The sequence below is a fragment of the Burkholderia sp. Bp8998 genome, from assembly GCF_003854235.1.
Taxonomy (GTDB): Bacteria; Pseudomonadota; Gammaproteobacteria; order Burkholderiales; family Burkholderiaceae; genus Burkholderia.
On sequence record NZ_QTQF01000019.1, the window covers coordinates 57,448 to 113,714 of the forward strand.

Below are 56,267 nucleotides of genomic sequence, written 5' to 3' on the forward strand. Positions count from 1 at the left end.
CACGCCGGTAATGGCGCCGGTGATCGTGTTGCTGGCGCTCTGGATGTTGGTAATGCCGTCGATGCTGAGCATCGCGTCTTGTGCGTTGTTTTTCTCGACGTAGTTGTTTGTTGCGACGCCCGAGCCGTCGACGGTCGCGAGGCTGGCCAGCCCGTCTGTCGAATTGGTCGACACCTGGATCGTGTTCGCCGCCCCTGTCACATTCGAGGTCAGCACCAGGTGCGACCCATCCGTGCCGGTGACGACGGTGGCCGTCACGCCGGGATTACCACTCGCCGAATTGATTGCGCTGGCGATGCCCGCGAGCGTGTTGTTGCCGGTGTTGATTCCGACGGTCATCGGCGCGCCGCTGCCGAGCGTGATGGTGAGGTTGCCCGTCCCGATCTGTTTGGTGGACGGTTGCACGCCCACTGTCAGTGCAAGCTTCTGCGCGGTGGCGACTTGCGTTACCGCAATCGAATAGCTGCCGGCGACCGAGCCCGTCGACGTGGCGGCGCTCAGGCCGCTGCCGCTTGCGGTGGCGGTGGTTTTCGCCAGGGCCGATCCGTCGGCGAGCCCGGACAGCGCCGATTGAAGGGAAGACAGTGCCGACTTGAGCGAGCCGATGGCCGACAGCGTGGTGTTGTCGAGATTTTGCTGGTTGACGTTCTGCGTGGTCTGTGCGGCCATCTTGGCCGTGACCATCGCGGAAACGAGTGCGGACGTGTCCGTGTTCGAGTTCGTCACTCCGCTGATGATGGACTGAGCCGCCTGGGTCAGCGCGCTGTTGGCCGTGGTGCCGGAAATGTTCGTCGTCGACATCGAGGACTCCGTCTGGTGAAAAGTGCGCCGCCGGGCGCGTTGGCGTGGCGGCGCCGATGTGCTGCACGATGCGCAAAATGCTTACCGGAAGGCGAGCCCTCGGATAAGCATTCTTTCTTTGGCTTCCGTATTGACCGCCACGTCACGCATTTCTTGAATGCGTGACGTGGCGCATTATCTAGCCCTTATTGCAGAAGCTTCAGAACCTGCTGCGGCATCGAGTTCGCTTGCGCGAGCACCGAGATGCCAGCTTGCTGCAGCACTTGAGCCTTCGACAGGTTTGCGGTTTCCTGTGCGAAGTTTGCGTCGGTGATCTGCGCGCTTGCGGCGCTCAGATTGGTCGATTGCGACGTCGTTTGCGAGACGGCAGCCTGAAAGATATTGAGGTCGGCACCCAGGCTTGCCTGCGCGGTGTTGATCGTGGCCAGAGCGGAGGAGATCGACGTCATCGCAGCCTGTGCGCCGGCGAACGTGCTGACGTCGACGCCGTTAACGCCCAGGGTAGTGGTGTCGGCCTTTGCGCCGGTCAGGTCGATCGAGAGCGTTTGGGCCGTCTTTTCGCCAATCTGGAATTGCAGCGGGGCGGCCTGGCTGCCGTCGAGCAGGCCGATGCCGTTGAACGTCGTTTGGGTCGCGATGCGATCGATTTCGCCGAGGCGAGCCGTTACTTCAGTCTGGAGGTTGGCCTGAGCGGCGGCGCCGATCGACTGATCGGATGCTTGGACTGCAAGCTGGCGAATACGTTGCAGGTTGGCGGTGATCGCCGAAAGGCCGCTCGACGCCGTTTGCGCCAACGAGATGCCGTTGTTCGCGTTCGCGACGCCCTGGTTGAATGCGTTGATCGACGCCGTCATCGTCGTCGAGATCGCAAGGCCGGCTGCGTCATCGGCTGCCGAGTTGATGCGCTTGCCCGACGACAGGCGGTTGATTGCCTGCGACAGCGCGTTCTGCGTGCTCGACAGATTGGTTTGCGCCGTTTGCGAATAAAGGTTGGTGTTGATATTCAGCATTTCTATCCTCGTTTGGAAAACGCCCGGTTTAAATTTGGCTGTTTCGTGTTCGGCGTCGCGCTTTTTGGCATCCTGCATCGCCCGCCTTTCTTGGTTGTCGGCGACCATGCGACGAAACTTTAGGGGCAGATGCGAAGTTGCTTTGGCGTACCGGCTGGTTGAACCGGCTCTGTGGTTTGCCAAACATGATCTCGACGCCTGCGTATGCGCTTTCGTTCGTTCGGTGTGAGGCACCTGCGGCGCTCCCGCCCGGCAGCCGGTTGACATACCGACAATGCCGCATCGGACGAACGACTGGCCTGTTGAATTCCGCGCGTGGTACGGCGAGACCCGTGGCAGATTCGGTTTTGACAAGGAATACTGTTGAAGCCGGAGCAATGACCGGACGCGGATCGCGTTCCGGCGAGATGGGGACATCAACCACATTTTTAGGTTGGGGCCGTGCGGATCGGTTGGGAGGTGGCAGACGGCGCGGTAGTCGCTGGATTTGCAGCCGGCAGCCGACTTTTTGTTGTTCGTAAGTAAGCACGCAAAGTCCTGCCGGTACCAATGGATGCGTGCATTCAGTGCTGGCCACCTCAGAACCAGACTTCGGTGGTTCGAAACCAAATCGGAAGGGGGCGCCGAAGATTTGGCCCGATTTTATAATGGGGAAGCACGAGCGTTGCGGTGCGTTTGGGTGCAGTCCGGCGCGCATTTAAAGGGCCCGAACGGCTCACAGCAAGACCGGACGGGCGTTCGAGCGCCTGCAATGCGCGATTGCGACGGAAAAGTGGCAAACCGGTAGGCGAAGCTATGTTTTCCTGATATCATGGCGGGCTGAATTGAGATTTTCTGTCACGCCTATGCCGTCTCGGCATTCTTGCTGGCAGTCAAACGCGGCGCTGCACGCGACTTGTGAAGCGTACTCGCGGTGCTTTGTGCCTCTCTTTTCCGGCCTCCGAGGCCGTATTTCCGCTCGTTTCGCCTGTTGTGGGGACGCCCGGATGGCCGGTGCGTGGCGCTTGGCCGCTACGTTTTTGACCGTTTAAGCAATTTAGGAACGACATGACGACGATTCTTCTGAAAGAAAACGAGCCGTTCGAAGTGGCGATTCGCCGCTTTCGCCGTGCTATCGAAAAAAATGGCCTGATCGCTGAACTGCGCGAACGCCAGTCCTACGAAAAGCCGACCGCAGTCCGCAAGCGCAAGAAGGCAGCAGCCGTCAAGCGCCTGCACAAGCGCCTGCGCAGCCAGATGCTGCCGAAGAAGCTCCACTAAGAGCGTCTACGGTTCGCCGCGAAACGGCGGAGTGTGCTTCGAAAGAAGCCGCTCCGCCGTTTTGCTTTTCGGGGCCGGAAAGAAGGTTGCGGATCGCGGCAGAAAGGTCGCCGATCGGTTGTCAGACGGCAGCGGCGTGGCGTGGCGGCTCCGTCGGCGGCAAACGGATTCGGCCGCCGGTGTCTTCACACGGGAATCGCTCTCCGCGCTCGAGCTTGCCGTGCGCGGGTCGCCCGGCGGCGCGCCGATGTAGCAATCCAGCCGGGCGGGCTTCGTCGCCGTCATCAGCCCGCTTTGCGGCGCCGTGCCGGCTGCTCCTTGCCGCCGAGCGCCGCGCATTTGGCGTGACACGGACAGCCGGCCTCGTGGTCGTTGACCATCCCGGTTGCCTGCATCAGCGCGTAGCAGATCGTCGAGCCGACGAACTTGCAGCCGTATTCCTTCAGCGCCTTGCTGAGCGCATCCGACTGGGCGGTCGACGCGGGCGCGTCGCGATACGACTGCCATGCGTTCTGGACCGGCGTGTGGTCGACGAACGACCACAGGAATTGCGCGAGCGACCCGTGGTCGTCGCGAATGCGCTGCACGGCCCGTGCATTGGTGACCGCGGATTCCACCTTCGCGCGATTGCGCACGATGCCGGGGTTCTCCAGCAGTTTCTCGATGCGCTTCGGCGTGAAGCGCGCGACCGCGTCGACATCGAAGTCGGCGAACGCGTCGCGATAACCGGCGCGCTTGTTCAGGATCGTCGACCACGACAGCCCCGCCTGCGCGCCTTCCAGAATCAGCATTTCGAACAGATGGCGATCGTCATGCGACGGCACGCCCCACTCGGTATCGTGATAGTGAGCATCCGCTTCCGTCTTTACCCAGTTGCACCGCTGCGACATCGTCAGCCCCGTTCCAGTGTCGATTCGATCGTGCCAGCATAGCCGAAGGCCCATTCACGGCATAGCTGGCCGAACGGCAGATGGGCGCGCGGCGCCGATCCGGTTAAGCTTGGCGCCTGTTCGAATCAGCAGGATCAACGCATGACGGCATTCCTTTTTGCGATCGGCATCGACGGCGGCGGCACCGGCACCCGCGCGGTACTCGCCGACCGGCACGGGCGCGAGCTCGCGCAGGGGCGCGGCGGCCCGTCGGGGCTCGGCCTCGGCATCGAGAGCGCGTGGGCATCGATCGGCGCGGCCTGTGCCGACGCATTCACGCGGGCGGGGCTCGCGTTCGACTGGTCGCAGTGCGCGCTCGGCTGCGGGCTCGCGGGCGTCAACAATGGTGCGTGGCTTGCCGCGTTCCGCGCGCAGGCGCCGCTCGACGCGCTCGCGATCGAGAGCGACGCCTATACGACCGTCGTCGGTGCGCACGGCGGCGCGCCGGGGCTCATCGTCGCGCTCGGCACGGGCAGCATCGCGGCGGCGCTCGACGCGGCGGGCGACTGCCGCATCGCGGGCGGCTTCGGCTTTCCGTCCGGCGACGAGGCGAGCGGCGCGTGGCTCGGCATGCGCGCGCTTGCGTACGCGCAGCAGGCGCTCGACGGCCGCGTGCCGCGCGACGCGTTTGCCGGCGCGCTGCTCGCGGAAACGGGCGCGCACGATCGCGACGCGCTCGTCCAGTGGTCGTGCGATGCGAACCAGACGATCTACGCGCGCCTCGCGCCGATCGTGTTCGCGCACCGCGACCATCCTCATGCGGCGGCGCTGATCGCGCAGGCCGGCGACGAGATCGGCAAGATGATCGACGCGCTCGATCCGCAGCAGGCGCTGCCGGTCGCGCTGTGCGGCGGGCTGGCCGACGCGCTGGCACCGGCCGTGCCGGCACGCCATGCGGCGCGGCTGCGCGCGCCGCTCGACGATTCCGCGCACGGCGCGTTGCGGCTCGCGCTGCAGGCGTTGAGGGCAGCTGAAGCGGGGTGAGAGGTTCAAATGGGCGGCATGCGGTGAGCGTGCCGAGCGGTCTGACCCGATCGAACCCGCAACGCGCCGCAGGCCGAACGGCCTGAAACCCGCCCCCATTCCCCAACCACCCGGCGCGCTGCCGAGCACGACGTTAAAATGGCGGTTCCGCAGCGTCCTGCGCTGCCATTCACCCGTCCCCATGTACAAAGTCATCGCCACCGATCTCGACGGCACCCTGCTGAACAGCGAGCACCAGCTCGATCCGTACACGATCGAGACCGTCCGTCGGCTTGACCGCGACGGCCTGCAGTTCGTGATCGCGACGGGGCGCCACTACGCGGACGTCGCGGGCATCCGCGACGTGCTGGGTATCCGGCCGTACCTGATCACGTCGAATGGCGCACGCGTGCATGCACCGGACGACACGGCGATCCATGCGCAGGACATCGATCCCGCGATCGTCCGCGGCCTCGTGCAGCCGGGCGTGACCGGTGCGCACCGGCGCGTGATCGTCAACCTGTTCACCGACCGCGGCTGGCTGATCGACCGCGAAGCGCCGCACCTGCTCGAATTCCACCAGGATTCGGGCTTCCGGTACGACGTGATCGACATGGCCGCGCACGACGGCGCCGATATCGCGAAGGTGCTGTACATCGGCGAGCCGGCCGATCTGGCGGTGGTCGCGGAGCAGATGCGCGTGCAGTTCGGCGATGCGCTGTACGTCACGTACTCGCTGCCCGACTGTCTCGAAGTGATGACCGCGAACGTGTCGAAGGGCCGCGCGCTGCGTGCGGTGCTCGCGAGGCTCGGCGTCGACGCCGGCCACTGCATCGCGTTCGGCGACAACATGAACGACATCGACCTGCTCGAAACGGCCGGTCACGCGTTCATGATGAACAACGCGAACCCCGACCTGATCGCGCACCTGCCGCACATCCCGCGGATCGGCAACAACTTCGACGCGGGCGTTGCCCGCCACCTGCGCACGCTGTTCGCGCTCGAGGACACCCTCGACGGCGTCGCCGCTTCCTGAGCGGAAACCGAGCGGCCATGAAAAACGGGCGCCAGCGGCGCCCGTTCAAATTACCTGCCTCGATGTTGTTCGACAGCGTGAGGCTCGCTGCTCTGCTCGCGTGACCCCGTAGCGTTTTTATTCAATAGTGCGAGCGGATGCGGGCAGCAGGCCGACGGCATCGTCGCGCCCCGCGATCAGCGGGTAGATGATCCCTGCGATTGCCGCACCGATGATCGGCGCGATCCAGAACAGCCACAGCTGGCCGATCGCCTCGCCGCCCACGAACAGCGCGGGGCCGGTCGAGCGGGCCGGGTTCACCGACGTGTTGGTGACCGGGATCGAGATCAGGTGGATCAACGTCAGGCACAGGCCGATCGCGATCGGCGCGAAGCCGGCCGGCGCGCGCTTGTCGGTGGCGCCGAGAATCACGAACAGGAAGAAGCCCGTCATCACGACTTCGCAGATGAACGCAGCGCCGAGCGAGTAGAGGCCGGGCGAGCGTTCGCCGAAGCCGTTCGTCGCGAAGCCGCTGCCGACGACGTCGAAGCCCGGCTTGCCGGTCGCGATCAGGTACAGCACGAACGCGCCGAGCGTCGCGCCGACCACCTGCGCGACAATGTACGGCGCGAGATCGCGTGCCGGGAAGCGGCCGGCGACCGTCAGGCCCACGCTCACGGCCGGATTCAAATGGCAACCCGAAATATGGCCGATCGCGAATGCCATCGTCAGCACGGTCAGGCCGAATGCGAGTGCGACACCGGCAAAGCCGATGCCGAGGCCCGGAAAGGCGGCGGCCAGCACGGCGCTTCCGCACCCGCCGAGCACCAGCCAGAACGTGCCGAATGCCTCTGCAGCCAGACGCTGAGAAAGATTCATGTAAGGACCTCGTAGTGGATTGAAGACGATCGGACGACCGGCTGATTTATTCCGTCGTCCCGAATTGGTCTGGATTATAGGAAACGAAACGGGTTCGGGAGGGTCAACGATTGTTAAATTTGAATGGCTGGCGAATGGCTTTTATTAGAATAAGTCCGCATTCTCGATATAGCCGAATCGGTTAAAGATGGCAGCATTAATTTCGAAGAGCAGGGCGGCAGTGCGGATGGCGTAACGGGTGTTGGCGTTCCGGCCGGACTCGCCGGCGCCGCATCATGGAAAAAGGGAGTCGAAAAATGTCTCAATACGCGAAGCTCAAGGCGCAGATCGCCGATCTGCAGGCCCAGGCGGATGACGTGCGCCGCCAGGAAGTGGCGGCAGTGATCGCCGACGTCCAGCGAATGATTGCCGAGTATGGTCTGACGGCCCAGGACCTGGGCTTCGCGGAGCGAGCGCGGCGCGGCCGCCCGCCGAAAAAGGCGCCGCTGCCCCCGAAATATCGCGACCCGAAGTCGGGCGCAACCTGGAGCGGGCGCGGCAAGCCGCCGAATTGGATCGTCGGGAAAAACCGCGATCGTTTCCTGATCGAATGAGCGCGCAAAAAGAAAGAGCCGCATCGACTGCGGCTCTTTGGTTTTCACGCCGATTTCGGCGCGAATTTTACGGAATATTTCCTGACGAATTTCGGCGTCAGGCGCCCGCGACGCGACGCAAGGTCGGCTGCTTTGCCGCCGTGCAAAGCGATTCGTAAGTTTCGACATAACGCCGCGCCATCGCTTTCGAGCTGAAACGCGTATCGAAGCGTGCGCGGATCGCGTCGCGCGACAGGCTGTCGATCCGGTGCAGCGCACCGACCGCACCCTGCACGTCCTCGACGATGAAGCCGGTCACACCGTCCTCGATCACTTCCGGCACCGAGCCGCGGTTGAACGCGACGACTGGCGTGCCGCAGGCCATCGCCTCGATCATCACCAGGCCGAACGGCTCCGGCCAGTCGATCGGGAACAGCAGCGCCTTCGCGCCGGACAGGAACGCCGGCTTCTGCGCCTCGTTGATCTCGCCGATGAATTCGACATGCGCCTCGCCGAGCAGCGGCTCGATCACTTCCTTGAAGTAGTCGGCGTCGGCCTTGTCGACCTTCGCGGCGATCTTCAGCGGCAGCCCGCTTTGCGCGGCGATCCGGATCGCGGTGTCGACCCGCTTTTCGGGACAGATCCGGCCGAGGAACGCAAGGTATTCGGGCTTCACGTCCGGTTGCGGCGTGAGCAGTGTGTCGGGCAGCCCGTGATACACGGTGCCGGCCCAGGCGGCCTGCGGCAGCGGCTTGCGCTGGTTGTTCGAGATCGACACGACCGGTGCGTCCGGAAAGGCGTCGAACACCGGCTGCAGCTCCGGCAGGTCGAGACGGCCGTGCAGTGTCGTCACGTACGGCGTGTCGAGGCGCGACATCAGCGGGAACGGCAGGTAGTCGAGGTGGAAGTGCAGCACGTCGAATTCGTGCGCGACTCGGGCGACCTGCTCGATCAGGCGCATATGGGGCGCCATCGAGTCGCGGATCGACGGGTCGAGCCGCAGGGCGCGCGGCCATGCCGCCTCGAGACGGGCGGACGTGACGGAGTCGCCGCTCGCGAACAGCGTCACGTCGTGGCCAAGCTCGACGAGCGCCTCGGTGAGGTACGACACGACACGCTCGGTGCCGCCATAGAGTTTCGGCGGGACGGCTTCGTAAAGCGGCGCGATCTGGGCAATACGCATGGGCGTTCTCCGGTGTCGACCAGCGGGGAGCGCTCGCATGCGCATGCTGGTCCGATGCAGGGTTGCGGAACTCGCCGACGCACGCTGTCTGCGGTACGTGGCCGGGTCCGTGGCGGAGTGCGCGGGACGCCGGGAGGCAAGCTGCGGGGCGGGCCGGCGCGGCTCCCGCCGCTGCCCATTGGAGTCCATTATCGATATCGCCTTCAGGGGTTCGAGTGTTTTTTCAAACACTTAAGGCTTGTTACACCATGAAATACGCGAAAACCCCGATAAAAAGGGTGCGGAAACATAAACGAGATAGCCACAACTATTGTTGCGCTATCATGAAAAACCACTATAATTTTTACCGATTCACTTTCCGGCAGCCTTGCCGGATGGCCTTCAGCCGGATTCGTCCCATGCGCGATCGCGTCGCCGACGAATTCGCGCCACATTCGCCCCGCCGTTTGTTCCCTTTCAATTCGCCTTGTCGGAAAAATTCCTACACGGTTTACAGACAAATCCTGCATGGCATACGCCACTTCGCTGATACCGGCATAAATGCCGTTTGGCCAAAATTCGCCCTGTAAGACTATAAACGTGCCGACGGTGGGCCGAGTGCCGCCTGATCGAGCAAACGTTTTCATAATGAAAGGCCAAAGCAAAGCTCTTTAACGGGGGAATCATGAGCGCCACCAGCGAAATGCTCAGTGAGATCAAAGAGGTGAACCTGTCGTATCTCCTCCTCGCGCAGCGCCTGCTGCGGGAAGACAAGGCGATGGGCATGTTCCGCATGGGAGTTTCCCAGGAACTGGCCGACGTGCTCGCGAACCTCACGCTCGCCCAGACCGTGAAGCTCGCCGCGTCGAACCAGATGCTGTGCCGTTTCCGCTTCGACGATCACGCGTTGCTGTCGTCGCTCGCCGACAAGGGTCGCAGCGACGTCGTCACGCACGCACACTCGGCCATCCTGATGGCCGGCCAGCCGGCCGAAAGCGTCCGCTGATCCTTCCCCGCCTTGCGTTCGTCCCGGCGCGCCGCGCCGGCTGGCGGCGTATTGGCCACGCATCCATCCGAACCACGTCAAGCGGACGGTTATTCACCATGGCAAGCAAAAGCGTCGTGATCGAGGTGAAGGAAATCACCCTCGCCATCGAACTGATCGAACTGGGTGCCCGGCTGCAGCTGCTGGAGGCGGAGACGAGCCTGTCGCGCGACCGCCTGATCAAGCTGTACAAGGAACTGAAGGGCGCGTCGCCGCCGAAGGGGATGCTGCCGTTCTCGACCGACTGGTTCATGACGTGGCAGCCGAACATCCACTCGTCGCTGTTCTACAACATCTACCGGTTCATGCAGGACCATGGCCGCTGCGAGCCGATCCAGTCGATCGTGAAGGCGTACCGGCTCTATCTGGAGCACGTGACCCTGTCCGGCGACGAGGCCGCGCTGAGTCTCACGCGCGCGTGGACGCTGGTGCGCTTCTTCGACTCGGGGATGCTGCAGATGACCCCGTGCACGCGCTGCGGCGGCTATTTCGTCGCGCATGCGCATGATCCGCATCAAGGTTTCGTGTGCGGCCTGTGCCAGCCGCCGTCGCGCGCGGGCAAGACCCGCAAGGCGGCCGCCGCACGCGCCGAGCTGGCGGCCGCCGCGGCCTGAACGCCGGGCCGGGCAGGGCCGGGCGGGAGCCGGACGGCGGCTGCCGCGCGCCGCGCGAATCGGCCGGAGCCTGCTGGTAAACACCGCCGCGCCGCCGCGGCGCGACCGCGAAAGTTTTCCTGCCGACTGCCGTAAACCTGATTAACGGCGGTCTCCCCGCCGGTCATTCGTGAGGGACAGGCAGTGCTGATTATCGTGGGAACACTCGTGACGCTGTTGTCCGTCTTCGGCGGTTACGCGCTGGCAGGCGGGCATCTGGGCGCATTGGTCCAGCCGCTTGAGATCCTGATGATCGCCGGCGCGGGTGTCGGCGCGTTCATCCTCGGCAACGGCATGAAGACCATCAAGGCGACGCTGCGCGTGCTGCCGACGCTCTTCAAGGGCTCGAAGTACACCAAGGACGTCTATATGGAGCTGATGGCGCTCCTGTACGTGCTGCTCGCGAAGGCACGCAAGGAAGGCACGCTGACGCTCGAGGCCGACATCGACGATCCGGACAAGAGCCCGATCTTCACGCAATACCCGAAGATCCTCGCCGATCGCCACATCGTCGAATTCCTGACCGACTACCTGCGCCTGATGGTGGGCGGCAACATGAACGCGTTCGAGATCGAGAGCCTGATGGACGAGGAGATCGAGACGCACCACGCGGAAGGCGAGGGCCCCGCGCACGCGCTGATGCGCGTGGGCGACGCGATGCCGGCGTTCGGGATCGTCGCGGCCGTGATGGGCGTCGTGCACACGATGGCGTCGGCCGACAAGCCGCCCGCGGTGCTCGGCGCGATGATCGCGCAGGCGCTGGTCGGCACGTTCCTCGGGATCCTGCTGTCGTACGGGCTGATCGGGCCGCTCGCGAGCCTTGCGGAACAGCGCGTCGCCGAGTCGACCAAGATGTTCCAGTGCATCAAGGTGACGATCCTCGCGAGCCTGAACGGCTATGCGCCGGCGATCGCGGTCGAGTTCGGCCGCAAGGTGCTGTTCTCGACCGAGCGTCCGTCGTTCACGGAGCTCGAAGAGCACGTGCGCCGCGTGAAGGCGAAGTGACGCGGAGCGTTCGATGAGCAAGAGCAAGGATCGCGCGATCGTCGTGAAACGGGTGGCCCCGCAGAAGAAGGGCCACCACGGCGGCGCATGGAAGCTCGCCTACGCGGACTTCATGACCGCGATGATGGCGTTCTTCCTGCTGATGTGGCTGCTGAGCTCGGTCACGCCGGTGCAGCTGAAGGGGATCGCCGAGTACTTCAACACGCCGCTGAAGGCCGCGCTGTTCGGCAGCGGCGATCGCAGCTCGCAGGACTCGAGCATCATCAACGGCGGCGGCCGCGACCTGTCGAGCGTCGACGCCGGCACGCTGCGCCGCACCGACGGCACGACGTCGCTCGCCGATCGCGTCGCGAAAGCGGGTGACGAGCATTCGCGGTCGCAGGCGCAGGGCGCGCAGGACCGGCTCGAGCAGACGCGCCTGCACGACCTGCAGATCAAGCTGATGGCCGCGATCGAGGCGAATCCGACGCTGCGCCAGTTCAAGCAGCAGATCCGCATCGATTCGACGCTGATGGGGCTGCGCATCGAGATCGTCGATACGCAGAAGCGGCCGATGTTCGCGATGTCGAGCGATCACGTCGAGCCGTACATGCGCGACATCCTGCGCGAGATCGGCAAGACGCTGAACGACGTGCCGAACCGGATCATCGTCCAGGGCCACACCGACGCGGTGCCGTACGCGGGCGGCGAGGGCGGCTACAGCAACTGGGAACTGTCGGCCGACCGCGCGAACGCGTCGCGCCGCGAGCTGATCGCGGGCGGCATGGACGAGGCGAAGGTGCTGCGCGTGCTCGGCCTCGCGTCGACGCAGAACCTGAACAAGGCCGATCCGCTCGATCCGGAAAACCGCCGGATCAGCGTGATCGTGCTGAACCGCAAATCCGAAGACGCGCTGATGCGCGACGACGCGACGACCACGACGCTGTCGGCCGACGCGGCGGGCTCGAAGCTGCTGGCCCAGCAGCTCGGCGGCCCGGCGCCGGCCGCGCGACCAGCGCTCGCGAGCGCCGTCGCCGTGGCGCCGAAACCCTGACGTTTCCCAGATTCCGAGACACGCATGCAACAACCCCCACGCTCACTTTGTTCGCCGCCCCCCGAGGGGGCGGTCAGCCGCCTTGGGGCGGCCCTGCGGAGGCTGACATGATCCGAACCATTCTCGCCATCGACGACTCCGCGACCATGCGCGCGCTGCTGCAGGCGACGCTTGCGCAGGCCGGCTACGACGTGACGGTGGCGCCGGACGGCGAAGCCGGCTTCGACATGGCGGCCACGGTGCCGTACGACCTGGTGCTGACCGACCAGAACATGCCGCGCAAGAGCGGGCTCGAGGTGATCGCCGCGCTGCGCAGGCTGACCGCGTACGCGGACACGCCGATCCTCGTGCTGACGACCGAAGGCAGCGATGCCTTCAAGGACGCCGCGCGCGACGCGGGCGCGACCGGCTGGATCGAAAAGCCGATCGACCCGGCCGTGCTGGTCGACCTGGTCGGGACGCTGTCCGAGCAGACCGCCTCCTGACATGAATGCGACGAATCCAAACCGGTGACCGGGCATGACTCTCGACATCACGCAGTTCTACCAGACCTTTTTCGACGAAGCGGACGAGTTGCTCGCGCAGATGGAGCAGCTGTTGCTGAACCTCGACGTCGGCTCGCCCGACCCCGAGGATCTGGCCGCGATCTTCCGCGCCGCGCATTCGATCAAGGGCGGCGCGGCGACCTTCGGCTTTTCCGCGCTGACCGAGACGACCCACATCCTCGAGTCGCTGCTCGACCGCGCGCGCAACCATGAGCTGACGCTGACCAAGGAAATGGTCGACGCGTTCCTCGAGACCAAGGACGTGCTGTCCGACCAGCTGGTCGACTACCGCGCGAGCGCGGAACCGGATGCGGCGGCTGCCGCGACGATCTGCGCGAAACTCGAGCGCCTGAAGGCCGAGAGCGGCGCGGGCGCGCCCGCGGCCGCGGACGTCGCGCCTGCTGCGCCGGTCGTGGAGACGGCACCGGCGCCGGCACCGGCCGCCGCCGGCGGCGACCGCGCACCCGATCACGTGGTCGAACAGGCCGTCGCGGCCGCGCATCCGGCAGCCGATGCGGCCGACGCCGGCATGGACGGCCCGCACCTGAAAATCACGCTCGTCGGCGTCGACCCGAAGGACCAGGCGCTGCTCACCGAGGAACTCGGCAATCTCGGCCGGATCGCCGGCCGCGAGGAAGCGGGCGCCGACCTGACGCTGTGGCTCGAATCGGACGTGTCGTCCGACGACATCGTCGCCGTGTGCTGCTTCGTGATCGACGACAGCCAGATCCGCATCGCGCGCGGCACCGCGCCGGCGGCACCGGCGGCGCCTGCCGCCGCGCCGGCCGCCGTCGAGCCGGCCGCCGCGCCGGAACCGGCCGCGCGGGTCGAGGTATTCGCGCAAGCCGCCGGTGCCGCACCGGCCGCCGCCGCGCCGCAGCCTCAGCCGCAACCGAGCGCCGCCGCGCAACCGGCGCCGCAACCGCACGCCGAATCCGCCGCGCAACCGGCCCAGGCTGCCGCACACCACGACGACAAGCGTCCGCGCCCGGCCGCCGCCGCATCGGGCGCCGAAGGCAGCTCGATCCGCGTCGGCGTCGAGAAGGTCGACCAGCTGATCAACCTGGTCGGCGAGCTCGTGATCACGCAGGCGATGCTCGCGGAAACCGCGAGCGCGTTCGATCCGGCGCTGCACGACCGCCTGTTCAACGGGATGGCGCAGCTGGAGCGCAACGCGCGCGACCTGCAGGAAGCGGTGATGTCGATCCGCATGATGCCGATGGACTACGTGTTCAGCCGTTTCCCGCGGCTCGTGCGCGACCTCGCCGGCAAGCTCGGCAAGCAGGTCGAGCTCGTCACGTTCGGCCAGGCGACCGAACTCGACAAGAGCCTGATCGAGCGGATCATCGACCCGCTCACGCACCTCGTGCGCAACAGCCTCGACCACGGGATCGAGACGGTCGACAAGCGCGTCGCCGCCGGCAAGGACGGGGTCGGCCAGCTCGTACTGTCGGCCGCGCATCACGGCGGCAACATCGTGATCGAGGTCAGCGACGACGGCGCGGGCCTGAACCGCGAGCGGATCCTCGCGAAGGCCGCGAAGCAAGGCATGTCGGTGTCCGACAACATCAGCGACGAGGAAGTGTGGAACCTGATCTTCGCGCCGGGCTTCTCGACCGCCGAGACGGTGACCGACGTGTCGGGCCGCGGCGTCGGGATGGACGTCGTGAAGCGCAACATCCAGTCGATGGGCGGCCACGTCGAGATCACGTCGCAGGCCGGCCGCGGCACGACCACGCGGATCGTGCTGCCGCTCACGCTCGCGATCCTCGACGGGATGTCGGTGAAGGTCGGCAGCGAGATCTTCATCCTGCCGCTGAACTTCGTGATGGAGTCGCTGCAGCCGTCGACCGACGACATCTACACGGTCGGCAACGGCGAGCGCGTGGTGCGCGTGCGCGGTGAATACCTGCCGCTCGTCGCGCTGCACGAAGTGTTCTCGGTCGAGGACGCGCGCACCGACCCGACCCAGGGGATCGTCACGATCATGGAAACCGAGGGGCGCCGCTTCGCGATGCTGATCGACGAGCTGGTCGGCCAGCAGCAGGTGGTCGTGAAGAACCTCGAAACGAACTACCGCAAGGTGCATGGCATCTCGGCGGCGACCATCCTCGGCGACGGCAGCGTCGCGCTGATCGTCGACGTCGCGGCGCTGAACCGCGAAACCCGTGCGACGCACGGCGCCCGAGCCGGCGCCGAGCTCGCGATGTTCTGATGTCACTCGCCATTCAACCGATTGGGGGCAAACGTGTCTGCTGAAGTCCAAATGATCAATCCGGCCGCGGCGAACGCGGCAACGAGCCGCCGCGATGCGGAACAAGGCGACGCGACGGGCCAGGAGTTCCTCGTCTTCACGCTCGGCGACGAGGAATACGGGATCGACATCCTGAAGGTGCAGGAAATCCGCGGCTACGACAGCGTCACGCGCATCGCGAACGCGCCGGAGTTCATCAAGGGCGTGATCAACCTGCGCGGGATCATCGTGCCGATCGTCGACATGCGGATCAAGTTCCATCTCGGCCGCGTCGAGTACGACCACCAGACCGTCGTGATCATCCTGAACGTGTCGAACCGCGTGGTCGGGATGGTGGTCGACGGCGTGTCGGACGTGCTGACGCTGCAGACGGACCAGATCATGCCGGCGCCGGAATTCGGCGCGACGCTGACGACCGAGTACCTCACGGGCCTCGGCACGGTCGACGGCCGGATGCTGATCCTGATGGACATCGAGAAGCTGATGTCGAGCCGGGAAATGGCGCTGATCGAGACGCTCGGCGCATAAGCGCGCCGCGCGCGCAGGAACTTCGGGAGAATCTGCAATGTTGCATAACTGGTCGATCCGCACGACGCTCACGGCGGTCGGACTCATCCTCGTGTGCCTGGCCGCCGCGGTCGGCGGGCTCGGCCTCTACGCGCTCGATCACGCGAGCCGCTCGCTCGACGAGATCGCGCACGTCGACCTGCCGGCGATCCACGCGCTCGACGACACGTCCGCGTATCTGCTGCGCTCGCGCGTGGCGCTCGACCGCTTCCGCACGCTGACGGAAGCCGGCAACACGGCCGATGCCGCCAAGGTGCTGGACCGCGCGCAGGAGCTGTACGCGAAGTCGAACCAGAACTGGCAGGCGTTCCAGGCGGCCGCCAAGCGCGGCGTCGAGCCGTCGCTCGTTGACGAGCTCGGCGCGCGCTACACGGCGATCATCAAGGACGGCGTCGAGCCGGAATTCGCGGCGGCGCGCGCGGGCGACATGGCCGCGTATCACGCGATCGCCGACACGAAGATCAGCCCGATGTTCGTCGCGTACGACCAGACCGCGGCAACGGTGGTCGCGTCGCTGCAGAAGCGCGCGGAAGACCAGCAGACCGCGACGCAGTCGCAGATCTCGCTGATGATCGGCTTGATCGCGGCCGGCATCGCGATCGCGTTCGTCGTCGTGATCGCGATCCGCTTCGCGCTGCGCGGGCTGATCGTGAAGCCGCTCGAAGACGCGATCGCGCACTTCGAGCGCATCGCCGGCGGTGATCTCACGCAGCCGGTGAACGTGTTCAGCACCAACGAGATCGGCCGCCTGTTCGGCGGCATCAAGCGGATGCAGGATGCCGTGACGACGATGGTGCAGGCCGTGCATCGCGGCACCGAGTCGATCGACGTCGGCGCGCGCGAGATCTCGACCGGCAACACCGACCTGTCGCAGCGCACCGAGGAGCAGGCGGCGTCGCTGCAGGAAACCGCATCGAGCATGGAGCAGCTGACCGGCACCGTGCGGCAGAACGCCGAGAACGCGCGGCAGGCGAGCCAGCTCGCGGTGAACGCGTCCGACATCGCGACGCAGGGCGGCGACGTGGTCGGCCAGGTCGTGTCGACGATGCAGGACATCGCGACGAGTTCGGGCAAGGTCGTCGACATCATCGGCACGATCGAAGGCATCGCGTTCCAGACCAACATCCTCGCGCTGAACGCGGCGGTCGAAGCCGCGCGGGCGGGCGAGCAGGGCCGCGGCTTCGCGGTGGTCGCGGGCGAAGTGCGCTCGCTGGCGCAGCGCAGCGCGAGTGCCGCGAAGGAAATCAAGCAGCTGATCGGCGATTCGGCCGAGAAGGTCGAAAGCGGGTCGGCGCTGGTCGCGCGGGCCGGCTCGACGATGGACGAGATCGTGCAGGCCGTGCGCCGCGTGACCGATATCATGGGTGAGATCAGCGCCGCGTCGGACGAGCAGTCGACCGGCATCGAGCAGGTCAATCGCGCGGTCGGCCAGATGGATTCGGTCACCCAGCAGAACGCGGCGCTCGTCGAGCAGGCTGCCGCGGCGGCCGCGTCGCTCGAGGAGCAGACGCGCCAGATGAAGGCGGTCGTGTCGGTGTGGCGCGTCGCGGGCGGCATCGTGCTCGCGCCGGCGCGCGGCGCGGCACGCCCGGCCGCGCACGCACCGGCGCCGGCGTTGCCGTCGCAGCGCCGTCACGAAGCCGCGCCGGCCGCACTGCCGGCACCGCAGGCTGCCGCGCAACCGGCACGTCGCACGGCACCGGCGCCTGCACCGCATGCCGCGGCACCGGCCGCGAGCCATGAAGCGAAGCGCGCGACGGATGCCGCTGCACGCGCGCCGAAGGAAGCGCCCGCTGCCGGCGGCTACGGCCCGCGTCTCGCGAAGGCGGCCGGCGCTCCGGCGCCCAAGCCTGCGGAGAAGGCCGCGCTGGTGCGCCCCGCGCTGAACGGCGAGAAGCCGGCGCCGGCGGCCGCCGGCACGTCCGACGACGACTGGGAGACCTTCTAAGCCATGCCGTCCGCGCGCGCACCGTTTCGACCCGATGCACCGGATGCCTCGCCCCGCGCGGGCGAGCCGGGGCGCGACTTCGCGTTCACCAGCGCGGATTTCGCACGCATCCGCGCGCTGATTCATCGACGCGCGGGCATCTCGCTGTCCGAGCACAAGCGCGACATGGCGTACAGCCGGCTGGCGCGCCGGCTGCGCGCACGCGGCCTCGACACGTTCCGCGACTACCTCGACCTGCTCGAGCAGGAGGACGATCCGCTCGAGTGGGAAGCGTTCACCAATGCGCTGACGACGAACCTGACCGCGTTCTTCCGCGAGTCGCACCACTTCCCGATCCTGGCCGACTTCGTGAAGGCGCGGCCGGCACCGGTATCGGTGTGGTGCTCGGCGGCGTCGACCGGCGAGGAGCCGTACTCGATCGCGATCACGCTGATCGAGGCGCTCGGCGAATCGGCCGCGCGCGGCGCATCGATCCTCGCGACCGATCTCGACACGCAGGTGCTCGCGAAGGCCGAGGCCGGCATCTATACGCTCGACCAGGTCAAGCACCTGAGCCCGGAGCGGCTCAAGCGTTTCTTCCTGAAGGGCACCGGCGCGCAGGCCGGCCGCGTGAAGGTGCGCCCGGAGCTGCGCGCGATGATCCGCTTCGAGCAGCTGAACCTGACCGACGCCGACTACGGGATCGCGAAGCCGTTCGACGCGATCTTCTGCCGCAACGTGATGATCTATTTCGACAAGCCGACGCAGGGGCAGGTGCTGTCGCGCTTCGAGCCGCTCGTGAAGCCGGGCGGGCTGCTGTTCGCCGGGCATTCGGAGAATTTCACCTATGTCTCGCAGGCGTTCCGGCTGCGCGGGCAGACGGTGTACGAACTGACGCGCGATGCCGCGCCGGGCCTGCGCGCGCGCGGCGCGGCGCCGGCCGCGGCGGTGCCGCCGCGCGCCCATGCGCGTGCCGCGGGCGCCGCACCCGCTTACGGAGAACGCGGATGAGCGCGCTGCCAATCGCCACCAATCGCTACTTCGACAACCACTTCGAACGCCCCGGCGTGAAGCTGCTGCCGAACGAGTTCTACACGACGTCCGAGGACATGGTGCTGATGACCGTGCTCGGCTCGTGCGTCGCCGCGTGCCTGCACGACCCGTTCGCGGGCATCGGCGGAATGAATCACTTCATGCTGCCCGACGACGGCGCCGACGCCGGCGCGGCCGCATCGGAGTCGATGCGCTACGGCGCGTACGCAATGGAAGTGCTGATCAACGAACTGATCAAGGCCGGCGGGCGCCGCGAGCGCATCGAGGCGAAGGTATTCGGCGGCGCGGCCGTGTTGGCGGGGATGACGACCATCAACATCGGCGACCGCAACGCGGATTTCGTGCGCCGCTATCTCGCGCTCGAACGCATCCGCATCACCGCGGAGGATCTGCGGGGCGTGCATCCGCGCAAGGTCGCGTTCATGCCGCGCACCGGCCGCGCGATGGTGAAGAAGCTGCGGCTGCAGGTGCCGGGCGTGACCGAGCGCGAAGCCGCGCTGGCGCGCGAGGCAGACCGCGTGCGCGCCGCCCGGACGCGCGCGCACGTCGAGCTGTTCGCGGCGAAGCGGCCGGCCGCGCCGCCGCCGGCACGCCCGCGCATCGAGCTGTTCGGCGCACGCGGCGGCGCAGGCGCGCAGGCGACGAACGCGAGCGCCGGCAGCCCGTATGCGGCCAATCTTTCGAGAAAGCAGGAGGCATGACCGCAGTGCAGAAGATCAAAGTGTTGTGCGTCGACGACTCGGCGCTGATCCGCAGCCTGATGACGGAGATCATCAACAGCCAGCCCGACATGACGGTGTGCGCGACCGCGCCCGATCCGCTCGTCGCGCGCGAGCTCATCAAGCAGCACAACCCGGACGTCCTGACGCTGGACGTCGAAATGCCGCGCATGGACGGGCTCGACTTCCTCGAGAAGCTGATGCGCCTGCGGCCGATGCCGGTCGTGATGGTGTCGTCGCTGACCGAGCGCGGCTCCGAGATCACGCTGCGCGCGCTCGAACTCGGCGCGGTGGATTTCGTCACGAAGCCGCGCGTCGGGATCCGCGACGGCATGCTCGACTACGCGGAAAAGCTCGCGGACAAGATCCGCGCGGCGTCGCGCGCCCGCGTGCGCCAGGCGCCGCAGCCGCAGGCCGCCGCGCGCACCGCAAGCGGCCAGCCGGCCGCGCCGATGGTCAACAATCCGCTCGTCAGTACCGAGAAGCTGATCATCATCGGCGCATCGACGGGCGGTACCGAGGCGATCCGCGAGGTGCTGACGCCGCTGCCGCCGGATGCGCCGGCGGTGCTGATCGCGCAGCACATGCCGCCGGGCTTCACGAAGTCCTTCGCGCAGCGGCTGAACGGCCTGTGCCGGATCGCGGTGAAGGAAGCCGAGCACGGCGAGCGCGTGCTGCCGGGCCATGCGTACATCGCGCCGGGTCATGCGCACCTGCTGCTCGCGCGCAGCGGCGCGAACTACATCGCGCAGCTGTCCGACGAGCCGCCGGTGAACCGTCACCGGCCGTCGGTCGACGTGCTGTTCCGCTCGGCGGCGCAGCACGCGGGCAAGAACGCGATCGGCGTGATCCTCACGGGGATGGGTCGCGACGGTGCGGCCGGCCTGCTGGACATGAAGCGCGCGGGTGCGCACACGTTCGCGCAGGACGAGGCGAGCTGCATCGTGTTCGGGATGCCGCGCGAGGCAATCGCGCTCGGCGGCGCGGACGAGATCGCGCCGCTTGCCGAGATGAGCCGGCGCGTGATGGCGCGACTGGCGACGATGGGCGACCGCGTGCAACGCGTCTGAATCAAATGTCACGGGGCACGTGCGAAACGGCGGGCCCCGACGGTAACGAATCTGCAAAGGAACGACGATGGACAAGAGCATGAAAATCCTGGTGGTGGACGATTTCCCGACGATGCGCCGGATCGTCCGCAACCTGCTCAAGGAACTGGGCTACACGAACGTCGATGAAGCCGAGGACGGCGCGGCCGGCCTCGCGCGGTTGCGCGGCGGCGGCTTCGACTTCGTGATCTCCGACTGGAACATGCCGAACCTCGACGGCCTCGCGATGCTGAAGGAAATCCGCGCGGACGCGACGCTCACGCACCTGCCGGTGCTGATGGTCACGGCCGAGTCGAAGAAGGAGAACATCATCGCGGCCGCGCAGGCGGGCGCGAGCGGCTACGTCGTGAAACCGTTCACGGCCGCGACGCTCGACGAGAAGCTGAACAAGATCATCGACAAGATGGCGAAGGCCGGGAGCTGACGTGAACGAGCCGATCCATGCCGCGCTCGCCGGCGCGGCGTTCAGCGCCGACGGCCACGCCGAAGGCGCCGATTACGCGAGCGACCGGATCCTCGCGCGCATCGGCCACGTCACGCGCACGCTGCGCGATTCGATGCGCGAGCTCGGGCTCGACAAGCATGTCGAGCGCGCGGCGGAAGCCGTGCCCGATGCGCGCGACCGGCTGCGCTACGTCGCGACGATGACCGAGCAGGCGGCCGAGCGCGTGCTGAACGCGATCGAGGTCGCGAAGCCGGTGCAGGAGCGCATCCAGAACGAGGCCGAGGCGCTCGACGCGCGCTGGGCGCAGTGGTATGCGGCGCCGATCGAGCACGCCGAAGTGCGCGAGCTGATGGACGACACACGCACGTTCCTGCGCGCGCTGCCCGAAGCCGCGTCCGCGACCAGCGCGCAGCTGCTCGAGATCATGCTCGCGCAGGACTTCCAGGACCTGACCGGGCAGGTGATCAAGAAGATCATGGACATGGTCTACCTGATCGAGCAGCAGCTGCTCACCGTGCTCGTGGAGAACATCGCGCCCGAGCGGCGCGAGCAGTTCGCGGCGACCGCGGCCGCGCTCGCGGCCGAGCAGATCAGCGCGACCGGCAGCCCCGAGTCGCTGCTGAACGGGCCGCAGATCGCACCGGAAGGCAAGTCCGACGTCGTGCAGGACCAGGCGCAGGTCGACGACCTGCTCGCGAGTCTCGGCTTCTGACCTGCCGCGTCGCACCGGCGCCGCGCCCGATCGTGGAGCGGCCCGGTGCGCGCGGCTTTCACCATGTTTCTCCCGCCGGGCCTCGCGCGCGAGTCGTGTCCGCCTGTCATGCTGCGTTGCGTCATGCCATGTCGATTTGACACTTCAACACACTCCGCAGGCATACTAGACGTCAGCAGCAACGAAGCGTCATTCTTAAGACTTTCATTTGTTGACCTGCCGAGCCGAGCCTGATAGCGGCGGCGCCAGGCAACGAAGCCAGTCCCTTGGGGGGGAACGTGAAGCTGAAACGCTTGGGCTGGGCCGCCGCGCATGCGACGGCTGCAATGGGTGTGCTGTGGACCGTCCACGCACAGGCCGAACTGGGCGGCGCGCCGATGTCGCCGCCGGCGGACGATCATGCCGCCACGGTACGCGCGCTGCAGCGCGCGATGCGCTCCGCCGACGGCGCGCAGGCGAGCGCGGCCGCCTATACCGTCCGCGAGATCACGCTCGGATCGGGCACCGTCATCCACGAATACACGACCGCGGCCGGCACCGTGTTCGGCCTCGCCTGGCGCGGGCCGAGCATGCCGGACCTCGAGTCGCTGCTCGGCAGTTACTTCCCGCAGTACACCGCCGGCGTCCAGGTCGCGCATGCGGCGCGCGGCTGGCGCGCGCCCGTGTCCGTCGACACGAGCGGCCTCGTGATCCGCACGGGCGGCCACATGGGCGCCTTTGCGGGCCAGGCGTGGCTGCCGGCGGCGCTGCCTGCCGGGCTGACCGGCAACGACATCCAGTGACAGCGGGAGAGCGATCTTGAAAATTCCTCGTACCTTCAAGCGCTGGCTCGGCCTGCTGAGCCTGGCGGCTGTCACGGCCATGCTCGTGACCGCGTGCGGCGGCGGCGACGGCAACAGCGGCGGTAGCGGCGGCGGCAATGGCGGCGGCTCCAACGTATCGGACGGCAATACCGCGAACACGGCGGTGATCACGGTCGGCACCGGCGTCGCGCACGTGATCAACATCCCGACCGTCAACGTGAAGATCTGCGTGCCGGGCACGACGAACTGCCAGGTGGTCAACAACGTGCTCGTCGATACGGCATCGTACGGGCTGCGACTGGTCAGCAGTGCGCTGTCGTCGGGCGTGTTGAACGGCCTGCCGCAGACGACGAGCGGCGGTGCGCCGGTCGCCGAGTGCGGCAAGTTCGTGACGAGCTTCACATGGGGCTCGGTGCGTACCGTCGACCTGTCGATCGGTACCGAGCAGGCGGGTTCGCTGCCGGTGCAGATCATCGGCGATCTCGGCACGGCCAACGTGCCGAGCTCGTGCTCCAACAACGGAGCCAGGACGTCGGCCAACACGGCGGGCGATCTGGGCGCGAACGGCATCCTCGGCATCGGACCGGCGCCGGTCGATTGCGGCACGAGCTGCGCGACGTCGACGTCGGCGACGTCCAACAACTACTACGCGTGCCCGAACGGCAATTCGAGCTGCGCGGTGGCGCTGGTGCCGGTTGCGCAGCAGGTGGCCAACCCGGTCCATCACTTCGCGACCGACAACAACGGCGTGATCGTGCAGATGCCGAGCATCTCGAGCAGCGGGCAGGGCAGCGCGACGGGTCTGCTGACGTTCGGGATCGGCACGCAGGGCAACAACGCGCTCGGGGCGTCGACGGTGCTGACGTCGACGACGACGGGCGACGTCGCTGCGACGTTCCTCGGCGGCGCCGTGACCGCGTTCTTCGATACGGGCTCGAACGCGTACTTCTTCAACGATTCGGCGCAGAAGACCTGCACGACCAGCACGGCGTTCTATTGCCCGTCGTCGACGACTACCTATACGGCGACGCTGACCGGCCAGAACGGCAAGACGGGCGGCGTGTCGATGCCCGTCGCGAACGCCGATGCGCTGTTCGCGAACGCGTCGACGTTCGCGTTCAACGACATCGCCGGCCCGTTCGGCGCGGCAGGCTGGCTCGATCTCGGCATGCCGCACTTCTACGGCAAGACGATCTACTTCGGGATGGACAAGACCGGGAGCGGCGGCGCGCAGCCTTACGTCGCGTTCTGATCGCGCACGAACGGCAGCAGCAGGAAGGGGGCGAGCGATCGCCCCCTTTTTTTACGCCGCTCGCGGCCGGGCTGCGCGCGTCACGCATCGAATCGCCGCACCAGCGCCTACGATATAAGACCGGCAGCGGTGCCGGCACGACATCGAGGAGACAGCGCCATGAGCCAGCGTATCCAACGCATCACGCCGTTTCTGTGGTTCGACCACGACGCCGAGGCGGCCGCCCGCTTCTACGTGTCGGTGTTCGACGACGCGCGCATCCTGCACGTCGCCCGCTACGGCAAGTCCGGCGCGCAGGCGTCCGGGCAGGCGGAGGGCACGGTGATGACGGTGTCGTTCGAGCTGGACGGGCAGGCGTTTCTCGCGCTGAACGGCGGCCCGGCGTTCCCGCTCACGCCGGCCGTGTCGTTCGTCGTCAACTGCCGTGACCAGCAGGAGATCGACCGCTACTGGGCGGCCCTGGCCGACGGCGGCGACGAGCGCGCGCAGCAGTGCGGCTGGCTGCGCGACCGCTTCGGCGTGTCGTGGCAGGTGGCGCCGGTGCAGATGCCCGAACTGATGGCGGGCGACCCGGCGCGCGCCGAACGCGTGATGGCGCAGGTGATGCAGATGAAGAAGCTCGATCTCCGCGTGCTCGAGCGGGCGGCGGCCGGCTAGCGCGAACGCCGGCCGGGACACGCCGTTTTCGACGTGTGCAAGTGGCGCACGACGCTATTCCCGGCCGGCCGGTAAATGAGTGCCGAACGATCGATTCGATTATCGATTGCGACGAGTTTCATGCTGGTGTAATCAAGCCGTGGATTATCGAGCTGTTATTTCTGTCGGCGCATCACGATTATAAAAATGATGTGACATGCACATCGGCGATACGGCATGCCGTCGCCGCGGCCGCTCCAGTGCTGCGAGAGCCGGCGGCGAGTCGGTCGGTGCGAGAAAAGAGATGCAATGCGAAAAAATTCAAATTTATAATACCGGCGTTGTGTCCGGGGTCGCCGATATAAAACATGAGGGCCACAAGATGAATTTCAGTGAAGCTGTTCGCTCCGCACTCAATCAATACGCGAAATTCGACGGCCGCGCGCGCCGCGCGGAATACTGGTATTTCGCGTTGCTCACGAGCGTCGTGTCGATCCTCTGCCAGGTGATCTCCATGGTGGGGCACGACGCGAGCGCATTCTCGCTGCTGCTGATGATCGTCGCGGCCGTCGTGTCGCTCGCGCTGGTGCTGCCGAGCCTCGCGGTCACCGTCCGCCGCCTGCACGATACGGGCCGCTCCGGCTGGTTCCTGCTGATCGCGTTCATTCCGATCGTCGGCGGGATCCTGCTGCTCGTCTGGATGTGCTCGCGCGGCACCAACGGCCCGAACCGTTTCGGCACGGATCCGATTCCGGCGATCTGAGCGCCGCCGGCGCCGCCGGCGCCGCCCGCGCCGCCCGCGCCGCCCGCGCCGACGCGCGACGCGGTCGCGTCGGAGCGGGCCAACGACCGCTTCACGGCCGCCTCGATTCCCCGCTTCACCCGCTCATTCGCTTGCCCCTCTCATCGGCTTCACCGCCCCCACCCGCGAACGCGGTTGCCATCGTCTTCCCGCGCGCCGCGCCTGCCCGCCGCCTCCCGCCGCCCCCGCCCGCCCGATTCCCCGAAATACCCCCCTTTCCCGGCTTTGCTCGACCGATCGGCGTTTGACGTGCGCATGAATAATCGGTGTCACTGGAAAGCGGCATTTCGCCGTACCCGACTGGAGGCCCCGTGGCAGACGAGAGCGATCTCGACAGAACCGAAGCCGCCACTCCGAGGCGCCGCGAGAAGGCGCGCGAGGAAGGGCAGGTCGCGCGTTCGCGCGAACTGGCTTCGTTCGCGCTGCTCGCGGCCGGGTTCTACGGTGCATGGCTGCTCGCGGGCCCGTCGGGTGCGCACCTCCAGACGATGCTGCGCGGCGCGTTCGCGTTCGACCGCGCCACTGCGTTCGACACGCACCGGATGCTGTCGGCGGCCGGCAGCGCGAGCCTCGAAGGTCTCGCCGTGCTGCTGCCGATCCTCGCGCTCACCGGCCTCGCCGCGCTGCTCGCGCCAATGGCGCTCGGCGGCTGGCTGATCTCGCAGAAAACCTTCGAGCTGAAGTTCGAGCGCCTGAACCCGATCTCGGGCCTCGGCCGGATGTTCTCGATCCAGGGGCCGATCCAGCTCGGGATGTCGCTCGCGAAGACGCTCGTCGTCGGCGGGATCGGCGGGATCGCGATCTGGCGCAGCAAGGACGAGCTGCTCGGTCTCGCGACCCAGCCGCTCGGCTCGGCGCTCGCCGACGCGATGCATCTGGTCGCCGTGTGCTGCGGCACGACGGTCGCCGGGATGCTGGTGGTCGCCGCGCTCGATGTGCCTTACCAAATCTGGCAGTACAACAAGAAGTTGCGCATGACGAAGGAAGAAGTGAAGCGCGAGCATCGCGAGAACGAAGGCGATCCGCACGTGAAGGGCCGCATCCGCCAGCAGCAGCGCGCGATCGCGCGGCGCCGGATGATGGCCGCCGTGCCGAAGGCCGACGTGGTCGTCACGAACCCGACGCACTTCGCCGTCGCGCTGCAATACACGGACGGCGAGATGCGCGCGCCGAAGGTCGTCGCGAAGGGCGTGAATCTCGTCGCCGCGCGCATCCGCGAACTCGCGGCCGAGCACAACGTGCCGCTGCTCGAGGCGCCGCCGCTCGCGCGTGCGCTGTATCACAACGTCGAACTCGAACGCGAGATTCCCGGCTCGCTGTACTCGGCCGTCGCCGAGGTGCTCGCATGGGTCTACCAGCTGCGGCGCTTCCGCTCGGAAGGCGGCGCCTTCCCGGCCGCGCCGGTCGATCTCGACGTGCCGGCCGAACTCGACAAGGGGTTGTCGGTATCGGCCGACGACGAGCGTGAAGAAGTCGAAGACACGCTCGGCAAGCAAGGGAACGCAGCATGAGCACCCCGATCACCGGCCTGTTCGCCAAACGCCCGAACCCGTTCGCGGGCACCAACCTGCGCGCGCTCGCGGGTCCGATCCTCATCTGCATGATCCTGGGGATGATGATCCTGCCGCTGCCGCCGCTGCTGCTGGATCTGCTGTTCACGTTCAACATCGCGCTGTCGGTGATGGTGCTGCTCGTCAGCATGTACACGATGAAGCCGCTCGACTTCGCGGCGTTCCCGAGCGTGCTGCTGTTCTCGACGCTGTTGCGGCTGTCGCTGAACGTCGCGTCGACGCGCGTCGTGCTGCTCGAGGGCCATACGGGGCCGGACGCTGCCGGCCAGGTGATCGAGGCGTTCGGCCACTTCCTCGTCGGCGGCAACTTCGCGGTCGGCATCATCGTGTTCGTGATCCTGATGATCATCAACTTCATGGTGATCACGAAGGGCGCGGGGCGGATCGCCGAAGTGTCCGCGCGCTTCACGCTCGACGCGATGCCCGGCAAGCAGATGGCGATCGACGCCGACCTGAACGCGGGCCTCATCAACGAAGAGCAGGCACGCAAGCGCCGCCTCGCCGTGTCGCAGGAAGCCGAGTTCTACGGGTCGATGGACGGCGCGTCGAAGTTCGTGCGCGGCGACGCGATCGCGGGCCTGATCATCATGGCGATCAACGTGATCGGCGGGCTGATCGTCGGGATGGTCCAGCACGACATGTCGTTCGCCGCGGCCGGCACCAACTACACGCTGCTGACGATCGGCGACGGCCTCGTCGCGCAGATTCCGTCGCTCGTGATCTCGACGGCGGCCGGCGTGATCGTGTCGCGCGTCGCGACCGACGAGGACATCGGCACGCAGATCACCGGCCAGCTGTTCACCAACCCGCGCGTGCTGACCATCACCGGCGCGATCATCGTGCTGATGGGGCTGATCCCGGGCATGCCGCACTTCGCGTTCCTCGCGCTCGGCGGCGGCGCGATCTGGCTGGCCCGCACGCAGACCCGCCGCGCGGCGGCCCGCGTGGCGGCCGGCGACGTGACCGATATCGCACCGCCCGCCGCGCTGCCGGGCGACAGCCACGAGGCGACCTGGGACGACGTGCAGCTGATCGATCCGCTCGGCCTCGAAGTCGGCTACCGGCTGATTCCGCTCGTCGACAAGAACAGCGACGGCGAGCTGCTCAAGCGCATCAAGAGCATCCGCAAGAAATTCGCGCAGGAAATCGGCTTCCTGCCGCCGGTGATCCACATCCGCGACAACCTCGAGCTGCGACCGAATGCATACCGGATCGCGCTGAAGGGCGTCGAGATCGGCGCGGGCGAAGTGTTCCCGGGCCAGTGGCTCGCGATCAACCCGGGCCAGGTGACGGCCGCGCTGCCGGGCGTCACGACGCAGGATCCGGCGTTCGGGCTGCCGGCCGTGTGGATCGACGTCGCGATGCGCGAGCAGGCGCAGGTGTACGGCTACACGGTGGTCGATGCGAGCACGGTCGTCGCGACGCACCTGAACCATCTGGTCGTGCAGCACGCGGCCGAACTGCTCGGCCGCCAGGAAGTGCAGGCGCTCGTCGAGCGCACCGGCAAGGATGCGCCGTCGCTCGTCGAGGACCTCGTGCCGAAGACGATCTCGCTGACGACGCTGCAGAAAGTGCTGCAGAACCTGCTCGAGGAAGGCGTGCCGATCCGTGACATGCGCACGATCCTCGAGGCCGTGTCCGAACACGCGGGCCGCGGCGACGCGTACGAGCTCACCGCCGCGGTGCGGCTGTCGCTCGGCCGCGCGATCACGCAGCAGTGGTATCCGGGCGCGGGCGAGATGCAGGTGATGGGCCTCGATTCGAATCTCGAGCGCGTGCTGTCGCAGGCGCTCGCCACCGGCGCGAACCCGGGCCTCGAACCCGGCCTCGCGCACAACCTTCTGACCGGCACGCAACAGGCGATGCTGCGTCAACAGAATCTGGGGCTGCCGCCCGTGCTGCTCGTGCAGCACGCGCTGCGCGCGATGCTCGCGCGTTTCCTGCGCCGCAGCCTGCCGCAACTGAAAGTGCTGTCGTATGCCGAAGTGCCGGACACGCGCACGATCAAAGTCGTTAACGTCATCGGGGGTTCCGCTTGAACATTCGCAAATTCACCGGCGCGACCAGCCGCGACGCGCTGCGCCTCGTGCGCGAGGCACTGGGCGCCGACGCCGTCGTGCTGTCGAACCGCACGCTCGATGACGGCAGCGTCGAAATCGTCGCGCTCGCCGACTCGGATCTCGCCGCGGTCACGCCGCCGGCCGCCGCCCGAGCGCGCAGGCCGCGCGCGCCGGAATCCGTGCCGGCCGCAGCCGTCCCGGGCATCGTGTCGCGCCCGGGTGCCGCGCTCGCGCGCCCGGCCGTCAATCCGTATGCGGCAGGCGATGGCGGGCTCCCGGACGTGTTCTCGTCGGTGTTCGGCGCGAGCGCCGAAGCGACGGAGCCGGCTGCGGAACCGGCCGCCTTCGCCGACGCGCACGCGACGGACGCGGTATCGCCGTCGCCGGCCGCGCCGGCGCCCGCCGCCGGCACGTCGGCGGCATCGTCCGAACCCGCGCCGTGGCTCGTCGAGCACGCGAAGCGCCTGACGCAGCAGCGCGAAGCGCTGATCGCCCGCGCGCAGGCGGCACCGGCCGCACCGCAAGCGCCGGCCCGTCCGCAGCAGGACGCCGCACCCGCAACGCCGGCCGGCTGGGCGCGTGACATCGTGCGCGACGCCGAACGCAGGATGCCGTCCGCGGCCGCCGCGGCCCGCCCCAGCGAAACGAGCGCCGCGAAGCCGGCCGAACGCACGCGCCCATCTGCCGACGCGGCCGCCGCGGTGGCCGACGCGGTGAAGGCGCGCATCGAGAGCATCGTCAACGACACGGTGATGCACGAGCTCGGCGCGATGCGCGGGATGATGGAAGAGCAGTTCGACAGCCTGATGTGGCACGATCGCCAGCGCCGCAGCCCGGTGCACGGCGCGCTGACCAAGCACCTGTTCTCGGCCGGCTTCTCCGCGCAGCTGGTGCGCATGCTGGTCGACAACCTGCCGAGCGGCGACGGTGCGCAGACCTTCGAGCAGGCCGCCGAATGGGCGCAGTCGGTGCTCGCTGCGAACCTGCCGGTGCTCGAGAGCGAGGACGCGCTGATGGAGCGCGGCGGCGTGTTCGCGCTGATGGGGCCGACCGGCGTCGGCAAGACGACCACCACCGCGAAGCTTGCCGCGCGCTGCGTGATGCGCTTCGGCGCGAGCAAGGTCGCGCTGCTGACCACCGACAGTTACCGGATCGGCGGCCACGAGCAGCTGCGCATCTTCGGCAAGATCCTCGGCGTGCCGGTGCACGCGGTGAAGGATGCGGGCGATCTCGAGCTCGCGCTGTCCGAGCTGCGCAACAAGCACATCGTGCTGATCGACACGATCGGCATGAGCCAGCGCGACCGCGCGCTGTCGGACCAGATCGCGATGCTGCACGGCGCGAACGCGCCGGTGCAGCGCCTGTTGCTGCTCAACGCGACGAGCCACGGCGACACGCTCAACGAGGTCGTCCAGGCGTACCGCGGCGCGGGCGAGCATTCGCACGGGCCGACCCCGGATCTCGCCGGCTGCATCCTGACCAAGCTCGACGAGGCGACCCACCTCGGCGGCGTGCTCGACACGGTGATCCGCTACAAGCTGCCGGTCCACTACGTGTCGACCGGCCAGAAGGTGCCGGAGAACCTGTACGTCGCGTCGACCAAATTCCTGCTGAAAAGCGCGTTCTGCGTGCCGCGCGACGGCTCGCCGTTCGTGCCGCAGGACGAGGACATGCCGACGCTGCTTTCCGCATTGACCGCACGTTCCACCGCCGAGCTGCACGAGGTGCGATTTGGATAAACGGATCATCGACCAGGCCGAGGGGCTGCGGCGCCTGCTGGCCGGACGCGCGTCGCGCATCGTCGCGGTGACGGGCGGGCCGGCGAGTGTCGGCTGCACGTCTACCGTCGTGAACGTCGCGGCCGCGCTGGCCGCGCTCGGCAAGGACGTGCTCGTCGTCGACGAGCGCGCCGACGTGGATTCGGCCGCGGCGACGCTCGCGGGCGCCTGGCTGCGCGACGGCGAGCGCACGCGCGTCGCCGCCGGGTTCGGGCTGTGCGCGGCCGCGCGGCTGGCCCGCGACGGCTACAGCGACACGCAACTGAGCGACTTCATCGACGGCCAGGCCGACATCGTGCTGGTCGATGCGCAGCTCGGTGCCGACGGTGCGTTCTCCGCGCTCGCGCGCGAGGCGCACGACGTGCTGATCGTCACGCGGGTCGCCGCGCAGGCGATCACCGAGGCGTATGCGTGCATGAAGCGCCTGCATTTCGCGCACGCGGTCGCGCAGTTCCGCGTGCTGACCAATCACGTCGGCAGCCACGCCGACGCCAGGACCGCATTCGACAACCTCGCGGGCGTCGCGAGCCGCTACCTGACGGTGTCGATCGCCGACGCCGGCTGCGTGAGCGCCGATCCGCTCGTCGAGCATGCGCGCGACCTGATGCGTACCGCGGTCGACGCGTTCCCGTCGTCGGCTGCCGCGCGCGATTACCGGCAGATTGCCGCCGACCTGCTGTACTGGCCGATGCGCCCCGGGCTGGGCGCCGGCCGCGCCGTGCATGCGGGCGGCAAGCCGTCGTACGAGGCGGGTGCGGCGCACGCCGCGTGAGCGCCACCGGAAGGAGAGAGCCATGATGTACAACGCTCAAGGAAAGATGACCCAGGCCGACGTGCTCGCGCAATACGCGCCGCTCGTGCGGCGCCTGGGGCTGCAGCTCGTCGCGAAGATGCCGGCGAGCGTCGATCTCGACGACCTGATCCAGGCCGGCATGATCGGCCTGATGGACGCGGCCGGCCGCTACAAGGAAGACCAGGGCGCGCAGTTCGAGACCTACGCGACCCAGCGCATCCGCGGTGCGATGCTCGACGAGCTGCGCAGCAACGACTGGCTGCCGCGCAGCCTGCGCAAGACGTCGCGCGAGGTCGAGTACGCGGTGCACCAGGTCGAGCAGCAGCTCGGCCGCTCGGCGAACGAGACCGAGATCGCGCAGCACCTGAAGATGCCGCTCGACGAATACCAGGGGATGCTGCAGGATCTGCACGGCAGCCAGCTCATCTACTACGAGGATTTCGACCGCGCGGCCGACGACGAGCCGTTCCTCGACCGCTATCGCGTCGATCACGCCGATCCGCTGTCGTCGCTGCTGGACGACCACCTGCGCGAGGCGCTCGTCGACGCGATCGACCGGCTGCCCGAGCGCGAAAAGCTGCTGATGTCGCTGTACTACGAGCGCGGGCTGAACCTGCGCGAGATCGGCGCGGTGCTCGAGGTCAGCGAGTCGCGCGTGTGCCAGCTGCACAGCCAGGCCGTCGCGCGCCTGCGCGCGCGATTGCGCGAACAGGCGTGGGTCGGCGCGGAGAACTGACCCTTTCATTGCGGCCACGCGCGCCGACGCGGCGCGCATTTCCCGCGCCGATTTGCTACAATCCCTCCCGTTTTCCGAGGAGCGTTGCGACGGACCATCCTGCGTCCGCCAGGCTCGGAAAGCTTCACCAAGCAGCCGTGCGGCGAGATTCGCGCCGGCCCCGCTTCCTGAACGGCGCTCACGTCACCAATTTCTAGAACTTTTTTAGAAAGGAGGGCGTGATGAACGCCATTATTGATTCCCAGGCTTCCAAGGATTACATCGTCGCCGACATGGCGCTTGCCGGCTGGGGCCGCAAGGAACTGAACATCGCCGAGACCGAAATGCCGGGCCTCGTGCAGATCCGCGACGAATACAAGGCGCAGCAGCCGCTGAAGGGCGCGCGCATCGCGGGTTCGCTGCACATGACGATCCAGACCGGCGTGCTGATCGAGACGCTGAAGGCGCTCGGCGCCGATGTTCGCTGGGCGTCGTGCAACATCTTCTCGACGCAGGACCACGCCGCTGCCGCGATCGTCGAAGCCGGCACGCCGGTGTTCGCGTTCAAGGGCGAGTCGCTCGACGAATACTGGGAGTTCTCGCACCGCATCTTCGAATGGCCGAACGGCGAATTCGCGAACATGATCCTGGACGACGGCGGCGACGCAACGCTGCTGCTGATCCTCGGCTCGAAGGCCGAGAAGGACCGTTCGGTGATCGCGAAGCCGACCAACGAGGAAGAAGTCGCGCTGTACAAGTCGATCGCGAAGCACCTCGACGCCGATCCGACCTGGTACTCGACGCGCCTCGCGCACATCAAGGGCGTGACCGAAGAAACCACGACCGGCGTGCACCGCCTGTACCAGATGGAAAAGGACGGCCGCCTGCCGTTCCCGGCATTCAACGTCAACGACTCGGTCACGAAGTCGAAGTTCGACAACCTGTACGGCTGCCGCGAGTCGCTCGTCGACGGCATCAAGCGCGCGACCGACGTGATGATCGCGGGCAAGGTCGCGGTCGTCGCGGGCTACGGCGACGTGGGCAAGGGCTGCGCGCAATCGCTGCGCGGCCTCGGCGCGACCGTGTGGGTCACCGAAATCGATCCGATCTGCGCGCTGCAGGCGGCGATGGAAGGCTACCGCGTCGTGACGATGGAATACGCGGCCGACAAGGCCGACATCTTCGTGACGGCGACCGGCAACTACCACGTGATCAACCACGATCACATGAAGGCGATGCGCCACAACGCGATCGTCTGCAACATCGGCCACTTCGACTCGGAAATCGACGTCGCGTCGACCCGCCAGTACCAGTGGGAAAACATCAAGCCGCAGGTCGACCACATCATCTTCCCGGACGGCAAGCGCGTGATCCTGCTGGCCGAAGGCCGCCTCGTGAACCTCGGCTGCGCGACCGGCCACCCGTCGTTCGTGATGTCGAACTCGTTCGCGAACCAGACGCTCGCGCAGATCGAGCTGTTCGTGCGCGGCGGCGAGTACGAGAACAAGGTGTACGTGCTGCCGAAGCATCTCGATGAAAAGGTCGCGCGCCTGCACCTCGCGCGCATCGGCGCGAACCTGTCCGTGCTGTCGGACGAGCAGGCTTCGTACATCGGCGTGCAGAAGGACGGCCCGTTCAAGCCGAACCACTACCGCTACTGATGCGCCGCCGCCGCCGTGCCGCGCGCGCCCCGCATCGGGCGTGCGCGGGTCGGCGGCACGGTGCCGGATCGCCGGCCGTCGCGCCGTGCCCGCGGGCACGCGGGGCGGCCGGCGGCGGTAACCGAGCATTGACCGTACAGATCGACAACCGAACCGGAGCCCTCCATGAGCGTCATCCTCACCTGGGTCATCAACGCCCTCGCGCTGCTGATCATCACGTACCTCGTGCCGTCGATCCACATCAAGAGCTTCGGCACCGCGCTGATCATCGCGGTCGTGCTCGGCCTGATCAACACGGTGATCCGCCCGGTGCTGATCCTGCTGACGCTGCCGGTCACGATCGTCACGCTCGGGGTGTTCATCCTCGTCGTGAACGCGCTGTGCTTCTGGTTCGCGTCGTCGCTGCTGAAGGGTTTCGAGGTGTCGGGTTTCTGGTCCGCGTTCTTCGGTTCGATCCTGTACAGCATCGTGTCGTGGCTGTTGTCCGCGCTGATCTTCGGGCAGCGCGACATCGGCTGACGGCCGGGCCCACTCTTGCGAATCATGAAACCGATCGAACTCTCGTTTGAATTCTTCCCGCCCAAGACGGCGGACGGCGTCGAGAAGCTGCGCGCGACGCGTGCGCAGTTGCTGCCGCTGAAGCCGAAATTCGTCTCCGTGACGTTCGGCGCCGGCGGCTCGACGCAGCAAGGCACGCTCGACACCGTGCTCGACATGCAGAAGGACGGCCTCGAGGCCGCGCCGCACCTGTCGTGCATCGGCTCGTCGCGCGACAACCTGCGCGCGATCCTCGACCAGTACCGCTCGCACGGCATCCGGCATATCGTCGCGCTGCGCGGCGACCTGCCGTCGGGGATGGGCTCGGTTGGCGAGCTGCGCTATGCGTCCGAGCTCGTCAGCTTCATCCGCGCCGAGCATGGCGACTGGTTCCACATCGAAGTCGCCGGCTATCCGGAATACCATCCGCAATCGCGTTCGCCGAAAGCGGATCTCGAGAACTTCGCGCGCAAGGTGAAAGCCGGCGCGAATTCCGCGATCACGCAGTACTTCTTCAACGCCGACGCGTATTTCCGCTTCGTCGACGATGCGCGCAAGCTGGGTGTGGACGTGCCGATCGTGCCGGGCATCATGCCGATCACGAACTTCTCGCAGCTGATGCGCTTCTCGGAAATGTGCGGCGCGGAAGTGCCGCGCTGGGTCGCGCGCCGGCTCGAAAGCTTCGGCGACGATCGCGACGCGATCCGTGCGTTCGGCGCGGACGTCGTCACGAGCCTGTGCCAGCGTCTGATCGACGCGGGCGTGCCGGGTCTGCACTTCTACACGCTGAACGCGGCGACCGCGACGCGGACGATCTGCGAACGGCTCTCCATGTAAGCGTCATCACGCGGTTGCATGCGTCAAAGCCTCGCCGGCAAAACCGGCGGGGCTTTTTTTCGCGGCCGGCCGAGGGCGCCGGCGTCAGCGCTGCGCCTGCATCAGCGGCGGGCGCCGGTCGAACCACGGCCGCGCCTGTTCGAGCTGACGCGCGAGTTTCAGCAGCAATGCATCGTCGGCGTGGCGCGCGACGAATTGCACGCCGATCGGCAGCCCGCGCGCGTTCCACCAGAGCGGCACCGACATCGCCGGCTGGCCCGTCAGGTTGAACAGCTCGGTGCAGCCGGCCCACGCGAACGCCTTCTCCGAGGACTTCGCGAGCATTTCGCGCAGCAGCGGCTTCACCGGCAGCGCGCCGAGCAGCTTCATCTGCGCGGTTTCGAGCGGCGTCGGCTGCAGCTCGCCGATCTTGACCGGCGGCCCCGCGAGCGTCGCGCACAGGATCGCGTCGTAGCGCGACACGAGGCCCGCGACCTGCACGGTGAGCTGGCGCTGCCATTCGAGCACGTCCGGCAGGCGCGCGCGGGCGACGCGCCTGCCGACGACGGCCATCGCCCACGTCGCCGGCTCGAACTCCGCGCGCTTCGGCGTGCGCCCGGTCAGCGTGCGCGCGCCGAGCACCATCTCCTCGGCGATCGTCGCCCACAGCGTGAGAAAGGTTTCGGCCGCGCGCGCGTAGTCGATGTGCAGCGTCGCCGGTTCGACGTGATGGCCGAGCGATTCGACGAGCGCGGCCGCATCGTCCAGCGCTGCGCGCGTGTCGTCGGCCAGCGCCGGCGCGAGCATCGGCTCGACGACGAGGCCGATCCGCAGCGGGCCGGGCGGCGTGTCGAGCTCGCCCAGAAAGGTGCCGGGCGCGCCGGGCGGCAGCGTCTGGCCGGTCGTCACGTCGAGCAGCAGCGCGCTGTCGCGCACGCTGCGCGAAACCGCATGCTGGACGACCAGCTCGCCGTTCGACGGCAGGTCGACCAGCACCGGATTGCGGCTCGGCTTCAGGCCGAACAGCCCGCAACACGACGCCGGAATCCGGATCGAGCCGCCGCCGTCGGACGCGTGCGCGAGCGGCACGATGCCGGCCGCGACGGCGGCGGCCGCACCGCCGCTCGAGCCGCCGGGCGTGTGATCGAGGTTCCACGGATTGCGGCACGCGCCGAACAGTTCGGGTTCGGTGTACGGCATCTGGCCGATTTCCGACGTGTTGGTCTTGCCGAACACGTTGAGCCCCGCCGCGCGGCTGCGCGCGATCACCGGTGAGTCGTCGGCGGGGATGAAGTAGCGATAGTGGCGGCTGCCCATCGATAGCGGCAGCCCGGCGACCGCCGCGCCGAGATCCTTGACGAGATACGGGACGCCCGCGAAGGGCGCGTCGGTGCCGGTATCGCGTGCCGCCTCCGTCCGCTTGCGCGCGGCGTCGTAGTCCTGCAGCACGACCGCGTTGATCGCGACGTTCACCGCTTCGGCCTGGCCGATCGCGGCGTCGAGCAGTTCGCGCGGGCTCGCCTTGCGCTCGCGCACGAGTGCGGCGAGGCCGATCGCGTCATGCGCGAGATAGTCCGAGTGCATCGCAGTCACCCCCGTTGTGACCTGTGGCGATGAAAGGAGGATAACGCGGGCCCGGCGCGCCGGGCCCGCTGCCCGCTGCCGTTACAGGTGCTCGGCGAGGAACGTCAGCGTGCGGCCGTGCGCGAGCGCCGATGCGCGCTGGTTGTATGACGCGCGGTCGGTGCAGTTGAAGCCGTGCTCGGCGCCCGGGTACAGGTGGAACGACGCGTTGTGGCGGCCCGCGAATGCGGCCTTCACCTGCTCGACGGCGTCGAGCGGGATCCCGTGGTCGTTCTCCGCGTAGTGGAACAGGATCGGCTGCGTGATCTTGCCGGCGAGGTCGAGCGCGTTCTGGATGCCGCCGCCGTAATAGGCGACCGCCGCATCGACCTTGGCAGCAGCGGCCGCGCGGTACGCGAGCTGGCCGCCGAAGCAGTAGCCGATCCCGGCGACCTTGCCGGCGACTTCGGGGCGCGCGCGCAGCGCGTCGGCGGCCGCGCCGATGTCCGCGACCGCGAGGCCGACGTCGGTCTTCTTCATCAGCTCGATGCCCTTGTCGCGATCGGCGCCTTCGTAGGTCAGCTCGACGCGCGGCTGCGTGCGCCAGAACACGTCCGGCGCGAGCGCGACGAAGCCGTCGGCCGCGTACTGGTCGGCGACCGCGCGGATGTGCGCGTTCACGCCGAAGATCTCCTGGATGATGATGACGGCGGGGCCCTTGCCGCGCTTGGGCAGCGCGAGATAGCCGCCGAAGCTGTCGTTACCGGTCGGGATGTCGATCCATTGGGCAGTCACGTTTGAACTCCTGGCGAACGGGCGCGCGAGCCGCGCGCCGCGGATGGAAAAAGGGGCGGCCTAGTGTGCCATCAATCCTCTGGCGCTGCAGCGCGCGCAGGCGGCGCGCCTGCCGGGTGTGCGCGCGTGTCGAATCCGCGCCCCGAACCCGCTTCTCGCGCAGCGATCGTTTTGATCTCGATTATTCATTTTTCGGCGGTGAGCGGCTTCGATAGAGTCGATGTGTCGGCTTTTACAAAGCGCTTTCGCGTATCGTCATCGAAGGATTCGCCATGCCAGCCCGTGTATTTTCCACCCCGTTTTCCGAACGCTTCGGCCTGCGCCTGCCGCTCGTGCAGGCACCGATGGTCGGTGCGACCACGGCCGCGATGGTCGCGGCCGCATCCAATGCCGGCGCGCTTGGCAGCCTCGGCGCCGGCGCGTTCGAGCCGGACCGTCTCGCGACCGAAGTCGCCGCGATCCGCGCGGCGACCGCGCGTCCGTTCGCCGTGAACCTGTTCGTGTTGCCCGAGGCCGCGCCCGACGCGGCGACCGTCGCACGCGCGCTTGCCGCGATCGATCCGTTGAACGCGACGCTCGGGCTGCCGCCCGGCACCGTGCCCGCACGCTACGCGCCCGACTTCCGCGCGCAGTTCGACGCGCTCGTCGCGCTGCGCGTGCCGGTCGCGAGTTTCACGTTCGGCGTGCTCGACGCAGCCGACGTCGCGCGCCTGAAGGCCGCCGGCACCTATGTCATCGGTACCGCGACGCACGTCGCCGAAGGGCTCGCGTGGCAGGCGGCCGGCGCCGATGCGCTGTCCGCGCAGGGCGCCGAAGCCGGCGGCCATCGCGGCACCTTCATCGGCTCGGCCGACGACGCGCTGATCGGCACGCTCGCGCTGGTGCCGCAGCTCGTCGATGCGACCGGCCTGCCCGTGCTCGCCGCGGGCGGCATCATGGACGGCCGCGGGATCGCGGCCGCGCTCGCACTCGGCGCGCAGGGCGCGCAGCTCGGCACCGCGTTCCTGACATGCGCGGAAAGCGCGATCGCGGCGGACTGGAAAGCGCGGCTGCTCGCGAGCGCCGATACGTCGACGCAGGTCACGCGCGCGATCACCGGCCGCCATGCGCGCGGATTGCGCAATACGCTGATGACGCGGCTCGGCGAACGCGTGGCCGATGCCGCGCCGTATCCGGTGCAGAACGCGCTGACCCAGCCGCTGCGCCAGGCCGCCGCGCGCGCGAACGACGGCGACTACCTGTCGCTGTGGGCCGGTCAGGGCGCGCCGCTCGCGCGGCGGCGCGACGCCGCGCTGACGACGTCACGACTCGTCGACGCGCTCGACGCCGAATGGCGTGTAACGGCCACCTGACCAGTTCGTATCGAAACCCGAAACGCGCGTGTTGTCACGCGCGTTTCATTCAATGATGCCGCGCACAGAATACCGAATCGAAATGACGCGGGAATGCTTTAAATCAACCTTTCACCCGGCCGTCCGGAATTAGCGGAAACCCTTATCCGGCGGGGCTTGCGGCGATATTCGAGCAGTCATTCCAAAGCGCCCGTATCGGTAGTGTTACCACTACCCTAAAAAAGTCCCACAAATTAATTTGATCACCTACACTTGCGCGCAAGTACGGGTGGGCGGCTGCTAAAAGCGGCTGCTTCCCACGTGCTTGAGGCCAAGTGCATGAACGATGCAACCGGCGAATCGTCCAGTGATGCAAACACAGGGATGGCAGCGGGGCACCGGGCGATGGCGTTTATTGGGACCGAAACTGGAGACTTACATGAATATCAAGATGCAAAAGCTGTTGCCGATCACCGCAGCTGCGATGCTGTGCGCTGCAGCTGCAGGCAACGCAGCCGCCGATCAAGTCGTCAAGATCGGCCACGTCGCGCCGTTGACGGGCGGCATTGCACACCTGGGCAAGGACAACGAAAACGGTGCGCGTCTCGCAGTCGAGGAGATCAATGCCAAGGGTCTCACGATCGGCGGCCAGAAAATCACGCTGCAACTCGATGCGCAGGATGACGCGGCCGACCCGCGCCAGGCCACGCAGGTCGCGCAGAAGCTCGTCGACGACAAGGTCGTCGCCGTCATCGGCCACCTGAACTCGGGCACGTCGATCCCGGCGTCGAAGATCTACAGCGATGCGGGCATCGTGCAGATCTCGCCGTCGGCGACCAACCCGGCTTACACGCAGCAAGGCTTCAAGACCACGTATCGCGTGGTGGCGACCGATGCGCAGCAGGGCCCGGCACTCGCGAACTACGCGCATTCGAAGGGTATCAAGAGCGTCGCGGTGGTCGACGATTCGACCGCATACGGCCAGGGTCTCGCGAACGAATTCGAGAAGAAGGCGAAGGCGCTCGGCCTGAAGGTGCTGTCGCACGATGCGACCAACGACAAGGCGGTCGACTTCCGCGCGATTCTGACCAAGATCAAGGGCGAGAATCCGGACGCGATCATGTACGGCGGCATGGACGCCACCGGCGGCCCGTTCGCGAAACAGGCGAAGCAGCTCGGCCTGCGCGCGAAGATCTTCGCGGGCGACGGCGTGTGCACGGAGAAGCTGGCCGACCTGGCCGGCGACGCGACCGACAACATCGTGTGCTCGGAAGCCGGTGCATCGCTCGAGAAGATGCCGGGCGGCGGCGCGTTCAAGGCGAAGTACGAGAAGCGCTTCGGCCAGCCGATCCAGATCTACGCACCGTTCACGTATGACGCGGTGTACATCGTGGTCGACGCGATGAAGCGCTCGAACTCCACGGATCCGGCGAAGATCCTGTCGGCGATGCCGGCGACGAACTACACCGGCGTGATCGGCACGACGACCTTCGACTCGAAGGGCGACCTGCAGCACGGCGTGATCTCGCTGTACAACTACAAGAGCGGCAAGAAGACGCTGCTCGACGAAGTGAAGATGTAAGCTGAAAAGCGGTCGACAGTAGGGGTGAAAGCGCGCCTGCGGCAACGCAGGCGCGCTTTCTTTTTGGCGGCCGCGCGGCGGGCGGCGTGCCCGCCGCGCGGTCAGATCTTCAGGTGTGCGAGGACCTTCGGCGCGACGGCCGCGACGAGCGCCGCGCACAGCGCGACGACCGACAGGCCGACGGTCAGGTTCGCGGTCTGCGCGACCGCGCCGATCACGACCGGACCGAACAGCAGTCCGAAATACGCGAGCCCGGCCACGTGCGCGAGGCCTTCGGCCGCGTGGATGCCTTTCACGCGCGCGGCGGCGGCGAACAGCACGGGCATCATGTTCGCGAGGCCGAGGCCCATCAGCGTGAAGCCCGTCAGCACGGCGATCGGGTTCGGCAACAGCAGTGCGCCGATCATCCCGGCGCACGCGAGCGACGCGCTCGCGAACACGAGCTGCGGCGCGCCGAAACGCGCACGCACCGCGTCGCCGGCGAAACGCGCGATCGCCATCCCGCCGGAGAACGCCGCATAGGCGGCGCTCGCGAGCGCGGGGCTCGCCGCGACGACGTCGCGCATATAGACCGTCGCCCAGTCGTACATCGCACCTTCGGCGATCAGCGCGATCAGCGCGATGCCGCCGAGCATCCACAGCGCGGGCGAGCGCCAGCGATTGCCGCCGCCGTGCGCGTGTTCGTGATGCGGGACGTGCGGCAGCACGGACGGGGTCGCGGCGAGCAGCACCGCCGCGCTGACGGCCGCCGCGAGCGCGAGATGCACGGCCGGCGCCATGCCGGCCGACAGCAGCGCGCCGCCGGCCGCCGCCCCCGACATCCCGCCGATGCTGAACATCCCGTGCAGCGACGACATGATCGGCTTGCCGAGCGCGATCTCGACCGCGCTCGCCTCGGCGTTCATCGCGACGTCGAGCGTGGCCATCGAGAAGCCGAACAGCGCGAGCACGACGAGCAGCATCCAGTAATCCGGGACGACGAGGATCAGCGCCGCGCAGGCGGACATCACGAGCCCGCCCGCGAGGCACGCGGTGCGCGAGCCGACGCGCGCGATCCAGCGCGCGATCGTCAGCATCGCGGCGATCGAGCCGCCCGCGACCGCGAACAGCGCGATCGACAGCAGCCCGGGGCTCAACGCGAACTTGTCGCGCACGGTCGGCACGTGCACGCCCCACGACGCGTACATCATGCCGGCGATGAAGAACAGCGCCATCGTGGCCGTGCGTGCGCGCTGGCGGACCGGCAAGGCCAGCACGCGATGCGCGTCGGGCGGTGCGGCGAAGTCGGACGAGGATCGGGAGGAAGTTTCGGACACGGAACGCTCTTGAATGGACAATGCGCGGGCGCGTCGCGCCCGTCGGATTCGTCCGATTCTATCGAACCGCTTACGGTCTTGCCGGCGCGCTGGCCGTCAGGCCCATCGCGATCGTCTCGCACGCCGCTTGCGCGGGTTGCCTCAGCCGTTCGGCCGATACCCGGCGGGCCGCCGCCGCGGGTAACATCGGTGCGCAGGCGGCGTGTCCGACGCGTTCCAGTGCGGCGCGTCTTCGCCACCGTTGCCGCCCAGGCCTTCCAAACGCAGGAGTCACCGTGAACATCGATCCCGTCCTTGCCCTGCACCTGCTGCACCGCTGCGCGCTCGGCACGCTCGCGACCCACGCGCGCGACCCGCAAGGCTTTCCTTATCCGACGGTCGTGCCGTTCGCACCCGATGCGAATCATCGGCCCGTGATTCTCGTGAGCGGCCTCGCCGAGCACACGCGCAACCTCGCGGCCGATCCACGCGCGGGCTTCCTCGTCGTCGACGCGCCGGGCGGCGACGTGCTGAACGCCGAGCGCGCGACGCTACTCGGCCGCTTCGTGCCGCTCGGCGATGATCCGCATGTCGCCGCGCGCTACACGCGCTACGAGCCCGACGCCGCGCGCTATCTCGCGCTGGGCGATTTCACGTTCTGGGTACTCGACATCGAGCGGCTGCGCTATATCGGCGGGTTCGGCCGAATGGGCTGGGTGAACGGCTCGGGCCTCGATGCGCTGCCGCCGCTCGGGTTCGACGACGAACGGGCGTTGTGGGACGCGTACGACTCGAGCGATGCGCGCCGCGACGGGCTCGACCTGCTCGGCGTCGACCGCCACGGCGCCGACTGGCGCTGCGACGGCCGCCGCGTGCGCACGCCGTTCGACCCGGTGCCGGGCGACGCCGGCGCGCTGCGCGAACGGTTGATGTCCTGCGCGCGGGATGTGGCGTAACGCCGCGAATACGGCTTTGTCTGTTTAGCGGCTCACGCCGTATGAATTTTGCAAACTTGTCACCTGATGAAAGCTTCTATTTTCTGTATGCAGGGTAATTGCGTATGCTGATAGGCCTATTACCGGATCGGTAATGTCCTAATCTCTATGCAAGTGCGTAAAAATTTGAGAAAAGGCCGCGGCCGGTCAAAATGACATGCGTGAATTACAATTGGTCTCGGGATTTTCATGAATCCTGCTTCTATCAAATCTTTTTTGTGCTAATCTCTGCCTTCAAAATCCGAGGCACAAATATTTCATGAATGGTGAGCCGGCTGCAGACCGGTGCCATTGATCATATAGAAAGGGAAACTATGTCTTCTTACAAGGACCTGCTGGCCCAGCGGGAGAAGCTGGAGAAGCAAATCGAAGAAGCGAAGTCGCGCGAATACGCCGAAGTGCTGAATGACGTGAAGCAGAAAATCGCCGACTACGGCTTTTCGCTCGCGGATCTCGGCCTCAGCCGCGCGAAGGCAGGCAAGGTCGGTCGCCCGCGCGCAGGCGTGGCAGCCAAGTATCGCGATCCGGAAACGGGCGCGACGTGGTCGGGCCGCGGCAAGCCGCCGCGCTGGATCGCCGGCAAGAACCGCGAACAGTTTGCGATTTAAACAACTGTTTAAGTCGTCGTCTCAAGAAGAGCCGCGTGTCCTTCCAGGAGCGCGGCTTTTTGCATTGTGGCATCGGCATGTATGCGTCTTGTCATGAAAATGTCAGAAACGGTGCGTGAATGAAAATGCGACCCGTTCGCATAAGCGGTTGATTTAAATGGAAAATTTTGGGTTATCGGAATGCCGTACGGGCATCGTTTGGTAGAATTCCGTATCCCAACCGATATCTCGTATTTCATGTCCACGTTTTCCGACGACGCGCAAAGCGCGGATAAGCACGCGGTCGCGCGCAAGAGCACCCTCGTCAGTATCGTGTTGAATGTGGTGCTTGCTACGTTTCAGATCGTCGTCGGCGTGGTTGCGCATTCGCAGGCATTGATTGCCGATGGTATCCATTCGATTTCCGATTTGATCTCGGATTTTGTCGTACTGGTTGCGAATCGCCATAGTGGTGCATCGCCGGATGCCGATCACAATTACGGACACAGCCGCTACGAGACCGTCGCGTCGCTGTTTCTCGGCGCGATCCTGATCGCGGTCGGCATCGGCATGCTTTGGCGCGCCGGCAACCGTCTCGTGAATCTCGAAAATATCCCGGCTGTCCATTTTTCCGCGTTGATCGTCGCGCTGACCGTGCTCGTGTCGAAGGAGGCGCTGTTCCGCTACATGCTGCGCGAGGCGCGGCGCGTGCGTTCGGCGATGCTCGTCGCGAACGCATGGCATGCGCGCTCGGACGCCGCATCGTCGCTCGTCGTCGCGATCGGCATCATCGGCAGTCTCGCCGGCGTGCGGCTGCTCGACCCGATCGCCGCCGCGATCGTCGGCTTCATGGTCGCGCGCATGGGCTGGACCTTCGGCTATGACGCGCTGCAGGACCTGTCGGATCGCGCGCTCGACACCGCGGCGACGGCCGAGATCCGCGGGCTGCTCGCGGCGACCCCGGGCGTGCGCGACGTGCACGACCTGCGCACGCGCAAGATGGGCGATGCGGCGCTCGTCGACGCCCACATCCTGGTCGACCCGATGATTTCGGTTTCCGAAGGGCACTACATCGCGGAAAGCGCGCGTGCGCGCGTGCTGTCCGATCCACGTGTGCTCGACGCGCTGATCCATGTGGACCCCGAGAACGACGCGGCGCGCCGCCCGGCGCTCGCGCTGCCGCCGCGCGACGAGATCACGGCGCGGCTCGAGGCCGCGCTCGCCCAGCGCGGGCTGCACGCGGCGGCGATCAACCTGCACTACCTGAGCACGGGGCTCGAGATCGACGTGACGCTCGACACCGGCGCCGGCGATACCGACGCGGCGCTGGCCGACCGGCTCGATGTCGATACGCTGAAGCGCCAGTTCGGCGCGCGCCGGATCGGCTTCACGCGCGGGCTGCCCGCGCAGGCGTGAGCGGCGCCCGCGACCGCGGGCCGCGCGTTACAGCGGCAGTTGCGTGTCGAACTTGATTTCGCGCAGCACGACGCTCGTGCGCACCTGCGACACGGCCGGGATCTTGAAGATCCGTTCGTGCAGGAAGACGTCGTAGGCCTTGATGTCGGGCGCGACGATCTTGAGGATGTAATCCGCCTCGCCCGTCGTGCTGTAGCACTCGGTGACTTCCGGGCAGGTCGCGATCTCGCGCTCGAACTGCTCGACGCCGCCTTCATTGTGGCGGGTCAGGTGCACGTGCGCGAGCGCACATACGTGCAGGCCGAGCTTCTCGCGATCGAGCAGCGCGGTGTAGCGCTGGATCACGCCGGACTGTTCCATGTCCTTGATGCGGCGCCAGCACGGCGTGCTCGACAGGCCGACCTGGTCGGAGATTTCCTGCACGGAACGGCGCGCGTCGAGCTGCAACAGGCGAAGGATTTTTTGCGAAAAGGAATCGAGCGTCACCTGCGCCTCCATGCGGCAGCTACAACACGCTGAATGGTAGAGTGCCGGGAAAGGAAAGGCAATCTGGCGGCGTGCCGCTGAGCGAGATTCGCTAATTTGCGCGCGGATCCGTGGGGTTTTGTCCTGCCCCCGCCTGTTCCGACCGGTCGGTGTCGGCCACCGCGAGGCCTGCGAGCGCGGCCTGCTGGCGGCGCAGGTCGGCGAGCATGTTGCAGAACAGCGCACCTTGCTCGATCGCGTCGTCGAGCGCGACGTGCGTGTGCGGATGATCGTCGAACCAGTGCTTCGGAAAGCGCGGCTTGATCGCCTTGCGGTACGGCAGGCCCGTCATCGCGAACGCGAGCGTCTTGATGTCGAGCGCCGACCACGAGAACGGGCAGCGTCCGGCGAAGCGCATCATGTACCAGAACATGAACGTGAAATCGAAGCCGGCCGGCATCGCGACGAACACCGGCTTGCCGGGCAGCGCCTCGACCCACTCGACGTACGCGACCAGCGCGGCCTCCGGCGCCTGCAGGTCGCGCCGGCACGCGGCCCACGCTTGCGGCTCCGTCTTCCACCACGCTTCCTGCACCGGATGGGCTTGCGCGCCGGGCAGCGTCTCGAGGTTCGCCGAGAACGTCGCGATCAGCTGCTTGTCCTCGGTGTACGCGGCTGACGCGAAGCTCAGCATCGAGTGCGGGCCGGGAATCGGGCCGTCGGCCTCGACGTCGGTGCTGACGTAGATTTCGGGGATGGCGGTCTGGTTCATCCGAACACCTTGTCGGACACGAACGGGTTCGTGCGGCGCTCGTCGCCGAAGGTCGACACCGGGCCGTGGCCCGGCACGAACGTGACGTCGTCGCCGAGCGGCCACAGCTTCTCCTTGATCGAACGCACGAGGTCCGCATGGTTGCCGCGCGGGAAATCGGTACGGCCGATCGAACCGGCGAACAGCACGTCGCCGACGATCGCGACGCGATGCGCGCGGCTGAAGAACACGACGTGGCCGGGCGTGTGGCCCGGGCAGTGATAGACCTCGAGCGTCTCGTCGCCGAACTGCACGGTGTCGCCGTCGTTCAGCCAGTGGTCCGGCTCGAACGCCTCGGCGGCCGGGAAGCCGAAGCGCTGGCTCTGCATCGGCAGTTGCTCGATCCAGAAGCGCTCGTCTTCCTGCGGCCCCACGATCGGCACGCCGTAATGCGTCGCGAGCGCCTTCGCGCCCGCGCAGTGATCGACGTGGCCATGCGTGAGCAGCACCTTCTCGACCTGCACGTTCTGCCGCGCGATCTCCTGTTCGATCCGTTCGAGATCGCCGCCGGGATCGACGACGGCGGCGCGGCCGGTCTTTTCGCAGACGAGCAGCGAGCAGTTCTGCTGGAACGGCGTGACCGGAATGAGCGTGACTTTCATGGAGGCACCGGCGGCTAAAAGGAGCGATTGTACCGGTCGCGCGCGCTGCCTGTCGGCCCTGCGGCGCGGTGTCGGACACGCTTCTGCGGGCAATCCCCGAGCATCCCGATTGTTACCGCCATAGTGAGAATCAATGGTCCGGACGGGGTGCTTTTCGAGACAGGCTTTTGGTTTATGTATAATGCGCCCCATTGCGCGTGAATTTCACGCAATTCGCTGGTGTTTCGACCCCGTCGAACGGGGTGTCGGATTCATCGTCAAGCATCGACCGCCGGGGAGTCCGGCGGTGTATCCAGCACCGAGCATTCGGTGCTCACGTCTTGTCCGGCCGGGTGCTGCGCGCCCGCCTGCGGCCCTGCTGCCGCGCCGCCGGATGAGGCCTGTGCCGCCGTTCCTGTGCGTTGGCTGTACGCGACGCGCGCGAACGTGAAAGCCATGTTCGATGGCGGCATGTGGGGTCTGGTCAGGCTGCCGGGGACAGGTTGCGCCAGACGTGAAAACTAATCAGGACGGTTGCGGCAGAGACGAAAGCCGCGCCCATGCTAGCCGCCTGCTCGCGTATCCGAGCGGGGCGTGCACGCATTTGCCGTCCGGGCCGCGTATCCGCGTTGTTGAGCAGCGTTGTATCGGTGCGGCCCGAACCAGAAGGCGACACGTCGATGAATTTTCGTTTTCCGACTCGATTCGGGACTATCGCATTATTTTTTGCGCTGACGGGCTGTGCGGTGCCACCCAGCCAGACCACCGGCAGCGCCAACCAGAAGAACGCGGTCAACAAGACGGCCGCGGCCGCGAAAGCGGATGACGACAAGCAGCCACTGAATTTCGATTCCGCGCTGGCATCGATGCCGGCTGCCGACAGCAAGGACGCGAAGAAGTCGTCGCTGGCCGACGCCGAGCCGATCGACGGCAAGGATGTGTCCGACTTCCGCCAGACGGGCCGGGCATCGTGGTATGGCCGGGATTTCCACGGCCGCCGCACCGCGAACGGCGAGCGCTTCAACATGAATGCGCTGACCGCCGCGCACCGCACGCTGCCGCTGTCGTCGTACATCAGGGTGACGAACGCGTCGACCGGCAAGTGGGTCGTCGTGAAGGTCAACGACCGCGGGCCGTACAAGCGCGGCCGCGTGCTCGACCTGTCGTATGCCGCTGCCAGGATGATCGGCCTCGTGCACGCCGGCACGGGCCGCGTGAAGATCGAAGGGCTGTCGCCGCAGGAAGCGCGCGAGGCACGCGACGAAATGTTGGCGTCGGTCTCGGCGAAGTAACGCGGCGGTTCGTCCGCCCATGCAAAAGGGCTGCCTTCGGGCAGCCCTTTTTCGTTTCCGCGTGCCGGGCGGCGGGTGCCGCCCGTGCTCGCGCGTCAGCTTTCCTTCAGCGCCAGCGCGCGCGCATACAGCGTGTTGCGCGACGCGCCCGTCAGCGCGGCCGCAAGCTTCGCCGCGCTCTTCACCGGCACTTCTTCCAGCAGCAGCTTGAGCAGCGCGTCGTGCGCGGTGTCGTCGGCTTCGCCGCCGTCGGCCGGCGCTCCCTCGACGACCAGCACGAACTCGCCGCGCTGCCGGTTCGCATCGCCGCCGAGCCAGCTCTGTCCTTCGGCCAGGGTGCCCTGGAACAACTGCTCGTGTAGCTTGGTGAGCTCGCGCGCGATCAGCAGCCGGCGCGCGGGGCCGAACGCGTCGGCGAGGGCGGCGACGGTATCCGCGATCCGGTGCGGCGCTTCGTAGAACACCAGCGCGTACGGGTGCCGCACGAGCGCCTGCAGCGCGCTCGCACGCTGCTTCGGCTTCGGCGGCAGGAAGCCCGCGAATGTGAACGCGCCGGCCCAGTCGCCCGCCACGCTCAGCGCGGTCACGGCCGCGCTCGCGCCCGGCAGCGGAATCACCGGGAAGCCGGCCGCGCGCACGGCGTCGACGAGCCGTGCGCCGGGGTCCGAAATGCCGGGTGTACCGGCGTCCGACACGTACGCGACGCGTTCGCCGGCGCGCAGCAACTCGATCACGCGCAATGCGGCTTCGCGTTCGTTGTGCTCGTGCACGGCGACGAGCGGTTTCGAGATGCCGTAGCGGGCCAGCAACTGGCCCGTGTTGCGGGTGTCTTCGGCCGCGATGCGGTCGACGAGGCCGAGCACGTGCAGTGCGCGCAGCGTGATGTCGGCGGTGTTGCCGATCGGCGTCGCGACCACGTAGAGCGCGGCGTCAGGGTAGTGCTGCGTTTGCGCGAGTTCAAGGAGGGCAGTCATGGCAGGCAATGCGCGCAATCGCGGCGCAAGCGGAACAAGGACGGCATTGTGCCACGCGGCGCCGGCCGCGCCGGGCAGCGAGCGCGGTTTGCCGTCCGGCGGCGGCAACTTTTCCGGCATGGCGCGATCCAGATCGGTTGGCGCGGCGTTCGAGCAGCGCGCGCGGCAGTTTCTGGAGCGCCGCGGTCTCGTGTTCGTCGCGGCCAACGTGACGATGCGCGGCGGCGAACTCGACCTCGTGATGCGCACGCCCGACGGCACGCTCGTGTTCGTCGAGGTGCGCGCGCGGCGCAGCACCCGGCATGGCGGCGCGGCCGCGAGCGTCGGCTGGCGCAAGCGGCGGCGTCTGGTCGCGGCCGCGCTCCATTTCTGGGTGCGGCACGGCGCGGGTGCCGCATGCCGTTTCGACGTCGTCGCGTTCGAGGCCGGCCGGCTCGAATGGCTGCGCGATGCATTTCGTGCCGACGATGCGTAGCCGCGAGCTGTGACGAGATGTAAAGAGTTCTCGTCATACCGCCGGAGAGGGTGCCGGAGTGCGGTAAACTCGCCGCACCCATGACGTTGCGCGCGGTGTGCCCACGCGCCCAGTTCACCAGGAATCGATGTCAGTCGAACGTATTCAGCAACATTTCCGCGATAGCGCCGCGCTTCACGCCGAAGCGGCCGACGCGCTGTCGCTGCCGATCGCAGCCGCGGTCGATGCGATGTTCGCCGCGCTGGCGAACGGCAACAAGATCGTCGCGTGTGGGGATGGCCCGTCGGCGGCCGCCGCGCACTACCTCGCCGTGTCGCTCGTCGGCGGTTTCGAGCGCGAGCGTCCGGGCCTGCCCGCGATCGCGCTGGCCACCGATGCGTCGCAGGGCGGTCTCACGGGGGCAGCCGCCGCCGATCAGCTGTTCGCGCAGCAGGTGCGTGTGCTCGGGCAGACCGGCGACATCCTGCTGGTGCTCGACGCGAGCGGCGCGTCGCCGCGCGTGCTGGCCGCGATCGACGAAGCGCACGAGCGCGAGATGACCGTCGTCGCGCTGACGGGCGGCGACGGCCATGCCGTCGCGGCCGCGCTGTCCGATACCGATATTCCGATCAGCGTGCCCGCCTCGCGTGCGGCGCGCGTCCACGAAGTCCATCTGCTGACCATCCACTGCCTGTGCGACGGCATCGACGCGATGCTGCTGGGTGAGGATTGAACGAAGGAGAGCCGTCGATGAATCAAAGCCGCGTCAAACAGACGCTCGTCAGAACCACGTTGCTCGCCGCGCTGATGGCGGGCCTTGCGATGTCGCTGCAGGGCTGCGTGCTCGGCGTGCTGGGTGCGGCGGCCGGCGGCGGCGCGCTGATCGCGACCGATCGCCGTACGCTCGGCGCGCAGACCGAGGATCGCGAGATCCAGGTCAAGTCGCTCACGCAGATCAACAACGGGCTGCCGGACCAGTCGCACGTGAACGTGACGGTGTTCAATCGCCGCGTGCTGCTGACGGGCGAAGTGCCGAACGACGCGTCGAAGCAGCGCGCTGAGGAAATCGTGCGCGGCATCAACAACGTGAACGCGATCGTCAACGAGCTGTCGGTGGAGCCGGCGTCGTCGCTGTCGTCGCGCGCGAACGACTCGTATCTCGAAGGCCGCGTGAAGTCCGAGTTCATCGCGACGAAGGGGCTGTCGGCGAACTACTACAAGGTCGTCAGCGAGCGCGGCAACATCTACCTGATGGGTCTCGTGACGGTCGACGAAGGCAATCGCGGCGCGGCCGCGGCGAGTCAGGTGCCGGGCGTCGAGAAGGTCGTGAAGGTGTTCCAGTACATCCAGCCGCAGGACGCGCAGGCATTGCAGGCCGCGTCGCCGAGCGGGGCGTCCGGCGCGCAGCCTGCCGCCGCGCCCGCGGATGCCGCGACGGTCGGTGCCGTGCCCGATGCATCGGTCCAGTCCACGCCGCTGCAATCACCGGCGCCGATCTCGAATTCGTCGAGCGTGCATCCGGGCAACCCGAAGGCCCCGCCGCAATGAAGTCGACGCAGATGAAGATCAGGCAAGGGATGGTGCGGGGCGCCGCGGCAGCGGCGCTCGCGGTCGGCGCGTTCGGCACCGCGCATGCGGACGTCGGCGACGGCCTGAAGGTCGCGCGCAGCAACGCGTGCATGGGCTGCCACGCCGTGGACCGCAAGCTCGTCGGTCCGTCGTTCAAGGACATCGCCTCCCGCTACAAGTCCGATCCGCAGGCCGTCGCGAAACTGTCGAAGAAGGTGAAGGACGGCGGCTCCGGCGTCTGGGGCGCGATTCCGATGCCGGCGCATCCGCGCATGAGCGACGCGGATCTGCGTTCCGTGGTCGAATGGGTGCTGGCCGGCGCGCCGTCGAAGTGACGCGTCGGGGGTGACGGAACCCCTATTGCCAAGCGCGGAAATGCATGTGTATGATGCTTGACTGTTGGGGCGGTAGCTCAGCTGGGAGAGCGTCGCGTTCGCAATGCGAAGGTCGGGAGTTCGATCCTCCTCCGCTCCACCAACGGAATTCGAAAGGCCCGATCGCAAGATCGGGCCTTTTTGTTTTCCGCGGGTTCTTGGCCGACGCGCCAGATCGCCAACTCGTAGCTCACCCTGACCGTCGGCACCGACAGCACGGCGAACTCCGCTGTCCCGTCACCTCCGCCCAAAACTAGGCCGCTTCGGATCATACGTCCACTCCGGCACCAGATATCGCATCGCCACCGCATCGTCGCGCGCCGTACCGCCCACCGCGTTGTACAGCGCATGTGCGGCCTCGACCTGTGCCATGTCGAGTTCGATCCCGAGTCCCGGCCGCTCGGGCACGGCCACCTGGCCGCCGACGATCTCGAGCGGCTCGCGCGTGAGCCGCGCGTCGCCTTCCTGCCAGATCCAGTGCGTGTCGATCGCCGTGATCGTACCGGGCGCCGCCGCGGCCGCATGCGTGAACATCGCGAGCGACACGTCGAAGTGGTTGTTCGAGTGCGAGCCCCACGTGAGCCCCCAGTCGCGGCACAGCTGCGCGAGCCGCACCGAGCCCTGCATCGTCCAGAAATGCGGATCGGCGAGCGGGATGTCGACCGCCTGCAGCCGCACCGCGTGATCCATCTGTCGCCAGTCGGTCGCGATCATGTTGGTCGCGGTCGGGATGCCGGTCGCCCGCCGGAATTCGGCCATCACCTCGCGGCCCGAGTAGCCGGCCTCCGGCCCGCACGGATCCTCCGCATACGCGAGCAGATGACCTTGCCCGCGGCACAGCGCGACCGCTTCGTCGAGCGACCACGCACCGTTCGGGTCGAGCGTCGCGCGCGCGTCGGGAAAGCGCGCCTTGATCGCCGCGATCGCTTCCATCTCGTCCGCGCCGGCCATCACGCCGCCCTTCAGCTTGAAGTCGACGAAACCATAGCGCTCGACCGCGGCCTCGGCCTGCTGCGCGATCGCGGCCGGCGTGAGCGCGGCTTCGTTGCGCAGCCGGAACCACGGATCGGTTGCGTGCGCTTCGTCGCGATACGGCAGGTCGGTGCGGCGCCGCTCGCCGATGTAGAACAGGTACGCGAGCATCGGCACCGCGTCGCGCTGCTGGCCTTCGCCGAGCAGCGCCGCGACCGGCACGTCGAGATGCTGGCCGAGCAGGTCGAGCAGCGCGGCCTCGATCGCGGTGATCACGTTGTCGAGCCGCAGGTTGATCTCGTGCGGCTGGCGCAGCACGGCCGCCTCGCCGGCCGACGTCACCTCGTGCCGGATCGTGCGTCCGGCATGCGCACCGGCGCCGGACAGCGCGGCGCGCACCGCGTTGAGCGTCGCCTGGTAACGCCCGATCGACTGACCGACCACCAGATCGGTCATCCGCGCGAGCGCCTGGCGGATGCCTTCGCCGCCGGGCACTTCGCCGACACCCGTGTGGCCGCTGCTGTCGTCGAGGATCACGAGGTTGCGCGTGAAGTAGGGCGCGTGCGCGCCGCACAGGTTCAGCAGCATGCTGTCGCGGCCGGCGACGGGGATCACCTGCATGCGCGTGACGCGCGGCGTGCCCGCACGGCGTGATTCGGACATCGGTTCACTCCTGGTTCCGTTGGTGCGCGGGCCCCGGCCGCGCCGGCGCGGCCCGCGCCGTTCAGTTCAGCTCGACGCGGCGGATCTCGCCGACGACGAACAGGTAGCAGATCACGGCGACGAGCGCGTGCGCGACGACGTACACCAGCGCGCCGTTGAACGAGCCGCTGCGGTCGACGATATAGCCGATCGCGATCGGCGTCGTGATGCTGGAAAGATTCCCGCACGTGTTGAGCAGCGCGCCGCTCAGGCCGGCGATCTGGCGCGGCGCGGTGTCGGCGTTGACGGCCCAGCCGAGCGCGCCGAGCCCCTTGCCGAAGAACGACAGCGCCATGAACAGCACGACGAGCACGTGCGAGTCGGTGTAGTTGCACACGATCATCGACATCGACAGCAGCATGCCGATCACGATCGGCACCTTGCGCGCGACCGACAGCGACCGGCCCTGCTTGAGCAGCGCGTCGGACACGATGCCGCCGAGAATCCCGCCGAGGAAGCCGCACACGGCCGGGATCGACGCGACGAGCCCCGCGTTGAGGATCGACATCCCGCGCGCCTGCACGAGATAGACGGGAAACCACGTGATGAAGAAGTAGGTGAGTGCGTTGATGCAGTACTGCGCGACGTACACGCCGACGAGCATCCGGTTCCTCAGCAGCGCCTTCACGTGACGCATCGACGGGCCGCCGTCGCGCGCGCCCGTCGCCTGGTCGATGTTGACGAGCGCGCCGCCTTCGGTGAGGTAGTCGAGTTCCGCGCGGTTGACGCTCGGGTGCACCTTCGGGTCGTACATCGTGCGGTTCCACACCAGCACGAACGCGAAGCCGAGCACGCCCATCACCGCGAACACCGACTGCCAGCCGAACGCGTGCACGAGCCAGCCCATCAGCGGCGCGAACACGACGGTCGCCGCGTACTGCGCGGCGTTGAAGATCGCCGACGCGGTGCCGCGCTCCGCGGCCGGGAACCAGGTGGACACGATCCGGCTGTTGGCCGGGAACGACGGCGCCTCGGCCGCGCCGACCAGGAAGCGCAAGCCGAACAGCAGCGCGAACGCGGCCGCGCCGCTGAAGAAGCCGATGCCGCCCTGCAGCAGCGTGAACAGCGACCAGAAGAAGATGCTGAACGCATAGACGATGCGCGACCCGAAGCGGTCGAGCAGCCAGCCGCCCGGGAGTTGCGCGATCACGTATGACCAGCCGAACGCCGAGAAGATGAAGCCCATCTGCACATGGCTCAGGTGCATCGCGCGGGAAAGCGCCGGGCCCGCGATCGCGATCGCCGCGCGATCCGCGTAGTTGATCGTCGTGACCGCGAACAGCACGGTCAGCACGAGCCAGCGCACGCGGGTGCGCCGGGCCGTTGCCGACGCGGACGCCGGCAATGCGTGAAGCGGATTCATGACTGTCTCCTCCGAAGGGCGGAAGGCGCCGTCGTGCGGCTGCGCGTCGGGCGCGCGCGTTTTTTCGTGGTGGTCTTGCCGGCCTGAGGCCGGACGCCGATGCCCGGGGCAGGGCGTCCGGATCATTCTGTCACGGCGAAATTTGCGATTTCATGCCAATTACTGACTTGATTGATTCAGGATTTGAATCGATCGGCGGCATCGAGGCATCAATTTTTTTTACCCGGGTGATATTGACAATCAATTTATACCCGGATAAAAATAGCATCATTCCGATTCCGACCCACGGGCGACCATGATGATGTTCTCCACGCTTCTCCCTTCCTATACGGCGTTCGACGGCCACCGGCGCGTCGCGTCGGGCCCGCTCGCGACGGTGGCGGTTGCGGTCCGGCAGGCGGCCGGCGACGCGATGTCCGGCACGATCGTGATCTTCGACGACGCGACCGGCCGCGCGATCGACCTCGACCTGCGCGGCACGGCGGACGATATCCGTGCGCGTTACGCGGCGTCGCCGGGCGATGCATCCGCGCCCGCCGGCGATCCGGCCGGCGCGGGCGAACAACGCGGCCGCGGCCGCCCGAAGCTCGGCGTCGTCTCGCGCGAGGTCACGTTGCTGCCGCGTCACTGGGACTGGCTCGCCGCGCAGCCGGGCGGTGCGTCGGTCGCGCTGCGCAAGCTCGTCGAGGACGCGCGGCGCACGCATGCGGCGGCCGACCGGCGCCGCGACGCGCAGACGCGTGCGTACCACTTCATGTCCGCGATCGCGGGCGACCTGCCCTGTTTCGAGGAGGCCTCGCGTGCGCTGTATGCGAACGACCTTGCGCGGCTGGCCGAGCTGATCGCCTGCTGGCCGGACGACGTGCGTGACCATGCGCTGGCGCTGGCGCGCGGCGATCTGCCGCCGTCGACCGAAGACTGCTGACGGAGCCCGCGACGCGATGACGGCGTTCGATCTGAACGTGCCGCGCGAGCGCCGGGCGTGAGCGGCCGCGCGCGTCACTGCGCGCGCAGCGCGTCGACGATGTTCAGCCGCGCGGCGCGCATCGCCGGCAGGAACCCACCGACGAGCCCCATCACCAGCGAGAACAGCAGCGTCTTCACGACGATCGCGGGCGTCAGCACGAAACGGAACGACAGGTCGGAGAAGGTCTGGAAGTTGGTCGTCGAGAACGACGCGAACTCCATCAGCGACGCGCACGCGAGCCCCGCGACGCCGCCGGCGAAGCCGAGCAGCAGCGCCTCCAGCAGGAAGGCGGCGAGCACGTTCATGCGCTTGAAGCCGAGCGCGCGCAGCGTGCCGATCTCGGCGGTGCGGTTCGCGACCGACGCGTACATCGTGATCATCGCGCCGATCATCGCGGCGATCGAGAAGATCGTCGACAGCGTGATGCCGAGGATGTTGATGAAGGTCGACAGCGCCTTCGACTGGTCGCCGTAAAACGTCTGCTCGCGTTTCGCTTCGTCGGTCAGGCGCGGGTCGACGTCGATGTCGGCCTTGAAGCGCGCGAAGCCGTCGGCGCTCGGGATGCGCAGCACCATCGACGAGTAGCTGGAGCGCCGGAACGACTGCATCAGCTGGTCGACGTCGCCCCAGATCTCCGAATCGAAGCCGCTGCCGCCGGCGTCGAACACGCCGACGACGGTCCAGTCGCGCTGCGCGAAATGCAGGCTGTCGCCGAGCTGCGTGCCGCTGAAGCCTTTCGCGATCGCGCTGCCGACGACGATCTCCGACGAGCCCGGCGCGAACGAGCGGCCGGCCACGAGCTTCACGCGCGGGCGCAGCGCGAGGCCGGCCGGCGACACGCCGCGGATCACGACGTTCGACGGCTTGCCGGTCGACGTCTTCACGAGCGAGATCAGCACGACGGCTTCCTTCGACACCCGCGGCCGGCCGTCCGGGCCGAGCGCGACGGCCGGATGCATCTCGAGCGCGTTGGCCTGCTGGTGGTCGATCGCGCTCTGGATCTCGGTTTCCGCGCCCTTGCGGATCACCACGACGTTGCCCGGTTCGCCGGTCGACACGAGCGTCTGCGTGAGCCCGGCGTCGAGCATCTGCACCGT

56 protein-coding genes, 1 tRNA gene and 1 riboswitch (2 of these 58 only partly in view) are annotated in these 56,267 nt (G+C 67.5%); of the genes, 41 read left to right on the forward strand and 16 right to left on the reverse strand.

Features of this window, described 5'->3' with window-relative positions; all coding sequences use genetic code 11:
* Together fliD and DIE06_RS19720 are read right to left on the reverse strand one after the other, a co-directional pair.
* On the reverse strand, positions 1-801 hold the 5' portion of the coding sequence (gene fliD, locus DIE06_RS19715; protein ID WP_124662792.1) for a flagellar filament capping protein FliD. It extends 663 nt beyond the left edge of the window; 801 of the gene's 1,464 nt are visible here — the first part of the coding sequence; it begins with the start codon at positions 799-801; its stop codon lies off the left edge, out of view.
* Positions 802-986: 185 nt separating this feature from the next.
* Positions 987-1,811 carry a flagellin gene (locus tag DIE06_RS19720; protein ID WP_124662856.1) on the reverse strand — a complete coding sequence of 275 codons (825 nt, stop codon included), beginning with the start codon at positions 1,809-1,811 and terminating at the stop codon, positions 987-989.
* Between the two features lie 1,047 nt (positions 1,812-2,858).
* Here DIE06_RS19720 and rpsU point away from each other — a divergent pair.
* Positions 2,859-3,071, forward strand: a complete 213-nt coding sequence (gene rpsU, locus DIE06_RS19725; protein ID WP_006401410.1) for a 30S ribosomal protein S21 — start codon at positions 2,859-2,861, stop codon at positions 3,069-3,071.
* Positions 3,072-3,355: 284 nt separating this feature from the next.
* On the opposite strand, the gene DIE06_RS19730 is transcribed toward rpsU, so the two are convergent.
* Positions 3,356-3,961 carry a DNA-3-methyladenine glycosylase I gene (locus DIE06_RS19730; RefSeq protein WP_124662793.1) on the reverse strand — a complete coding sequence of 202 codons (606 nt, stop codon included), beginning with the start codon at positions 3,959-3,961 and terminating at the stop codon, positions 3,356-3,358.
* 141 nt (positions 3,962-4,102) lie between these two features.
* Here DIE06_RS19730 and DIE06_RS19735 point away from each other — a divergent pair, with 141 nt between their 5' ends.
* Together DIE06_RS19735 and DIE06_RS19740 are read left to right on the forward strand one after the other, a co-directional pair.
* On the forward strand, positions 4,103-4,984 hold the full coding sequence (locus DIE06_RS19735; protein ID WP_124662794.1) for a BadF/BadG/BcrA/BcrD ATPase family protein: 882 nt from the start codon (positions 4,103-4,105) through the stop codon (positions 4,982-4,984).
* 181 nt (positions 4,985-5,165) lie between these two features.
* Complete coding sequence (locus DIE06_RS19740; protein ID WP_124662795.1) at positions 5,166-5,999, forward strand: Cof-type HAD-IIB family hydrolase; 834 nt, start codon at positions 5,166-5,168, stop codon at positions 5,997-5,999.
* A 117-nt stretch (positions 6,000-6,116) separates the two neighbouring features.
* Here DIE06_RS19740 and aqpZ read toward each other — a convergent pair whose 3' ends face one another.
* Positions 6,117-6,857 carry an aquaporin Z gene (gene aqpZ, locus DIE06_RS19745; RefSeq protein ID WP_124662796.1) on the reverse strand — a complete coding sequence of 247 codons (741 nt, stop codon included), beginning with the start codon at positions 6,855-6,857 and terminating at the stop codon, positions 6,117-6,119.
* A gap of 296 nt (positions 6,858-7,153) precedes the next feature.
* Between aqpZ and DIE06_RS19750 the strand changes: the two genes are divergently transcribed.
* Positions 7,154-7,450: an H-NS histone family protein gene (locus DIE06_RS19750; RefSeq protein WP_006489320.1), complete on the forward strand. Its 297-nt coding sequence runs from the start codon at positions 7,154-7,156 to the stop codon at positions 7,448-7,450.
* A gap of 97 nt (positions 7,451-7,547) precedes the next feature.
* On the opposite strand, the gene DIE06_RS19755 is transcribed toward DIE06_RS19750, so the two are convergent.
* Together DIE06_RS19755 and DIE06_RS19765 are read right to left on the reverse strand one after the other, a co-directional pair.
* Positions 7,548-8,612: a glycosyltransferase family 4 protein gene (locus DIE06_RS19755; RefSeq protein ID WP_124662797.1), complete on the reverse strand. Its 1,065-nt coding sequence runs from the start codon at positions 8,610-8,612 to the stop codon at positions 7,548-7,550.
* Positions 8,613-8,815: 203 nt separating this feature from the next.
* Positions 8,816-9,238, reverse strand: a complete 423-nt coding sequence (locus DIE06_RS19765) for a hypothetical protein (protein ID WP_124662798.1) — start codon at positions 9,236-9,238, stop codon at positions 8,816-8,818.
* 38 nt (positions 9,239-9,276) lie between these two features.
* Between DIE06_RS19765 and flhD the strand changes: the two genes are divergently transcribed.
* From flhD to metF, 25 genes are all read left to right on the forward strand, one after another.
* Positions 9,277-9,597, forward strand: a complete 321-nt coding sequence (gene flhD / locus DIE06_RS19770; protein ID WP_260433658.1) for a flagellar transcriptional regulator FlhD — start codon at positions 9,277-9,279, stop codon at positions 9,595-9,597.
* A 98-nt stretch (positions 9,598-9,695) separates the two neighbouring features.
* Positions 9,696-10,250 carry a flagellar transcriptional regulator FlhC gene (flhC, locus tag DIE06_RS19775; protein WP_124662799.1) on the forward strand — a complete coding sequence of 185 codons (555 nt, stop codon included), beginning with the start codon at positions 9,696-9,698 and terminating at the stop codon, positions 10,248-10,250.
* A gap of 183 nt (positions 10,251-10,433) precedes the next feature.
* The gene (gene motA, locus DIE06_RS19780) at positions 10,434-11,294 is read left to right on the forward strand and encodes a flagellar motor stator protein MotA (RefSeq protein ID WP_124486860.1); all 861 of its coding nucleotides are present in this window, start codon (positions 10,434-10,436) and stop codon (positions 11,292-11,294) included.
* A gap of 13 nt (positions 11,295-11,307) precedes the next feature.
* Complete coding sequence (gene motB, locus DIE06_RS19785) at positions 11,308-12,327, forward strand: flagellar motor protein MotB (RefSeq protein ID WP_124662800.1); 1,020 nt, start codon at positions 11,308-11,310, stop codon at positions 12,325-12,327.
* 107 nt (positions 12,328-12,434) lie between these two features.
* Complete coding sequence (locus DIE06_RS19790; protein WP_124662801.1) at positions 12,435-12,812, forward strand: response regulator; 378 nt, start codon at positions 12,435-12,437, stop codon at positions 12,810-12,812.
* Positions 12,813-12,846: 34 nt separating this feature from the next.
* Entirely contained in the window at positions 12,847-15,087 is a 2,241-nt protein-coding gene (cheA, locus tag DIE06_RS19795) for a chemotaxis protein CheA (protein WP_124662802.1), read from the forward strand.
* Positions 15,088-15,138: 51 nt separating this feature from the next.
* On the forward strand, positions 15,139-15,654 hold the full coding sequence (gene cheW / locus DIE06_RS19800) for a chemotaxis protein CheW (RefSeq protein WP_124662803.1): 516 nt from the start codon (positions 15,139-15,141) through the stop codon (positions 15,652-15,654).
* Positions 15,655-15,691: 37 nt separating this feature from the next.
* Positions 15,692-17,641, forward strand: coding sequence for a methyl-accepting chemotaxis protein (locus DIE06_RS19805; protein WP_124662804.1), 1,950 nt, complete (start codon positions 15,692-15,694; stop codon positions 17,639-17,641).
* A 3-nt stretch (positions 17,642-17,644) separates the two neighbouring features.
* The gene (locus tag DIE06_RS19810) at positions 17,645-18,631 is read left to right on the forward strand and encodes a CheR family methyltransferase (protein WP_124662805.1); all 987 of its coding nucleotides are present in this window, start codon (positions 17,645-17,647) and stop codon (positions 18,629-18,631) included.
* Positions 18,628-19,374, forward strand: a complete 747-nt coding sequence (cheD, locus tag DIE06_RS19815; protein ID WP_124662806.1) for a chemoreceptor glutamine deamidase CheD — start codon at positions 18,628-18,630, stop codon at positions 19,372-19,374. The genes DIE06_RS19810 and cheD overlap by 4 nt, the downstream gene beginning before the upstream one ends.
* The gene (locus DIE06_RS19820; RefSeq protein ID WP_124615146.1) at positions 19,371-20,462 is read left to right on the forward strand and encodes a chemotaxis response regulator protein-glutamate methylesterase; all 1,092 of its coding nucleotides are present in this window, start codon (positions 19,371-19,373) and stop codon (positions 20,460-20,462) included. Before cheD ends, DIE06_RS19820 begins: the two co-directional genes overlap by 4 nt.
* 67 nt (positions 20,463-20,529) lie before the next feature.
* Positions 20,530-20,925 (forward strand): chemotaxis response regulator CheY, encoded by a 396-nt coding sequence (gene cheY, locus DIE06_RS19825; RefSeq protein ID WP_006754880.1) that lies wholly within the window; start codon positions 20,530-20,532, stop codon positions 20,923-20,925.
* Position 20,926: 1 nt separating this feature from the next.
* Positions 20,927-21,658 (forward strand): protein phosphatase CheZ, encoded by a 732-nt coding sequence (cheZ, locus tag DIE06_RS19830; protein ID WP_124615147.1) that lies wholly within the window; start codon positions 20,927-20,929, stop codon positions 21,656-21,658.
* A gap of 278 nt (positions 21,659-21,936) precedes the next feature.
* Positions 21,937-22,440 (forward strand): DUF2844 domain-containing protein, encoded by a 504-nt coding sequence (locus DIE06_RS19835; RefSeq protein WP_124662807.1) that lies wholly within the window; start codon positions 21,937-21,939, stop codon positions 22,438-22,440.
* A 16-nt stretch (positions 22,441-22,456) separates the two neighbouring features.
* A complete protein-coding gene (locus DIE06_RS19840; RefSeq protein WP_124662808.1) occupies positions 22,457-23,713 on the forward strand; it encodes a DUF3443 domain-containing protein in 1,257 nt (418 codons plus the stop codon).
* A 159-nt stretch (positions 23,714-23,872) separates the two neighbouring features.
* Positions 23,873-24,370: a VOC family protein gene (locus DIE06_RS19845; protein WP_124662809.1), complete on the forward strand. Its 498-nt coding sequence runs from the start codon at positions 23,873-23,875 to the stop codon at positions 24,368-24,370.
* Positions 24,371-24,566: 196 nt separating this feature from the next.
* Positions 24,567-25,112: a DUF805 domain-containing protein gene (locus tag DIE06_RS19850; protein ID WP_260433659.1), complete on the forward strand. Its 546-nt coding sequence runs from the start codon at positions 24,567-24,569 to the stop codon at positions 25,110-25,112.
* A 350-nt stretch (positions 25,113-25,462) separates the two neighbouring features.
* Entirely contained in the window at positions 25,463-26,662 is a 1,200-nt protein-coding gene (flhB, locus tag DIE06_RS19855) for a flagellar biosynthesis protein FlhB (protein ID WP_124662810.1), read from the forward strand.
* Positions 26,659-28,761, forward strand: a complete 2,103-nt coding sequence (gene flhA, locus DIE06_RS19860) for a flagellar biosynthesis protein FlhA (RefSeq protein ID WP_124662811.1) — start codon at positions 26,659-26,661, stop codon at positions 28,759-28,761. The genes flhB and flhA overlap by 4 nt, the downstream gene beginning before the upstream one ends.
* The gene (gene flhF / locus DIE06_RS19865) at positions 28,758-30,521 is read left to right on the forward strand and encodes a flagellar biosynthesis protein FlhF (RefSeq protein WP_124662812.1); all 1,764 of its coding nucleotides are present in this window, start codon (positions 28,758-28,760) and stop codon (positions 30,519-30,521) included. Before flhA ends, flhF begins: the two co-directional genes overlap by 4 nt.
* Positions 30,514-31,332: a MinD/ParA family protein gene (locus DIE06_RS19870; protein ID WP_124662813.1), complete on the forward strand. Its 819-nt coding sequence runs from the start codon at positions 30,514-30,516 to the stop codon at positions 31,330-31,332. The genes flhF and DIE06_RS19870 overlap by 8 nt, the downstream gene beginning before the upstream one ends.
* A gap of 22 nt (positions 31,333-31,354) precedes the next feature.
* A complete protein-coding gene (locus DIE06_RS19875) occupies positions 31,355-32,089 on the forward strand; it encodes an RNA polymerase sigma factor FliA (protein ID WP_124662814.1) in 735 nt (244 codons plus the stop codon).
* 70 nt (positions 32,090-32,159) lie between these two features.
* A riboswitch (S-adenosyl-L-homocysteine riboswitch) is annotated at positions 32,160-32,276 on the forward strand.
* Between the two features lie 34 nt (positions 32,277-32,310).
* Complete coding sequence (gene ahcY, locus DIE06_RS19880) at positions 32,311-33,729, forward strand: adenosylhomocysteinase (RefSeq protein ID WP_124615156.1); 1,419 nt, start codon at positions 32,311-32,313, stop codon at positions 33,727-33,729.
* A gap of 165 nt (positions 33,730-33,894) precedes the next feature.
* Complete coding sequence (locus tag DIE06_RS19885; RefSeq protein WP_006477367.1) at positions 33,895-34,248, forward strand: phage holin family protein; 354 nt, start codon at positions 33,895-33,897, stop codon at positions 34,246-34,248.
* Positions 34,249-34,272: 24 nt separating this feature from the next.
* Positions 34,273-35,103 carry a methylenetetrahydrofolate reductase [NAD(P)H] gene (metF, locus tag DIE06_RS19890; protein WP_124662815.1) on the forward strand — a complete coding sequence of 277 codons (831 nt, stop codon included), beginning with the start codon at positions 34,273-34,275 and terminating at the stop codon, positions 35,101-35,103.
* A gap of 84 nt (positions 35,104-35,187) precedes the next feature.
* On the opposite strand, the gene DIE06_RS19895 is transcribed toward metF, so the two are convergent.
* Both DIE06_RS19895 and DIE06_RS19900 read right to left on the reverse strand, forming a co-directional pair.
* Entirely contained in the window at positions 35,188-36,666 is a 1,479-nt protein-coding gene (locus tag DIE06_RS19895; protein WP_124662816.1) for an amidase, read from the reverse strand.
* Between the two features lie 81 nt (positions 36,667-36,747).
* Positions 36,748-37,440 (reverse strand): dienelactone hydrolase family protein, encoded by a 693-nt coding sequence (locus tag DIE06_RS19900; protein ID WP_124662817.1) that lies wholly within the window; start codon positions 37,438-37,440, stop codon positions 36,748-36,750.
* Positions 37,441-37,712: 272 nt separating this feature from the next.
* Here DIE06_RS19900 and DIE06_RS19905 point away from each other — a divergent pair, with 272 nt between their 5' ends.
* Together DIE06_RS19905 and DIE06_RS19910 are read left to right on the forward strand one after the other, a co-directional pair.
* Positions 37,713-38,792: a nitronate monooxygenase family protein gene (locus DIE06_RS19905; protein ID WP_124662818.1), complete on the forward strand. Its 1,080-nt coding sequence runs from the start codon at positions 37,713-37,715 to the stop codon at positions 38,790-38,792.
* A 418-nt stretch (positions 38,793-39,210) separates the two neighbouring features.
* Complete coding sequence (locus tag DIE06_RS19910; RefSeq protein ID WP_124662819.1) at positions 39,211-40,353, forward strand: branched-chain amino acid ABC transporter substrate-binding protein; 1,143 nt, start codon at positions 39,211-39,213, stop codon at positions 40,351-40,353.
* 101 nt (positions 40,354-40,454) lie between these two features.
* Here the strand turns inward: DIE06_RS19910 and DIE06_RS19915 are convergent, their stop codons facing one another.
* A complete protein-coding gene (locus DIE06_RS19915; RefSeq protein WP_124662820.1) occupies positions 40,455-41,669 on the reverse strand; it encodes an MFS transporter in 1,215 nt (404 codons plus the stop codon).
* 275 nt (positions 41,670-41,944) lie between these two features.
* Here DIE06_RS19915 and DIE06_RS19920 point away from each other — a divergent pair, with 275 nt between their 5' ends.
* The 3 genes from DIE06_RS19920 to DIE06_RS19930 all read left to right on the forward strand — a co-directional run bounded on the left by DIE06_RS19920 (position 41,945) and on the right by DIE06_RS19930 (position 44,646).
* Positions 41,945-42,604 carry a HugZ family protein gene (locus DIE06_RS19920; protein ID WP_124662821.1) on the forward strand — a complete coding sequence of 220 codons (660 nt, stop codon included), beginning with the start codon at positions 41,945-41,947 and terminating at the stop codon, positions 42,602-42,604.
* A gap of 353 nt (positions 42,605-42,957) precedes the next feature.
* Positions 42,958-43,251 (forward strand): H-NS family nucleoid-associated regulatory protein, encoded by a 294-nt coding sequence (locus DIE06_RS19925; protein ID WP_039324408.1) that lies wholly within the window; start codon positions 42,958-42,960, stop codon positions 43,249-43,251.
* 237 nt (positions 43,252-43,488) lie between these two features.
* A complete protein-coding gene (locus tag DIE06_RS19930) occupies positions 43,489-44,646 on the forward strand; it encodes a cation diffusion facilitator family transporter (protein WP_124662822.1) in 1,158 nt (385 codons plus the stop codon).
* A gap of 27 nt (positions 44,647-44,673) precedes the next feature.
* On the opposite strand, the gene DIE06_RS19935 is transcribed toward DIE06_RS19930, so the two are convergent.
* The 3 genes from DIE06_RS19935 to DIE06_RS19945 form a co-directional block, all read right to left on the reverse strand.
* Positions 44,674-45,144, reverse strand: coding sequence for an Lrp/AsnC family transcriptional regulator (locus DIE06_RS19935; RefSeq protein ID WP_006477376.1), 471 nt, complete (start codon positions 45,142-45,144; stop codon positions 44,674-44,676).
* A 79-nt stretch (positions 45,145-45,223) separates the two neighbouring features.
* Positions 45,224-45,883 (reverse strand): hypothetical protein, encoded by a 660-nt coding sequence (locus DIE06_RS19940; RefSeq protein WP_057930016.1) that lies wholly within the window; start codon positions 45,881-45,883, stop codon positions 45,224-45,226.
* Complete coding sequence (locus DIE06_RS19945; RefSeq protein WP_057930015.1) at positions 45,880-46,524, reverse strand: MBL fold metallo-hydrolase; 645 nt, start codon at positions 46,522-46,524, stop codon at positions 45,880-45,882. Before DIE06_RS19945 ends, DIE06_RS19940 begins: the two co-directional genes overlap by 4 nt.
* Positions 46,525-47,183: 659 nt before the next feature.
* On the opposite strand from DIE06_RS19945, the gene DIE06_RS19955 reads away from it, so the two are divergent.
* Positions 47,184-47,795, forward strand: a complete 612-nt coding sequence (locus DIE06_RS19955; protein WP_124662824.1) for a septal ring lytic transglycosylase RlpA family protein — start codon at positions 47,184-47,186, stop codon at positions 47,793-47,795.
* Between the two features lie 95 nt (positions 47,796-47,890).
* On the opposite strand, the gene rsmI is transcribed toward DIE06_RS19955, so the two are convergent.
* Positions 47,891-48,769: a 16S rRNA (cytidine(1402)-2'-O)-methyltransferase gene (gene rsmI, locus DIE06_RS19960; RefSeq protein WP_124662825.1), complete on the reverse strand. Its 879-nt coding sequence runs from the start codon at positions 48,767-48,769 to the stop codon at positions 47,891-47,893.
* Between the two features lie 46 nt (positions 48,770-48,815).
* On the opposite strand from rsmI, the gene DIE06_RS19965 reads away from it, so the two are divergent.
* From DIE06_RS19965 to DIE06_RS19985, 5 genes are all read left to right on the forward strand, one after another.
* Complete coding sequence (locus tag DIE06_RS19965) at positions 48,816-49,244, forward strand: YraN family protein (protein ID WP_185733428.1); 429 nt, start codon at positions 48,816-48,818, stop codon at positions 49,242-49,244.
* A 127-nt stretch (positions 49,245-49,371) separates the two neighbouring features.
* Complete coding sequence (locus DIE06_RS19970; RefSeq protein ID WP_059691549.1) at positions 49,372-49,956, forward strand: SIS domain-containing protein; 585 nt, start codon at positions 49,372-49,374, stop codon at positions 49,954-49,956.
* A 17-nt stretch (positions 49,957-49,973) separates the two neighbouring features.
* On the forward strand, positions 49,974-50,771 hold the full coding sequence (locus DIE06_RS19975) for a BON domain-containing protein (protein WP_124662827.1): 798 nt from the start codon (positions 49,974-49,976) through the stop codon (positions 50,769-50,771).
* Positions 50,768-51,127, forward strand: coding sequence for a c-type cytochrome (locus DIE06_RS19980; RefSeq protein WP_124662828.1), 360 nt, complete (start codon positions 50,768-50,770; stop codon positions 51,125-51,127). The genes DIE06_RS19975 and DIE06_RS19980 overlap by 4 nt, the downstream gene beginning before the upstream one ends.
* Before the next feature lie 66 nt (positions 51,128-51,193).
* Positions 51,194-51,269: transfer RNA gene (locus DIE06_RS19985), tRNA-Ala, on the forward strand.
* Between the two features lie 134 nt (positions 51,270-51,403).
* Here DIE06_RS19985 and DIE06_RS19990 read toward each other — a convergent pair.
* A complete protein-coding gene (locus tag DIE06_RS19990; RefSeq protein ID WP_124662829.1) occupies positions 51,404-52,801 on the reverse strand; it encodes an enolase C-terminal domain-like protein in 1,398 nt (465 codons plus the stop codon).
* Positions 52,802-52,862: 61 nt separating this feature from the next.
* A complete protein-coding gene (locus DIE06_RS19995) occupies positions 52,863-54,203 on the reverse strand; it encodes an MFS transporter (RefSeq protein ID WP_124662830.1) in 1,341 nt (446 codons plus the stop codon).
* 298 nt (positions 54,204-54,501) lie between these two features.
* Between DIE06_RS19995 and DIE06_RS20005 the strand changes: the two genes are divergently transcribed.
* Positions 54,502-55,128, forward strand: coding sequence for a DUF2239 family protein (locus tag DIE06_RS20005; RefSeq protein WP_124662858.1), 627 nt, complete (start codon positions 54,502-54,504; stop codon positions 55,126-55,128).
* A gap of 74 nt (positions 55,129-55,202) precedes the next feature.
* On the opposite strand, the gene DIE06_RS20010 is transcribed toward DIE06_RS20005, so the two are convergent.
* Positions 55,203-56,267: the 3' portion of an ABC transporter permease gene (locus DIE06_RS20010; RefSeq protein ID WP_124662831.1), read on the reverse strand. It continues 102 nt past the right edge of the window; only the last 1,065 of its 1,167 coding nucleotides appear in the window; the start codon falls outside the window, past its right edge — the gene reads right to left on this strand; its stop codon occupies positions 55,203-55,205.

Coding starts and splice junctions, on each gene's coding strand:
- cheA (WP_124662802.1), top strand. CDS start 12,847: ATGACTCTCGACATCACGCAGTTCTACCAGACCTTTTTCGACGAAGCG.
- DIE06_RS19740 (WP_124662795.1), top strand. CDS start 5,166: ATGTACAAAGTCATCGCCACCGATCTCGACGGCACCCTGCTGAACAGC.
- DIE06_RS19955 (WP_124662824.1), top strand. CDS start 47,184: ATGAATTTTCGTTTTCCGACTCGATTCGGGACTATCGCATTATTTTTT.
- DIE06_RS19975 (WP_124662827.1), top strand. CDS start 49,974: ATGAATCAAAGCCGCGTCAAACAGACGCTCGTCAGAACCACGTTGCTC.
- DIE06_RS19735 (WP_124662794.1), top strand. CDS start 4,103: ATGACGGCATTCCTTTTTGCGATCGGCATCGACGGCGGCGGCACCGGC.
- DIE06_RS19925 (WP_039324408.1), top strand. CDS start 42,958: ATGTCTTCTTACAAGGACCTGCTGGCCCAGCGGGAGAAGCTGGAGAAG.
- DIE06_RS19805 (WP_124662804.1), top strand. CDS start 15,692: ATGTTGCATAACTGGTCGATCCGCACGACGCTCACGGCGGTCGGACTC.
- DIE06_RS19875 (WP_124662814.1), top strand. CDS start 31,355: ATGATGTACAACGCTCAAGGAAAGATGACCCAGGCCGACGTGCTCGCG.
- DIE06_RS19935 (WP_006477376.1), bottom strand. CDS start 45,144: ATGGAGGCGCAGGTGACGCTCGATTCCTTTTCGCAAAAAATCCTTCGC.
- cheD (WP_124662806.1), top strand. CDS start 18,628: ATGAGCGCGCTGCCAATCGCCACCAATCGCTACTTCGACAACCACTTC.
- rsmI (WP_124662825.1), bottom strand. CDS start 48,769: ATGACTGCCCTCCTTGAACTCGCGCAAACGCAGCACTACCCTGACGCC.
- DIE06_RS19845 (WP_124662809.1), top strand. CDS start 23,873: ATGAGCCAGCGTATCCAACGCATCACGCCGTTTCTGTGGTTCGACCAC.
- DIE06_RS19980 (WP_124662828.1), top strand. CDS start 50,768: ATGAAGTCGACGCAGATGAAGATCAGGCAAGGGATGGTGCGGGGCGCC.
- DIE06_RS19910 (WP_124662819.1), top strand. CDS start 39,211: ATGAATATCAAGATGCAAAAGCTGTTGCCGATCACCGCAGCTGCGATG.
- DIE06_RS19945 (WP_057930015.1), bottom strand. CDS start 46,524: ATGAAAGTCACGCTCATTCCGGTCACGCCGTTCCAGCAGAACTGCTCG.
- DIE06_RS20005 (WP_124662858.1), top strand. CDS start 54,502: ATGATGTTCTCCACGCTTCTCCCTTCCTATACGGCGTTCGACGGCCAC.
- DIE06_RS19765 (WP_124662798.1), bottom strand. CDS start 9,238: ATGAAAACGTTTGCTCGATCAGGCGGCACTCGGCCCACCGTCGGCACG.
- DIE06_RS19820 (WP_124615146.1), top strand. CDS start 19,371: ATGACCGCAGTGCAGAAGATCAAAGTGTTGTGCGTCGACGACTCGGCG.
- DIE06_RS19940 (WP_057930016.1), bottom strand. CDS start 45,883: ATGAACCAGACCGCCATCCCCGAAATCTACGTCAGCACCGACGTCGAG.
- flhC (WP_124662799.1), top strand. CDS start 9,696: ATGGCAAGCAAAAGCGTCGTGATCGAGGTGAAGGAAATCACCCTCGCC.
- metF (WP_124662815.1), top strand. CDS start 34,273: ATGAAACCGATCGAACTCTCGTTTGAATTCTTCCCGCCCAAGACGGCG.
- DIE06_RS19755 (WP_124662797.1), bottom strand. CDS start 8,612: ATGCGTATTGCCCAGATCGCGCCGCTTTACGAAGCCGTCCCGCCGAAA.
- DIE06_RS19970 (WP_059691549.1), top strand. CDS start 49,372: ATGTCAGTCGAACGTATTCAGCAACATTTCCGCGATAGCGCCGCGCTT.
- cheW (WP_124662803.1), top strand. CDS start 15,139: ATGATCAATCCGGCCGCGGCGAACGCGGCAACGAGCCGCCGCGATGCG.
- motB (WP_124662800.1), top strand. CDS start 11,308: ATGAGCAAGAGCAAGGATCGCGCGATCGTCGTGAAACGGGTGGCCCCG.
- DIE06_RS19990 (WP_124662829.1), bottom strand. CDS start 52,801: ATGTCCGAATCACGCCGTGCGGGCACGCCGCGCGTCACGCGCATGCAG.
- flhD (WP_260433658.1), top strand. CDS start 9,277: ATGAGCGCCACCAGCGAAATGCTCAGTGAGATCAAAGAGGTGAACCTG.
- cheY (WP_006754880.1), top strand. CDS start 20,530: ATGGACAAGAGCATGAAAATCCTGGTGGTGGACGATTTCCCGACGATG.
- DIE06_RS19720 (WP_124662856.1), bottom strand. CDS start 1,811: ATGCTGAATATCAACACCAACCTTTATTCGCAAACGGCGCAAACCAAT.
- DIE06_RS19790 (WP_124662801.1), top strand. CDS start 12,435: ATGATCCGAACCATTCTCGCCATCGACGACTCCGCGACCATGCGCGCG.
- aqpZ (WP_124662796.1), bottom strand. CDS start 6,857: ATGAATCTTTCTCAGCGTCTGGCTGCAGAGGCATTCGGCACGTTCTGG.
- DIE06_RS19895 (WP_124662816.1), bottom strand. CDS start 36,666: ATGCACTCGGACTATCTCGCGCATGACGCGATCGGCCTCGCCGCACTC.
- rpsU (WP_006401410.1), top strand. CDS start 2,859: ATGACGACGATTCTTCTGAAAGAAAACGAGCCGTTCGAAGTGGCGATT.
- DIE06_RS19730 (WP_124662793.1), bottom strand. CDS start 3,961: ATGTCGCAGCGGTGCAACTGGGTAAAGACGGAAGCGGATGCTCACTAT.
- DIE06_RS19930 (WP_124662822.1), top strand. CDS start 43,489: ATGTCCACGTTTTCCGACGACGCGCAAAGCGCGGATAAGCACGCGGTC.
- flhA (WP_124662811.1), top strand. CDS start 26,659: ATGAGCACCCCGATCACCGGCCTGTTCGCCAAACGCCCGAACCCGTTC.
- DIE06_RS19750 (WP_006489320.1), top strand. CDS start 7,154: ATGTCTCAATACGCGAAGCTCAAGGCGCAGATCGCCGATCTGCAGGCC.
- DIE06_RS19885 (WP_006477367.1), top strand. CDS start 33,895: ATGAGCGTCATCCTCACCTGGGTCATCAACGCCCTCGCGCTGCTGATC.
- DIE06_RS19850 (WP_260433659.1), top strand. CDS start 24,567: ATGCACATCGGCGATACGGCATGCCGTCGCCGCGGCCGCTCCAGTGCT.
- DIE06_RS19905 (WP_124662818.1), top strand. CDS start 37,713: ATGCCAGCCCGTGTATTTTCCACCCCGTTTTCCGAACGCTTCGGCCTG.
- ahcY (WP_124615156.1), top strand. CDS start 32,311: ATGAACGCCATTATTGATTCCCAGGCTTCCAAGGATTACATCGTCGCC.
- DIE06_RS19995 (WP_124662830.1), bottom strand. CDS start 54,203: ATGAATCCGCTTCACGCATTGCCGGCGTCCGCGTCGGCAACGGCCCGG.
- DIE06_RS19810 (WP_124662805.1), top strand. CDS start 17,645: ATGCCGTCCGCGCGCGCACCGTTTCGACCCGATGCACCGGATGCCTCG.